A 53,448-nucleotide genomic window follows, 5' to 3' on the forward strand; every position below is an offset into this window, starting at 1 on the left:
CCCACGCGCCGCGCCCCACGTGCTGCGCCCCCACGTGCTGCGCCCCCACGCGCAGCGCCCCACGTGCCGCGCCCATTACACACCATTACCGGCGTGCCATGCCGCGAGCAGCTCCGCTTCCCGTTGCGGCGCGAGTCCCGCCTTGAGCTGCACCGGCTCGGTGCGTCCCGTATGCCACGCCAGCGTGTCGCGCACCGTTTGTGCCAGCGGCCGGAACGTGAGTCCGGCGTCCAGCGCGCGGTCGATGTTCACCCGCATCATTCCGACGAACGGCTTGTACTCGCCGCTGTCCGGTATCCATAGCGGCATCTCGATCCAGCCGCCGACGCCTTTGCTCACAAGGAACGCTTCGTCCACCCACGTCAGGCGAGCGTCCGAACCGAGCGCGCAGCAGCATGTCTCGAGCAGCGCCTGAAGCGAGGTGCGGCCGGCAGGTCCAGTCGCGTTGTAGACGCCCGTGCGCCCGGCTTCCACCATGGACAGCGTCCATGCCGCCAAATCGCGCACGTCGATGAACTGGACTTGCGCCTCGCGCGGTCCGGGCGCCAGCACTTCGCCGCCGCGGGCGATACGCACTGGCCAGTAGGTGAAACGGTCCGTAGGGTCGTTCGGGCCGACGATCAGCCCGGGGCGAATAACCAAAGCGCGACCAGGCAGCAAACGCCGCACCGCCGCTTCGCTTTCCGCCTTCAGAGCGCCGTAATGGGCGCGGACGTCTTCGCCATGATCGTGCGGAAGCGGCAGTACATCGGCCGTCTCGTCTACACCGGCGCGGCTCAAATCGCGATACACGGAAATGCTGGATATAAAAGCATACAATCCGGTGCTGGTTTTGAGCAGCTCGGCCGCATCCCCTACAAGCCGCGGTACGTATCCGGACGTGTCGATGACGGCGTCCCACCGCCGCCCCTGCAAAGCCGACAAGTTGCCGTCCCGGTCGCCGACGAGGCGTTCCACTCCCGGATGCGCATCCGAATTGGTCAGCCCGCGGGTGAACATCGTAACCCGATGGCCGCGCCGCACCGCCTCCTCTACGAGATGATGGCCGAGAAACACCGTGCCGCCGAGGATAAGAATATTCATTTGCACGTCCTCCTATGTAAAAATATTTTTTTACGTAATACAAATATATTCCGTAGACAAACTCAAAGTCAATGAATATAGTCAGCCATTCCGGATTATGGTAAAGTGGGCACAAGAATACGAACCGACACGAAAGGGCGGATAACGGAGATGCTCTCTTGGCTGCGCTCCCGGAGACAGGCACCACCGAGGCTGGAGGAACAGCTGCGTGCGCTGCGCGGACTAGGCATCACTTACGAGCTGGATGAAGAGGAAGTAGCGGAGGTGCTGCTCGGGCAGTTCGAACGAGAGTTGTATGAGGAAGAGCCTTACGACCTGCTGCTGCCGATGCTGGGCACCGACCTCGTCGACGAGGATGGCGACGTGCTGCGGCTTTCTCCCGAGGTATGGAGCTTCGACACCGAGTGCATTTTTGATGAAGACGCTTACACTCGACTGCTCCGCAACATGGTCGAGCTGAGCAAGGGCAAGTTCGCGCTGCGCGGTATCGAGAGCAAGGTCGATTTCGAACGGGAGGAAGCGTTCGTTTCCTTCGTACATGAGGGAGAAGCGCACCGCTGGACGGTCGCCTTCGAAGACGATTGGGTCGACTTCGATTTGCTGCGCAAGCTGGGCAAGCTGGCGGCAGCCTCCGCTTCTTCCAAACGATACGTGTATTGGAACGACGGGCAAAGCGTGACGATGCTGTATTGCGATAACGACACGCTAAAGCGGCTGAACAAACTTGTCAAAAAGCCGTTTGCGGTACTAGGCTGAGACAAGAGCTGCCGGAGCGGGATTGCGCCGCTGCGCCGCTTAACCGGCAACGCTCACCCGGTAAAAGACCGCAACATCTCAAAAGCATCGGCCGAATCGGGAACGGCGGCCGGGCCTACGCGTTTCGATCGGCGATGGCGGTCCGGTTTCTGCCTTCATTTTTGGCTTTGTATAACGAGTTGTCGGCGAGGTGGAGCATTTCTTCGGGGGTATCCGGCGAAGCTGCGCTGGAGCATATGCCGAACGATGCGGTAACGGGCTTGCCGGTCGGACTTGGCGAATTTTCCAAGGTGATGCGGATCCGCTCGGCGGTATGGAACGCATCCTCCGTGCTGGCACCGTGCACAAGAACGACAAATTCCTCGCCCCCGAACCGGCAGCATACGTCGTCCGCACGGCTACAGGAAACCATGATGCCGGCGGCATGCTTTAGCACTTCGTCGCCTACCTGATGCCCGTACATGTCGTTAACCGCTTTGAACCGGTCGATATCCATCAAAATGACGGCATACCGTGTTCCTTCCGCCGTCCATTTGCGCATGACGGATTCCATCGTTCTGCGGTTGGACAGGCCGGTGAGCGGGTCGGTCATCGCAGCTTGAGACAAGCGGTCCGTCTGTTTTTGCATCGAGGCGAGAGCGGTCATGAACGTTTTGGTGAGCACGTCGGCTTCCCTGTTCCAATGCTGCTTGAAAGGCGGAACAGCCGGTTTGCCGAGACGGGTCGAGTGGTGAACGGCGCCGGCGAGAGCGACGAACGGATTCGCCAATTTTCGCGCGACCATGATGGCGAGCAGCATCAGGATGATGGACGGGGGCAGCATGTACAACACCAACTCTTTGATATGCTGATACAGCTTCGCATAGACGGTAGCAACCGGAGTTTGCACTACAACACCCCAGCCGTTGCCCGGAACGGATACATACCCGGCCAAGAAATGGATTCCCTTCGTATTGACGACCTCGTCTTTTCCGCTTTGCTTATGCATGAGCTTCCGAATGACTTTGTTGGCGCTTGCATCTTCGCCGAGGCGGCTTTTGTCCGGATGGAACAGCAAGCGCCCCGTGGGATCGACAACATAATAATAGGAACCCGTCGTATCGATCGTATTGTTTTTGAAAATGGAAGAGAGCACGTTGTCTTCCTGCAAATAAATGGTGCCGCCGATAAACCCTTTATAAGCGCCGGCCTGATCGAAAATGGGCTCGGTCATCAAAACGATGAGCCGCCCCGTCGTGCCGATATAAGGCGAGGACAGATAGGACCGTTTCGTTGCGAGCGATTGTTTGGCTGCCTCGGAAACGAGTGTTTGGCCGATAGTAACGGTAACGGGAGTGGCATTTTGCACGGTTCCTTTTTCGTCCGCCAAAATGATGGAGTTGAAGTATCCGCCAGTGTTGCGAGTCAGATCCAAATAGTCCAGAATCTCTTGCTCGGAACGGCCGCTGTAGTCTTTCACATGCGCTGAAGTCAATTGCAGGCTGTTGCTCATCGATTTGAACAACGAATCGATAGTCGAACTGATATCTTGCGCATTGGAATAATTCATGGCAAGCGTCGTTTCGAACAACGTTTGCTTCTCGGATTGATACGAGATAAAAATCGCTATCGCGATAGTGAGAATGATGGAGACGGCCACCACTCCGCTAAAAAGGAAGGTCAGGCCTATTTTTTTGGTTGAAGTTCCCGGGTTTGCCCGAAGCATGTGGTGGCCCCTTATTGTTTTGACAGTAAACCACTATATTCGACAAATATCCGCACAAATCCTTTTATCCATACGAGGAATATGGGCCTGCTGCGTGCAGTGCTCTCCTTGCCCCTAAACCTTGCCCCGGGCTGTTTGCCGGTAGCGGAGCGGCGTCGTTTTCGCCAGCTGCCGAAACACGCGGCCGAACTGCACGAGCGAACCGAAGCCGACTTGCTCGGCAACGGCGATGACTTTGTCGTTCGTCGTCTCGAGCAGCCTCTGCGCCTCGCGCACCCGCACAAGCTGGACGTACTCGACAAGCGAGAAGCCGGTAATTTCCTTGAACATTCGGCTCAGATACGGCGGGCTGATGCCGAATTGCGCCGCCAGGTCGTTAAGCCGCACCGTATCGGCATAGTGCACGTTCAGATGGCGCACGATATCGGAAATTTTGCGGTGGATCGGGCTGACGTGTTCGGGCACGGGGACGCGGTGCGTGCGCACGAAACGGGCCGTGAACAGCAGCAGCTCGCCAAGCAGGCTGCGCAGCGCCAGCGTTTGGCCGAGCCGGGCTGTTTCCGCCTCCCGGATCATGCGCGCAAGCAGCTCTTCGGCCTCGCGCCGGGGCGGCAAGTCGAGCCGCACGATCGGCGTCGGCTGGGCGAAGCCGTCGAGCAGGAAAGGCGCCTCTTCCATCATTGCGGCGACGAACTCGCGGCTGAAATTCATGACGACACGTTCGTGTCCGGGCGTGCCGAAATCGGATACGCCGTGCACTTCGCGCCGGTTAATGAGCACAAGGTCCCCAGGCAGCACTTGATACGAACGGTCTTTGACAAAATAAAGCCGCTGCCCCTCATACAAATAATACAGCTCGTACAGCTCATGCACGTGCTGCGTCCGCTCGAAGGCGCCGGGCCGGCGAATATGCTGCAAATAAAACGGGCCTGCTTCCTCGTTGCCGAATTCGACGGTGCGAAACATCGCCGTCTCTCCTTCCCAAATGGAGCGCGTTTTCTTCATCATATCATGGCAAAATCATAAAATACGAATAGTTTCACGTGAAAATCGGAAGGAATGATGAGAAATTAGACGGTATTTGCGTTATGATGAGGCGAGAAAGCGCTTGCCGATTGCGGCGCGGCCGTGATGCGCCCGTTAGCCGCAGAAGTCCGCAATCGTGTTGACGGTGGCAGAAAGCCCATTAGGAGGTATTGAATTTATGGCAACAGCTTCAGCAGCTTCATTTATCAGCGCAATGAAGTCCGGCAACGGTCCGGCGTTCGCTTCTCCCGACATCCGGGTGTACTCGGCATCCTGGACGGAAGCTGACGGAGCGAAGCTGGTCATGATCCGCACCGCGGAAGGTCGCTTCATCGCTGCCGTCGGCAGCGGCGAGCTGTACGACAGCCTGCAGGGGGAAACGGTCGAAGGCGGCAAGCTGTGCCCGCTGACGCACGCCAACAGGCTCGTGCTGAATCGCTTTTTGCCGCACACGAAGCCGCAGGCGTTCGGGACACAGATCGCCACGATCGGCCTCGGCGACCGGCTCGGCATCGCCAGCCCGGGCCACATTCGGACCGTACGCGGCCGGAGCGTCCGTCCGATACTGGCGCAGCAAAGCATCCGCGAGCTGAACTTGACCGGCCGCACGTACGAGGACGTGCTCGATGCGGCCTGCTACGCTGCGTTCCAGGAAGGCTATAAGGACGGCTTCGGCGCCGACGGCGACCACCTCAAAAAGGCCGAGGACATCGAATACGCGCTGCGGCTCGGCTTCACGATGCTGACGCTCGATTGCTCCGAGCAGATCGACAACACGGTCGGCAACCTATCCCCCGCCGATGTGGAGGCTCGCTACGCCGCACTGCCGGCGGACGTCCGCAGCAGGTACGAATCCCGTTATCTCGGGACGGCGCCGCAAGTCGAAGGCGCTGCGATTGCGTTCACGCGCGAGGCGCTCATGAAGGACGTGCTCATTTACGGCGCGGCGATCGATTTTATGGAGTCGATCTACCGCCGTTACATTGAAAATCTGGACCGCGAGGTCGACTTTGAAATTTCGATTGACGAGACGATGACGCCGACGTCGCCGGAAGCCCATTACCTCGTGGCGAACGAGCTGCATGTGCGCGGCGTGCGCATATTCAGCATGGCGCCCCGCTTTTGCGGCGAATTCCAGAAGGGCATCGACTACATCGGCGACATCGCCCAGTTCGAGCGCGAGCTGGCGTCGCATGCGGCGATCGCCGACCATTTCGGCTACAAGCTCAGCATCCATTCCGGCAGCGACAAATTCAGCGTCTTCCCGCTCATCGGCAAATATACGCAAGGCCGATTCCACCTGAAGACGGCCGGCACGAACTGGCTCGAAGCGGTGCGCGTCGTGGCCGAGAAGAACCCGGCGTTATACCGCAAAATGCATCAATTCACGCTTGACCGTTTTGAAGAGGCGACGGCGTACTACCACGTGACGACCGACCTGGCGCAAATCGCGCCGATTGGCGAAGTGAGCGATGCGCAGCTGCCGGATTACATGAACGAGAACAACGCCCGCCAGCTGCTGCACATTACGTACGGCCTGCTGCTGCAAGCCAAAGACGCGGGCGGCCGCAAGCTGTTTGCGGACGAGTTTTTTGCGACGCTGGTGGAGCAGGAGGACCATTACGCCGAAGGGCTGGGCAAGCATATCGGCAAACATCTGGATCTGCTGGGCAAATAATGCGGGACTTGAAAAAATGGTTCCTTCGCTGCGGGCGAAGGAACCATTTTTTCATAAATTTTCCTTACCTAACGTTTTCCAGCGGTGCTACAATAACGGTGGTTTCATTACATAGTAGGGAGCATGCAAATGCTGTCCAAACGTTCATTATTTGCGCCGCACAAAGTGTCATGGCTAGCGGCCTTCGCGATTGCCGTTACCCTGATGCTGGTGCCGGCCGCTTATGCGGCGCCTGGCCAAAGCGACTATCAGACCGCCTTCGATTTCATGAAAAACTTGAGTGTTGTCGACGGATTCCCGGACGGGCAGGCCCATCTGAATGATAATCTGACCCGGGCGCAGCTCGTGGCCGTGCTAGTCAGGGCGGCGGGCCAAGATAACAATGCGAAGCTGTTGACCGGCGCCGTGTCCTTCTCGGATACCGGCTCCACCTGGGCGTCCGGCTACATCGCTGTTGCCAAAAATCAGGGTTGGGCGAGCGGCTATCCGGACGGCAAATTCCGTCCCGACGACAAAGTGACGTACGCAGAGCTGATTCAAATACTTGATAATGCGCTGGGGATTAAACCAACCCCCGACTTAAGCTGGCCGGAGTCGGCGATCAATGCCGCCATCCAGGCGGGAATCATTTCGGCGGATGAGGATATTGCGGCTTTGGCCGGTCAATTCGCTCCGCGCGGCGCGGCGTTTTATTACGCCAATAACGCCTTCTTGAACGTTCCGCTGCCAAGCGGGAAAAACTTCTATTCCACGTATTTGGGAAAAGACATCGGACCGGCGAAGAAGACGCCGCCCCCGTCGCCTCCGTCGCCACCGCAACCGCCGCAGCCACCGCAGCCGCCGGCTCCTGTACCGAATACTCCGTCGCCGGGATCAACGTCTTCCCCGCCGAACTCGGACTCGGATTCGGGCGGGACGCCAAGCGTGTCCGTGCAATTGCGGGCTATCCCCGATCAGGTCTCGGACGAAGGGGAGCCAGTAGCGGTAAGCGCCGCCGTATACGCTTCGGGGACTTACCCGGCTTCGTTTTCTTATAAGGCCGCCGGACTTCCGGCCGGACTCGATATCGACGCGAAGACGGGGCTTATTTCCGGCACGGTGTTTTACAGCAACGTCGTTAACGACGCCCCGTCCAAAGACTTCACCGTAACGCTATCCGTCTACTCCGGAAGCGTATACGATCAGCGCACGTTCCGCTGGACGATCCACGACAAAGAAGAGGCTTATTTGGTGCCTTTTGACGATGGAGGGGTCTATAATTCTTACGAAGGGGAACAGAAGGAGATTCATGTGCAAGCCATCGGCGCTCATCCGGAGCGCTGGATATTTTCCGCCGAGGGACTCCCGAGAGGGCTTTCCATCGATCCTCATACGGGCGTTATTTCGGGAACGATATCGTACGATATTGCCGATGGTGCCCATCCGACGGTAGGGCTGCCCGTAACCGTTTCGGTGCATGACGTAGACGCGACCAATCAAATCTCGTTCACTTGGAGAGTTTATAACGTCGATCTCAATTAAAACGGCCAGATTCGCCGCCGGCGCCAGGCGCGCTGAAGGCTGCTTTCGAAGCGATGCGCGTGCGCTGTCCGAACCCGGCCAGGCACCGCATCGAATCAAAATTCTGTGCCCCGCACTTTGGCGAACACGAGCGTATTGCGCAGCGCCGTGTGCGCGGCGTTCCAGCCGTCTTGGCGCAGCGTCCCTTCCAGCGTATAGCCGAGCCGCTCGGCAACTTTGATGCTGCGGACGTTGTTTGAATCGACGCGGATTTCGATCCGGTTCGCCCGCAGCTGCCGGATGGCAAGCTGCTCGAGGCCTCGCGCAGCCTCGGTCGCATAGCCGCAACCGGCATAGGGAGTGCGCAGCCAGTAGCCGATCTCGAATTTCCGTGCGTCCCAGTCGATTCGGTGCAGGCCGCAGCAAAGCACGAGCTTGCCCGTGGACCGGAGAAAGGCGTGGAAGCGCAGGTCGGTCCGGTCCAGGAAGGCAGCGTGGCTATCTTCGACGAGCCGCTCGGTCTCTTCCAGGCTTTGGTGCCGGTGCGCCCATATCATCCAGGGCCGCAGTTCGGGCAAGCTATCTTGCACAGCCTCGTAAACAGCTTGACCGTCCCCGGGCAGCGGCAACCTCATCAGAAGACGTTCCGTGTAAAATCGTTCGTCGAACCGAATGTTCGCCGGATCCGTCCAGCTATTCGTCATTGGCGCAGCTCCTCTCCCGCCGTTTGACCAGTTTTGAATCAAGTATACCGGGCTTTTTCCATTTCTGCCAGCACCCGCTTCGAGGTTCGTTGGTGCGTTACCGTCCCGGAGCCTCGCGGCTCGACCGGGTTCCACCGGATCCACCGGGCCGCATAAAAGCGCTTGACCCCGCCCACACTATGGAAAAATAACGCGCTGCTTGCCAGCGTAAAAAAGGGGACGACCGTTATGCAGCCAAACGATAATACAGAAAATGCCTCTGCGCCGGTGGACGGCGAGGAAGCTTGGCGCGCAGGCGCGGCACCGGAAGATGCGCGGGAGGCAAACGAGCTGTCGGCGATGAGCGAGCGCCAGCTGGATGCGGAGCTGGCGGAGGAGCTCGGCCCCGTCCGGGAGTGGATGCAGGACCATATCGCAACAGTCGAGTTCGCCAATGAGCTGTATCCCGATCAGCTCGACATCGACGAAGCCCGCCACGCTTTGGAGGATCCGGGCATATAATGGATGCAGATGGAGCCGGCCCTTCTCTGGGACCGGTTCGTTTGCTGTTATTGTGGTAGCGGAACATGCGGCAACTGTAAGGCGATTTTGACCAGGTACACTTTGTTGGCCGAGGGGGACATGGCGACAAGGCGACAAGGCGACAGGGGGACAGGGCGGCAGGGCGGCAGGGCATAAATCGCCCATGTTGGTATCGAGAGACTAAAGGGACGCTGATTTGGTATCAAAAGTCGTTACACGTCGGTTATCGCCTCGAAGTGCGCCAAGAACGTATTTTGTTCTCTATGCTTGGAATTTTCGTTCGTTAACCGTTATGTTCAGCAAAATCGGTTGCGGCATCGTCATGAAAGTCGTTAATGGGCGAAAAAGGTCGTTACCTCAACTACCGGGCGTATATCCGTGATAGCTTTCGCATGCATCTGACATGAACCAAACGAATGGTCTATGCCATAGTTGCATAATCGCTAATCAAGCGCGCTTCGCCAGAGCTTCTCAGTAAGATTCAAGATGAAGCTGCTGCCGCCTAAGCTCGGTCCGTCCTGGCGGGGCGGCTTGCGGAAGCGACGGTTGAACGAGGCGTGCGGATCAACGCAACAGTCGGCTTTTCGGCCTCGAGCGGACATGACGGTCGGCAAGAACGGTGCTTCGTAAGCCGGGATTTCGCTAAAAAGCTTTCGCACTCGCGGCGGCGCCGGTGCGAAAGCTTTTTGCGGTCTGGCGTTATCTTGAGCTACCCCGTCACCATTTCTCCGCCGTTGACATGGATCGTCTCGCCTGTAACGTAGCGGGAATCGTCGGAGGCGAGGAACACGTACGCCGGCGCCAGCTCAAACGGCTGTGCGGCGCGCCCGAACGGCGTATCGGTGCCGAACGTTTTCACTTCCTCGGCGGAGAAGCTGGCCGGGATGAGCGGCGTCCACACCGGCCCGGGAGCGACCGCATTGACGCGAATACGGTGCTCGGCCAGCGACAGCGCAAGCGAACGGGTGAAACTGACGATTGCCCCCTTGGCGGAGGAGTAGTCGATCAGCTCCTTGTGGCCTTTGTAGGCGACGACCGAAGCGGTGTTGACGATTGAGCAGCCGGGCCGCATGTGCGGAAGGGCGGCTTGCGTCATAAAAAAATAGCTGAGAATGTTCGTCCGGAACGTATCAAGCAGCTGCTGCTCGCTGATGTGCAGCACGCTCGGCTGCGGGAACTGCACGGCATGGTTGTTGACGAGCACGTCAAGCTTGCCGAACATGCCGATCGTGCGGCGCACCGCTTCCTCGCAATTCGCCTTCGCTCGCAAATCGGCCGAAATGGCCAGGCAGCGCGCTCCGAGCGATTGCAGGCGGTCCAGCGTATCGTCGGCGTCCTGTCGTTCGTTGAAATAAACGAAGGCGACGTCGGCGCCTTCTTTGGCGAAGGCAATGGCCGCGGCCCGGCCTATGCCGCTGTCGCCGCCGGTGATGAGCGCCGCTTTTCCTTTTAACTTGCCGCTTCCCGCATATTCGGGATTTTCGGAGATCGGAGGCGGCGTCATCAGCGTCTGCAGTCCCGGCTGCTGCGGCTGATGCTGCGGGGGAAAGGCGATCGGCCGCTCTTTGCATTCGGTCTCTTTGCCGTAGTACGGATACATCGGATACATCGGTCACAGGCCTCCCTGTACGATACCGTTCTCATAATAAGAACTGTATTCGACAAAGCAGCGTCCTATGTGCCGAACGGATTCATTTCCATTTCTCATACTGCTCGCGCAGCGTGTCCGGCGTTACTTTCGGCCGATGCAGCGACAAACTTGGCGCGATGCTGTTCATTTCGGCGATCAGCTTGTTGATGTCGCGGAGCAGCTCCCTAATTTCGGCGTCGAAAGAAGGACCGCGGGTCGCCAAGGCGACGGCTTGCTCCAGCAGCTTCTTGGTTTCGCTGCGCAGCAGCATCCACGGCGGCTGCACGTTCGCGTTCTTCAGCATCGACTCAGCGGATCGCCGGTCGGCACGACGAGCGGTTTGCCGAAACCGGGCAATCGCTGGAGATCGCCGGTGCGGGCGTATTCTTCATACGCTTCGTCGGCCCAATTCTGCACCTTGATCTTGATTTTGTCGACGGCATCATCGCTAGGAAGCGCACGGGCGGGGGGAGGAGCGGCCGTGCGTGCGGCGGGGCTGTGCGGTGCGTCGGAACGATTTTCGTCGCGGGAAGAGGAGGACATGAAGTGGCTCCTTTCCGAATCGGTGTTGCTTTCAGCGTATCCGATGCGCAGCCCCATTGCAAGCGTCGAAAATGCCGCCCGATCTGCCCGAGCCCTTCTCTACGGACGCGACGCAGCCGAGCGCAAGCGGGCCCGCAGCTCGGACGGCGTCAGACCGCCGAGCTGGGCGAAGCCGGCGCCGGCGAGCGCTACGGTGCGCCCGTCGTCACCGATCGGGTATATGCCTTGCCAGCCGCCGATGGGCGTATAAAGGCCGCTCAGCCCGGTTGGCTCTAGAAACAGCACGTACGCTTCGTCGCTGGCGAGCGGACCCGGGTAAGTTTCGTTCAGAGGATCTTTCGCCGGCGGAAGCGGTTCGACGCCGGGCAGCGCGAGCCGCAGCCCGGCAGGCGCTACTCCCTTCATAGTCTCCAGCACGTTAAGCCGCTGCACATAATTGATGATTTGAGCGCCGCCCGTTACAGCGCGTCCGGTCGGATAGCGGGTAGCGCTGCCGCTGAGCGGATGCGCCCGGACGACGAGCGGGGCTCGTTTGGCCAGCTCCGGCCAGCTGCCGACACGAGCCGGCTCGAGCCGCAGCGAGCCGATGCGGTCTGCCGCGCGGCATAGCGCTTCGGCCGCTTGCGGCGGCGGCCGGTCGCTCTGCAAGCGGTGCCGCAGCTTCTCCGAACAAAGCTGCCGCTATCATAGCGGCTATGCGCCATTTTCGCCGTTTCACGTTCTCGCCTCCACTTGATTGTTCAGCGTTCGATCGAAGTCCAGCGGCGCAAGCTCGGCCACGGTTCCCGTCCGGACCCACTCGGCGACGCGGCTGGCGGCGAGCGCGCTGTACACGAGCCCGTTGCCGCCGTAGACAAGCGTGAACAGACAGCCGGGAAGCTCCGGCCGCTCGCCGATCAGCGGCATGCCGTCGTCCGTGTAGGCGAATGTGCCGCACCATGCGAATTCCGCCTTGACCCCGGCGTAATCCGGGAACAGCTCCCCGAGCTTGCCGAGCAGGCGGCGGGTGTTGGCGGCCAGCCTGCGGTCGCGCTGGGTGTCGCTCAGGAACGGTTCGTCAAAGCCGCCGATGGCCGCCCGGCTGCCCGGCATCGTGCGCAAATACAAATATGGCTGTGCGGTTTCCCAGATCAGGCATCGCTCCGGCCACGCCGACAAATCGACCGGATCGGTCACGACCGCGTACGTGCCGACGAGCCGGACGTTTTGCTGGCGCCGCCACGCTTCCGCTTCGTAGCCCGGGGCCAGCACCGCGCGTCTCGCCCTGACGAGGCCCCCACGGGCCGTATGCAGCGCAACGCCGCCGTCCCCCGCATCGATCCGCACCGCGAGACTCCGCTCATACGCGCGCAATCCGCGGCGCTGTGCGGCGGCGACAAGCTCTCGCGCCAAGCGGAGCGGATTGATCTCGGCATCGCCGCGCATATAGAGCGCCAGTTCTTTGCGGAACGGGTACGCGCGCGCCACGTCCTCGGCGCCGAGCAGCTCCGCATCGAACCCGAACCGGCGCAGCGTGTCGCCCTCGCGCCGGAGGGCGTCCACATCGCCCGTCGTCGACGCGTAACAGACGCTGCTCCGTCGGGCGAAGCCGACACTGTCGCCGAGCTCGGCGCTGATCCGCTCGAGCCTGTCGATCGCCTCGCTGCACAGACGGTACAAATTCACCGCCCGCCGCTCGCCCATCGTCCGAATGAGCGACGATAGCATCCGGTCGCCCGCCACCTGGAGCATGCCGGTGTTGGCGGAAGTGCTGCCTTCGCCGATGCGTCGTTTTTCCAGGAGCACGGTATCGATGCCTTGCCGAATGAGCTCGTAGGCGCAAAGCGCGCCGGTCACGCCGCCGCCTACCACGGCTACGTCGCACCGAACCTCCTCCGTCAGCCCGGCTTCCTCATCGTGATGCGGCTCCGCCGCCGCGCCTTCCAACTGCGGCCAAAAGAGCGTCCCGCCGGTCAGCTTCATGCCATCCGCCTCCACAAATATGATCCCGTCCCGGTTGTTATCCTGTTCCTTCATCGGAAGTATAGTCCAGAACCGTAGCTTCACCATCGGATGAGGCTTTTATGCCTGCGCCAGCGGGCTCTCGGCACATCGCAGGCATTGCATATCGGGCTCGCATGTCGTGTATGACATACAGCTTTTTCGGTTACAATTTTGGTACATATTTCAATGATGACAACAAGTCGACATAGAGGATCCGATGATGCACAGAAGGAAAAGTATAAGCTTGAATTCGCCCGCCCGTTATCCAAGGATGACGGTGAAGGGCATTTCGATCAATTATTTGCGGTTCAGCAACGCATATATGACCATTTGGTGGGGAATGGCGTTTCCGGGTTTTGGCCAATGGTTTCAAGGCCGGTATTTTTACGGACTGATTTTGATTGTTTGGGAATTTTTCATCAACCTGCAGTCCAACATTAACGTCGCGATCTGCTACACGCTGGCCGGCCGCTTCGACGATGCGCGTCAGGCCATCGATCAACGCTGGTTTTTATGCTATATTGCGGTCTACATTTTTGCCGTATGGGATTGTTATCACGTTGGCATCGATTTGAACCGGCGCGTTATGCTGGCAGAGCGGGAGGAGCAGCAGCAAAAGTCGTTCAGCTTGTCCTCGTTGTCGATCGAACTGCTCGCGCTGCGCGATTCGCGGCTTAGCGTCGCCTGGAGCTTGCTCGTTCCCGGCGCGGGGCATTTTTGGCTGCATCGCAAACTCATTGCCGTATTTTTTATGGTCATATGGATATTGACGATCGTCCAGTCGCGAGTACCGCAAGGGGTGCTGTATACGATGGTGGGCGATTTCACCGGCGCGACGCGCGTTCTCAAGCCGGAATGGCTGTTGTTCGTGCCCTCGCTCTATTTGTTCGCATGCTATGATGCTTACGTTAGCACGGAACGGATGAACGAGCTGTACGTCAGAGAGTTGAACGACTACCTTGCGCGGCGATGGAGGGCCGTGCCCGGGCGCGTGGCGTTTCGGGGAGGAGAGGAGGGGTTATGACGACGGAGCTTGTCGTGTTGTTTCCTTACAACGCAAACATTGAAATCGTGTTGGACGACTTGAAGCGGCGAGGCTATACGTCGAACTCCGCCATGACCGTGCCGCTGCACGACCCTTCGGAATCGCCTCCGACGATCGCGGCAGTCGGCACGGGCGGACGCTCGAACTGGGATATCGGCTTCGTGCTCGGAACGATCGGCATGCTGCTGGGCTCCATATACGGCTTCGTCTGGCCTGGCGGCCCCGTGCTGTGGGCGCTTGCAGGGCTCATCTTCTCTTTCGGCGCCGGCGTTGGCCTGGACTGGCTGCTGCGCATCCGCAAAATACATCGTCGCCGCAAACGCTCCGGCATTGTGCTATGGATTCGTTGCGACGATGCCGAGGCGAAGCGGCTGCAGACGTGGCTAGCCGATTTCGGCGTGGACGGCATCGGCGTGATCGGAGAGACGAGCGGTTTACAAGGATAAGGGGCTCATCGCGGTTACTGTAGTCAAGTCAGCCGAGTATAGGCGTGGCGTAGCATTGTTGGTGCGTTCCAGTTGCATCGGCGCGGAAGAAGATATGCCGACCGCTGAGACACAGAGCACGTTATTGGCCAAAGTTCCTCTAATCAGAGATTTTGGGACGCTGTCTTATGCTCGTAGCATTGTTGGTGCGTTCCAGTTGCATCGGCGCGAAAGAGATATGCCGACCACTGAGACACAGAGCACGTCATTGGCCAAAGTTCTCTAATCAGAGACTTTAGGGACGCTGGTATGGAACAGAAAGGCGTACTATGCCGGATAGCGCCCCGTTGTGCGTTCGGAAAGAATTTTGTTCTCTCTGCATGGACTTCCGGGTCGCTAACCCTCTTTTTCCGCAAAATCGGCTCTGGGCAGCGTCAAGAGAGTCGGTAATTAGGGAATATGTTCGTTATTCGCCACAAGCCCGGCGCACGCGAGCCCCGCCACCGCCCCGGCCACAAGCCCGGCGCACGCGAGCCCCGCTACCGCACCCGCCCCGGCCCCGGCCCCGCCTGCCTTCGCCGCCAAAGCTCCGCCGCTCCCCCCCCCCACGATCTCTGCCTACCGTTGCATCACAAAAGCTCCCGCGAAGCGCACTTGCTTACTCCGCAAGGGCGCCAGCGGGAGCGGGTTCGCTCCGTCCAAAAGTATACCCATCGCCTAATCCCGTTACGGGCGGCGCCATCCCAAATACGAGGCAGCCCGCTCTTCCCGTCTAATGGCGCTCAGCGCGGCTGGGCAATGATGCCGTTGTGCACTTTGATGATGCCGTGCCGGCGAATGTCGAAGCCGTTTTCGTACACGTACAGGCCCATTTGCGGCACGGTCATCAGTTCCCGGTACGTGTGGTTCATGACGTCCTCCATGATGCGGTAAAACAGGCGAGCGCGCAGCTGGTTGCGAGGCGTCGTCATGATCGCGTAGCCGCCCGGCTTCAGAAACTTGCGGTGCCAATCCATCACTTCCGGCTTCAGCTCGTCGGGAAAATGCTCAAGCAGCCCGACACTGAGCACGATGTCGAACTCCCGTCCGAACGGCAGCGCGCGGATGTCGCTGACGACGTAGTGGAGGTTCATTTGCTCCTTGTACCATACTTTCGGCGCGCCGGTCGCCGGATTTGTTCCGAGGAACGGGTAGCGTGCGGGGAAATCCGCGAACCGGTTCGTCATGCAGTAAGGGTCGTAATCGACGAGCACCGCTTCTCCGCCCGGATACATCGCCGACAACTGCATCGCCTCGTAGCCCTCGGCAGCGCCGAGGAACAGGATGCGCGGGTTGTGCAGCGGCAGGCCGAGAAACAGCGCCCGTTTGCCGCGCGGGTCCCAGATGCCGTCCTGGATACGGTGCGCATAATTCCAAAACCGGATTTTGACCGCCTCCGCCAGCGCAGTCCGCACATCGCGCAGGGCGAAGCGGCCGAACGCCCGCAGCAGCTCGCGCCGCGTCTCCTGCAGCCGGGCCGGCACATCGGTTTCGAACCAAGCGTGGAACGAGCGGTTGAACAGCTCCCACGACGTTTTGGCCGGCATCGCCCGCCCGCCGTTCGCCTCCACCCAGGCGCGGTGCTCCTTTGACATATTTTTCACTTCAAAAGGTTTGCCGACCTGCTTCCAGGTTAAGAGCGACCAGTCGCGCACGACGTTCAGATCGACGAACCGCTCATACCGCTCGTTGCCCGGATTACGCAGGTCGGCCCGGTAAGTCGGCAGCAGCTCAGTATGGCCAAAATGCAGCTCGCTAAACGGCGGTGCGTCTACCGCAGAACCTGTAACCGCTTCCGTAGGTCGTTCCATCGGAACCCTCCTTGAGGCTTTATCGCCCTCGGGTTGCTGTCTCCAGTGTATCATAAGCTGCGGATTGCTTGCGATAGAAGACATAACCGAATACGGAGGCGAGCGTTTGCTGGAACAGCATGCCGAGCACGACCGGGATCGCCGCCGGCCCGGGGAAATAGGCGATGGCGATGACGGCGCCGGCACTGATGTTGCGCATGCCGCCGTTAAACATCATCGCCACGGAGTCGCTGCGGTCTAGCCGCAGCAGCACCGCCGCCAGCCGGCCCAGCACATAGCCGAGGGAGGCAACGAGCAGCACGAATACGGCCAAACCGAGCAGATGCAGGCTCGGATGGCGCAAATAAGGAGCGATCACGGCGCCGTTCAAGGCGATCACGAGCGCCATCGCCAGCTTCGAGAACGGCGCCAGGCGGCCGCTCCATTGAGCGTGGATCCGGCCTCGCGTCACATGGTGCAGCGCCATGCCGAGCAGCGACGGCAAGACGATCATCCACAAAAGTCCCTTCATCATCCCGACCGCATCGATCGCCACCTTGCTGCCGACGAGCAACTGCATGGTGGCCGGCACGACGAAAGGAGCGAGCAGCGTATCGGCGAGAATGATCGACAGCGTCAGCGGGACGCTGCCGCGGTAGATCGTCACCCACATCATGCTCGTAACGCCGGTCGGGATCGCGGCGGCGATCACGATGCCGGTGATGGTGAGCGGATCGCCGGCAAACGCGGCATGCGCCAGTCCCCAAGCGGCGAGCGGCATGACGGCATGCAGCAGGAGCAGTGCGGCGACGAGCGGGCCGGGTTTGAACGCTACTTTGAGCAGGTCGCCGAAGCCGGAGCGCAAGCTGCCGGCGAATGTCATAAAGCCGAACAAAGCCGTCGACCACCCTTGATACGGGCTCAGCCAAGCGGAGAAAACGATGCCCAGCACGACGCTGGTCGGCGTTATGAGCGGCATGATTTTTTCGAGATAGGCGTTGATTTTGGCGAGCATTGAGGCACCTCTTCTCTGCAGGTGAGAAATCGGCAACGTTGTTTCATTGTGTGAGATGAGGTTTCTGGAGATGGAACTTCATTTCATTTTATCATAGCGAATCTTGCTTGACTATGAAAAAATGCGCGTTCGTTGGAACTTTCGGACACTGCTGTCCGTTATGAAGAGCAGCGGCCGCCGGACTAACGGGGGCGTCAAGCAAGCGAAAAAAGGGGGGACGGGTATGGATGCGCAAACCGTATACGTGCAAGGGAATTTTTGGGACGCGGGCTTGACCGATATTTGGGACGGGGCTGAGAAACGGATCGGGCGGCTCGATCTTCAGGATATATTTACGGCGGGCGTCGCCGTGCTCGATTTGTCGGGCAACGAGCTGGCGTCCGGCAAGTTCCGATTTTTCTCCAATACGTGGCATGTCACGGGCAGGGACGGGACCGAGGTCGGGCAGCTCCGGGCGCGTTTCGCCTTCTTTGCCGAGAAGTTCGAGTTCGAGCATGAGCGGCACGGCACGTTCAGCGTCGTATCCGAGCCGTTCTCGCGCGAATATGCGATCGAGAACGAGCAGGGGGAGACTGTGGCGAGCTTCACGAGAACGAACGGATTTTTCGCGCCGGCCGCTTACGTGCTGCACAACAGGTCGGAGCTGCCGACTGCGGAATGGATCGTCGTCGTTATGGGCGTACATGCCATTGAGAAACGGCGCCGGAATAGCGGCACCTGACGGCACAGCGCGCTCAGGCGGTTGCCGGCAGCGATAAAGTCAAAATATTTCAAAACAGGTCAATAATCTGCCACGTGTACGGAACGGACGGCAAGTATAATGTTGACTATCGGCATGTGAAAAGGCTGGACGAGAAACGGCACGATGAGCTAAAGGAGAACTTGACCTATGGACAGGGGACAATTGTCAGCTTGCCTGACGGAAACGCCGCACAATGCCCGGCTGCTGTTTCCGGACGGCACAGATCCGCAACAATATTGGCGGCGCCTGCGCGATGCGGAGGAATACCGGGCGGCTGTGGAGGAAATTCGGGCGGAGGGCGAACGTCTCCTGCGGGAGCCGATTCCGGAGCTGACCTACTCGCTGTTTGCCATGTTCGAGCGAAGCGGCAACAGGCTGGAGTTCGAAAAAGTATACTTCGAGAAGCGAAGAAGGCTGACGACGATGGCGCTGCTCGCGCTGATCGAGCCGGAGAACCGGAATTACCGGGAGGCGCTGGAAGACATTCTGTGGTCGATCTGCAACGAATATACGTGGTGCTTGCCGGCTCACCTTAAGGGTTCGCTGGAAACCGACGGCGGGCAGACGTTTGACGTAGACAGCTCCGAGTGGAGCCGGCGGGAGCGGGGCACGCGCATCGATTTGTTCGCTGCCGAGACCGGCTTTGCGCTATGCGAAATCGTGCGCCTCACCGAGCCGCGCCTTCCTGCCTTGCTGCGGAGCCGAATTGTCGAGGAAGTCGTGCAGCGGATTTTCAAGCCTTACTTGCTGCACGGACCGTACCACTGGGAGACGAGCGAAAATAATTGGGCTGCGGTGTGTGCCGGTTCGATCGCTTCCGCGGCGCTGCACCTGATCGAGGCTCCGGAACAGCTCGCACCGATTGTGGAGAAGGCGCTGGCCAGCATGGACTGTTATTTGGCAGGATTCGGCGATGATGGTGCTTGTCTTGAAAGTGTCGGGTATTGGAACTACGGCTTCGGATTTTTTATCTATTTTGCGGATTTGCTGCACAAACGTACGCGGGGCGCTATCGATTTGTTCCAAAGCGAGAAGGTGCGCCGCATCGCCCAGTTCCAGCAAAAAGCGTATTTGGAGGGCGATATTACGGTAAACTTCTCGGATTGCTTGCAGCGCGCCAACGTGAACATCGGGCTCACCCACTATTTGGCGTGCTTGTATCCGGGGGAAGTTGCGTCTCCTCCTCTGCAGCTTCGCGCCCCTTATACCGAAGATCATTGCAGCCGTTGGGCTCCGGCGCTGCGCAACTTGCTGTGGTTCGATCCGGCCAAAAGCGGCACCCGCTGGGAGGCGGCCGATTACTTCCTGCCTGACGCGCAGTGGCTCGTATCCCGCTATGAGTCTGCAGACGGAACCTACGGCTTTGCCGCTAAAGGCGGACATAACGGCGAGCCTCATAACCATAACGATCTGGGGCATTTTATCCTTACGTGCTGCGGGGAAGTGTTCCTCTGCGATTTGGGGAGCGGCGAATATACGGACCGTTATTTCGGGCCGGAACGCTTTTCGTTCGACTGCAACGGCTCGCAAGGTCACTCTGTCCCTATAGCTGAGGGACGGTTTCAGACAGAGGGCACCGCCAGCGCTGCCCAGTGTCTCGATATATTCGTGGGTGAGGACAGAATTGTGTTCGAGCTGGAACTGGCGAAGGCGTACGGCCTGACGCAGCTGCGCTCGCTCGTCAGAAAGTTTGCGTGGCATAAGGCCGAGAAGCCGCTGCTCGTGCTGGAGGATCGTTTTGCGTTCAAGGCTCAGCCTGCCGGCATTGTAGAGCGATTCGTTACGATGATCGAGCCGGTTGCCGAAGGGGGAGGGGTCGTTGCTATGCGATCCGAGACGGGGCGCAAGCTGGCCATCCGCTACGATGAACGGCAGCTTGAGCCGATCGTGCGCAGAAGTACGTACCGCAATCACTTCGGGAAGGAAACGGTGTGGTATGCTTTGGACTTCGCCGTGCTGCGGCCGCAGCCGGAAATTGCCGTGACATTCACGTTTCAGTTCTGTTCATAGTGGGGGGGCGCATTCTCATTCGTTTAACGGTATTAAAAGGGACCCCCAGGAGGATTACGACATTAAAGTAACTGCCGGCGGTTAGCCCCTCTTTAACGCTTCTTCCAATACCAGCAAGGACAACTCATGGTCGTTCATCACGTAAGCAATTTCTTCGGGCTCGACCCATATGCGCGAGGTGGATTCGTTCTCGCGTTGAAACGGCAAGCTCTGATCGATATCCATTCTGTAAAACAACTGGTATCCAACGAGCGGGTACTTGCCGCCAGGCTGGTATAGAGGGTTATCTTCGTGACTGACTTCGATCATGCCCAGGTATCGGAGCTCTCCTTTGACATAGCCTTCCTCATATGCTTCGCGGTGGAACGCCTGCTCCGGTGATTCGCCTTGTTCTACGTGACCGCCGGGAATGTCGAACCCTCTGCCTTTTACATGAACCAGCAGCACTTTGCCTTGGTAAAAGCAATACCCGTGAACGCTCGTCACTTTCGTAATATCGGGCAAGGTATCGGAAAGAATCCAGGTCAGTTTGACGTTGTGCCCACCCCAATTGGCATAAATCGTTTTGCTCATGCTCCCCGCTCCTTGTAATCAATGCATATGCCTAGATTATAAAATGGAATTCGATATACAGCATAGTGACAATATCAATTGAGTGCTGCTCTCTATTCCAACAGGCCATCCTTGTGGTATACTGGGGCCAAGAAATGCGTACAATGCAAAGGGAGCCGTGCGGCTAACACGACTCCCGATGCAATAGCCGCTTTTAAGGGCGGTAGGCTTGAACTCAGGTGTTACGGCAGAAATAGACCGCTACCTTTGACCGAGGGCGGTCTGTTTCTTTTTCAGGTAGGCAAGAAGCGCCAGAATAAACATTCCGAACAGGAACGTCAATTGCAGCGCTTGAAATACCTCCATGGCATCACCTCCCTTCCGGGAGACTAGCCGGCCGCCCTTGCAAGCCTATTCTATTGCACTCCAATTACAGCAAATCGATCCTCAGTGTGATAGCCACAGCCACAAGCGTGACAAGGAGGCCGTATGCAAACATACCTATATTTTGTCCGCCATGCGGTAGCCCCGTTTTCAGTGGAGCTTGAACGTGGAGCGGGAGGTTCGCATCTCTCCGAGCAAGGCAAATCGGACGCGAGAAGAGCGGCTGAGCTGCTCATGAACGAAGGAATCGATGTGATCGTGTCCAGCTCGTATTTTCGCGCGGTGGAAACGGTCGCTCCGCTGGCAGAGCTACTGCGGAAAGAAATTGTTCGATATGACGAACTGGTTGAAAGACCGATTGCCAGCCTGAACTATGCGGTTCCCGAGGAGCAGCTGCTCGCAGCAATTGAAAAGTCGTTTGCCGATATCGATTTCTGCTTGCCGGAAGGAGAGACGACAAGAGAGGCGCAGGAGCGGGCCCTTCCCGTCATTTTGCGGCTGCTGTCCGACTATAAAGGCCGGAAAATCGCGATCGGCACGCACGGAAATATAATGACGATCATTATGAATTATTTCGATTCCCGTTACGGCTTTGCATTTTGGCAGCAGACGTCCAAACCGGATATATACCGGCTGGAATTTGAAGGAACGGAGTTAAGGCGAGTCGAGCGGTTATGGCCGGACGGGCGCTCGATTTTGCGAGAGTAAGGAAACTAGCAGAACAATCGCAATAATTGACGAACACGAACAAGGCTATTAAGAAGAGCTGAATGGTATTGAGCATAAAAACGGATCCGTCCGATTTAGTGGAGTAGCTATCCGGCTCCCCGTTCAGCTAATCCCGCCATTCATCTGCTTACAGCTTCACTCGCGCTTCCTCTATCGACACGAGCCGCTGGCCGCTTTTGCGGCTCGGGGCCGGTTCGATGCGCGGAGCGTCTTCACCGGCCGCCGTCATCCGAGCGATAAGCCGGCTGCGCAAATCCCGCGTTACATCCGCATACGCCTCCAAGCCGATTAAGTTGGTCAGCTCGTGCGGGTCGGCGTGCAGATCGTATAAAAACTCCTCCGTATACGTATCCGAGCCGGCGTCTTTCCATCCGTTCTTATCCGGCGCCAAGACGCTGTATTTCCACCGGCCGGTGCGGATAGCACGCCCGACCTGCGATTCGCTGATTTGCACGTACACCTCTTGCTGCCATCCTTCCTTCAGGCCTTTCAGCAGCGGAAGAACCGATCTCCCTTGCATCGTTTCGGGCACTGGAATTCCAGCGGCATCGAGCAGCGTCGGAGGGAGGTCGATCAAGCTGACCAGCTCCCGAATTTCCCCTCCGCCCTGAAACATGGCGCCTGTTAACGCCGCCGGCACGCGAATCGAGCTTTCGTGACAGGACCGTTTGTATTCCGAATTTCTCGTTTTGAAATGGCATCCGTGGTCGGAAGTAAACAGGATGATAGTATTGTCGGTCAGCTTCAAGCTTTTTAACGCGTCCTGCAGCCGGCCGAACGCTTCGTCGAGCCGCTTGATCATGCCGTAATAACCGCCTAAATGCTGATGCGCCGTTCCGCCCAACGCAGCCAAATCCGGCGGCATCCATTTTCCGGTATAGGTGCTCTCGTAGCCGTCCGGTGCAGGATAGTTGTCCAGATGATTTTGATGATGGGGCTCGATGTAGGACAGGAACAAAAAGAAGGGCCGGTGCCGGTTCTGATCGATATAACGTATCGCCGCGTCGGTCTGGGCATCGACCCGATAGCCCGGCAGCTTCACTTCCTCGTTATCGTTGTTGTACATGACCAGATCGTAAGCGTCCGACGAAAATTCGAGCAAGTTGGCGGCGAGCCAGTCTTCGTAGCCCCCGCGCTGCTCCTCGGGTACCGGCTCGTCTGCCGCCAAATGCCATTTGCCGATATAGCCGGTGCGGTACCCGGCCTCGCGGAAATAGTGGGCCAGCGTCTTGCTGCCCTTGGGAAGCGGGATGCTGTTCCGGTAACAGCCGGTAGCCGTGGCGTATTTGCCGGTCTGAAGACAGGAACGCGCCGGACCGCACACAGGCTGGCACGTAAACGTATGGTACAGATGAGTGCCTTCCTTAGCCATGCGGTCGAAATTCGGGGTCAGACCCAGCGGATTGCCGTGCACCCCTGTGCTGTCCCACCGCTGCTGGTCGGTGAAAAATACGATGACGTTGGGACGATTGTTGCTCTGCATTTGCATGACGGTTCAACCTCCTGTAACAGCTTCTTTACCACAAGCCCTGATTGCTGATTCGTTTTGCCGACCAGTTGGCGAAGATTAGCAGCAGCAAGCCGGCAGCCGATTGGAACAAACCCGCGGCCGTCGCAAAGGCGAAGCGCCCAATGGTCAAGCCGTTGCGGTATACGTACGTATCCAGAATGTCCGCCACGCTATAGACGACCGGATTGTAAAGGATGTAGATTTGATCGAATCCCGCCTGCATAATGTATCCGGTGCGCAAAATGAGCATAACGACAATGGTGCCGGCGATCGAGGGCAGCGTGATGTGGCGGATCAGCTTCCAGCGCGAAGCGCCGTCGATTCTCGCCGCCTCGTACATTTCCGGGTTGATGCCGGCAATCGCCGCCAAATAAATGATCGTGTTCCAGCCGGCTTCCTTCCATATGCCGGACCAGACGAGCAGCGAGCGAAAATGTTCGGGGCTGGCCAGCGGCGAGCCTTTCGCCCCGAACCAGCTCACGAGCCCTGTCGTAGGCGAGAGAATCGTAATGAGAATGCCGCCGAGAACGACCCAAGACAGAAAATGCGGAAAATAAACGATCGTTTGAATCGTGCGCTTGAACCATCCGTTCGCCACTTCGTTCAGCATGATCGCCAGCACGATCGGCGCCGGGAACCCGAAGATCAGTTTGTAGAAGCTGATGATGATCGTATTGCGGAATGCGATCCAAAATCCGGAGTCGCCGAACAGGATCCGGAACCATTTCAGGCCGGCCCAATCGCTGCCGAGTATGCCTTGCCCCAACTTATATTCTTTGAAGGCGATAATAATGCCGCCCATCGGGACGTATTTGAACAGAATGAAAAAGACGATGCCGGGAAGCAGCAGAACATAATAAGGCCAAAACCGCCGCCACGTGCGCTGCATACGGGTTCCTCCTTCAGGCGTTATTTTTGGTGGAGCAGCATTTTGCGATATTCGCCGGGCGTGACGGTTTCCAGCTTCTTGAAAAACCGGATAAAGCTTTGCACATCGCGGTAGCCGATGCGAAGGCAAATTTCCTGAAGCGAATATTTATAATCGTTTTCCTTGAGCAGCTCCTTGCTCGCTTCGATCCGGATGCGGGTTAGCATATCGAGCGGAGGCATCCCCGCTTCGCTGCGGAACATGCGGGTCAAATAGCTGCTGCTGAGGCCCACGTGTGCCGCGATATCTTGCACGGACTCGATTTCCGCATAGTGGGCTTTCATGTATTGTATCGCTTTGGCGATATACAAATTATCGTTCCGGTTGCCTTTCCAGCTTTCGATCTGGTTAATAATTTCCCGAATATGGCCCTCCAGCAGCTTCTTCAGCTCGATGTGGTTGCGGCTTTCGCCCACCATGCCGGAGCGGAAGCGGAGCTGCTGGACGGGAAAGCCTTCTTCGAACAGGCGCTGCCGCAGTGCGCTCATCAGCATGACGATCATCTCCTGCACCGATTCGCGCGGATATTTCATATTGTGCACGTAGTCGCGGAACAGAACGGCAATCGCGCTGCCCGCTTTGTCGCGGTCGCAGGCGAGCACGTGGCGGATGAGCTCGTTTTGCAGCTGGAGCGGGTAGTCCAGGCCGTCATCGCTCTGAATGTCCTGGAAAAACACGACGTCCGTCTCGCTGATCAGCGCCTTGCAGTTGACGACCCGCTTCGCCTCCATGTAGGACGAATGAATATCGCTCAGCTTGCCATAGATGTTGCCGAATGCGAATTGCAGCGATACGCCCCATTCGTCCAGCGCGATCCGGTTGATGTAGTCTCCGAGCTGGCGCAGCCGCTTCTTGAGTTCGTCATGGTAGCGCACTTCGCTCAGATTGAGTATGAAGCCGAAATTGTTGTTTTCCAAAATCGTGCCAAGCAGAAACAAATGCTTGCCGAGCGTATTTTCGATCATGGTAAAGAGCAGCAGCTTATTGCGGTTGTAATTGTCTCTTCCTTCGTATTCGCGCAAATCCGACACGACGACGAGGGCCGCATAGCACGGATGCGGGAAAGCGACGCCGATCTCGAGGAGCCGGGTTTCAATCGTCGCAGCCTCGAACAAGCTGTTGGCCAGTATATCGTAAACGAGCCGGTGCCGAATGATCGGTTCGCTCTGCTCCAGCGTAAGCCGGATGCTGCGGTTCTCCTCGATCAAGGCGCGGATCGATTCGCTCACCAGCAAGCTCTCGTCTTTGCTTCTGCTCGCAAGGGCGGCGGGGAAGTAGGAGGACACGATCTGCTTCCAAGGCCGGTACATCCGCCGCGAAAAGACGTATGCCGGTATGACTCCGATAAGCAGCACGACAGCGCAAATGCGCAGCACCTCCGCGAGCTTATCGGTTATTTTGGTCCAGTAACCGCTGGCAGGAAGGAGGCTGACCAGCATCCAAGGCTTGCCCGGTTGCCGGCTGTAAGCGAGAAAATATCGCGTTTGCCCGATTTCCACTTCGCTCACGGAAGAAGATTTGACGTCCGGACCCGAGCGAAGCATGGCGCGCATCATGTCCGGCAGCCCGGGATAAGAGCCGCCGGACATGACGCCGAGCGATCGGCTGTCCAGCACGAGCACCTCGGAATGCCCGAGCTGCGCGACATGCATGAATTCGTCTTTTTTGACGTTGACGATCAGATAGCCCCATGGCTCTTTGGCAATGATCGGAAGCGGCTGAATGAACGTGATCACGTCGGAGCGGACCGGTTTGAACGGGTCCACCAGCTCCCGCAGCACAATCCGTTTGCTCCCGCCGGTATCGGCCGCCGCCTGCCGAACGATGTCGCGATCGTAAAATCCGTTCAGATCGTAGAGTCCCTCCCCGGTCGTGAGCACTCTATCCCCGATCCGGGAGTATAAATACATCGAATCCAGCAAGCTGTTGGCGGACATCCGATTGCGCAGCTCTTCTTTTAAATCCCGGTATTGCAGCATCGACATGTTGTAAGGATGGCTTAAAGCGTCGGTGGCGCTTCCCGTAAGGGACAGCTGCATAATGAGAGAGTCGATGTTTTGGGTCAGGATGTCAATCTGCGATTGGACGCTTTGGATGGCGTCGTTTGACGCGTTCCGGTATCCCTGTTTAAGCCCGTAAGAGTAGTAGCCCATGTATAACGAAGCGGTCAAGGCCGTCAGCAGCAGCACGGTTGCCATATAAGATACCATCAGCTTGTTAAACATGGCGCCCCCTCCTAAAAGTTTTGCGAAGCGATGCTTATGGCGCAGCAGCGGTTATTTCGTTTTTTTCCATTCCGCATTTACTTGCTTCGTAATTTCCTGGCCGCCTTGCTGGTTGAATTTCTGAACGAATTCGTCGAATTTGTCGACAGGGTAAGCGCCCGTTACGATCTTGGCGAAATATTCGCTCCACAATTTGGTCAAATCCGGGTAATCGGTCATGGCCGGAACCGTTTTCCAGAACTGGTTTTTGATAATATTTTTTTCGTCGTTCGTAACCATCATGCCTTGCACGGAATCGTCGGCCATCCAGCGGCGGTCGACCACTTGCAGGAAGCGGATCGGGTTGGAGAATCCTTTCTTGTAAAGATCGGAATACGACCCGACCAGCATGTTGATTTTGTTTTTCGCCGGTTCGGCCGTGAAATCCTTGCCTTCTTCCCCGTACGTGACCAGATTGAAGCCATCGCCTACCGACCAGTCGATCAGCTTCATCAGCCGGGCCGGATCGCTGGCTTTGGCCGAAATCGCCCGGACGTCGCCGTACGATGGCGCGCTTTGCGGCCATCCTCTTTTGCCGTCCGGCCTGCCGGGGCGCGTATCAATTCAGCTTGGCGGTCGGCGTCGCTTTCAGCAGCGAGCTGAACACCGGCTGCTTCGGGTCGCCGTCGAAGGCGCTGCCTTCATAAACGCCGGTTTTGGAGCTGATCACTTTCTCCTGCACTTGTTTGGATTCGTTCACCAGAAACTCCGGATCGATCAGCCCTTCTTTATACCAGCTTTGCAGCAGCGCCAGCGCTTGCTTCGTTTCCGGCAGCACCACGTTCGGCTTGAGCTGACCGTCGCGCTCGCTCCAGTACAGCGCCTGTCCGCCGGCCCCGTTGCCCGCCGCAGGAATAACGCCGAAGCTGCCGAACACGAAATTGAAGAACGCCGTCTTGCTGGCGGAGAGGCCGACCGTGTCGTTTTTGCCGTTCTTGTCGGGGTCCTGCGTCACGAACGCCTTCAGCACGTCGTGCAGCTCGGCGATCGTCGTCGGCTCCTTCAGCCCCAAATTGTCGAGCCAGTCTTTGCGGATCACGAGACCTTCCGTATTCGGCCCGTTGAACGGTTCAGGCCGGTAGCCGACCGGCAACGCATAAATTTTGCCGTTGTATTTCAAATTGTCGAGATCCCCCTGCTTGATCACCTTCATGACGTTCGGGGCGTTCTTCAGCAAATCGTCGAGCGGAAGAATGAGCCCCTGATCGGCAAAACGGGCCATCGTCTGCACGTCGATGCTGAAGTAATCGGGAAGATTGCCGGAAGCGGCGAACAGGTTCAGTTTTGTGGCGTAATCAGGCCCCGAGGCGAGCGTAACTTTGTAATCGATGCCGGTAAGTCCGGCTTTGGCCAGAGCATCAAGCACGATCTTTTTCGCCGGGCCTCCGTCTTCGGGATACTCGGGAGAGTTGAAGTTCCGGAAAATGTTGTACGTTATCTTTTTTTCTGGCTGCGGCGATGAGGAGGATGCAGAAGGCGCGTTGGACGGTTGGCCGCTTTTGTCCGCTCCGCCGGTGTTGTTCGAATTGCTGCAAGCGGCGGCAAGGCCTGCGGTCAGCGCGAGCGACAGCATAAGCGGGAGTGCTTTTCTCATTCGGAATTGACCTCCTTGGACAGCTACGATTTAACGGCACCGATCAAAGTGCCTTTCACAAAATGCTTTTGCAAAAACGGATACACGCATAAAATCGGCACGACCGAGATCACGATCGTCGCCGCGATAACGGATTCCGTCGAGGAGCCGGTAAGTTCGCCGGTCGTCTGCGCCAGCGCCTGGCCTGCGATAATATCTTTCAGCAGCAGCGGCAGCGTATAATGGTGCTTGTCGTTCAAATAAAAGAGCGCGTGCAAGTAATTGTTCCAGTATCCGACCGCTTCCCAGACCGATATGGTAGCGAGCACCGGCTTGGACAGCTTCAGCACCATCGTGAAAAAAATACGGATCGGCCGGCCCCGTCCATCATCGCCGACTCTTCCAGTTCAGCCGGAATGGTGCGGAAAAAGCTCATCATGATGATGACGTTAAAAGCGCTGATTGACGTCGGCAAAATTAACGACCATAACGTATTGAGAAGTCCCAGCTGCTTGACCAGCAAATACGTCGGAATGATGCCTCCGCTGAACAGCATCGTAAACAGGATGCCGGAAAGGATCGCGTTTTTCGCCGGAAGCCCGGCTTTGACCAGCGGATAAGCGGTCATGGCCGTCAAGAGAACCCCAAGCAGCGTACCTCCGACCGTGACCAAAACGCTGTTCAGGTAGGCGAGCCATAAATACTGCGATGTCAGGACGGCCGTATATGCGCTCAGAGTAAAGTTCCGCGGCCACAAAAAGGCGCCGCCCTTCATCGCTTCGGCCATAGAGCTGAACGATATGCACAGCTCCCGCCACATCGGGTAAATCGTAAGAAACGCGATGGCTACCAGCAATAAGCTGTTCACAACGTTAAAGAGACCGGATCCTCTGTCGCTCAATCCATTTACCTCCTTCCCGCCCAGATGATATCCCCAGAAATGATTGCGCTTACATTTCTACATTTCAAATTGTACGCGGGGAGGAGGCCGTTCGGAAATAATCACTTTTTGACATCATGTTAAATTCGTGACGAATTCGCTGTCCCGGCTCGCTATTATAAAGCAAAAAGCGAGGGCTTCAGGCCCCCGCCTTTTGCAATTGTTGGTTTCCGGCTTTTTCGGCTTTAACGCGCGACCGCGATCGGGACAGTCCAAGGGAGATGGCAGCCGTCCCTGCGGCAACGGCGACTCCGGCCGCTCCGATCCAGCTGATCGACGCCAGCGACGCCTGCTTCACGACGATGCCTCCGATTCCCGCGCCGGCAGCCATGGCCAGCTGCACGACCGAAGTGTTCAGGCTGAGCATGATGCCGGAAGCTTCCGGGGCCAGTGTAATCAAATGATACTGCTGCGTCGGGCCCGATGACCAGGCTGCGAACGACCACAGCATGAGCAGCGGGAACACGATGGCCGGAGAGTGGGCGGCAAGCGACAGCAGGACGAGACTGACGGCGTGCAGCAGCATGCCGCCGATCAGCGTGCGGCGGAAGCCCCATTTGTCCGTGCCGTAGCCCCCGAGCTTGGAACCGATCAAGCTGGCGATGCCGAAAGCGAACAGCCCCGCGCTGACGGTCTTTTCGCTCATCCCCGTAACCGAGAGCAAAAACGGCGAAATGTACGTGTAGGCGATGGAATACCCGCCGATCCAGAAAAAGGTTACCGACAATGCGATAGCGATTTTCGGCTCCTTCAAGAGGGCCAGCTGCTTGCGGAGCGGCACCGGTTCCTCGCTGCCCGTGCGCGGGATCGCAAAGGAAATGGCGAGCATGGCGAGAAGCCCGAGTACGCCGATTCCAGCGAACGTCGCCTTCCAATTGTAGACGGAAGCGATCACTCTGCCGATAGGAACGCCGACGATCAGCGCTGTGCTGAACCCCATAATGAGCGTGGCTATGGCGCTTCCTTTCTTTTCGGGCGGAGCATCTTGGAAGCTACGGTCAAGGCCGTAACAACGAAAACCCCGGTGCTGACCGCCAATATGATCCGCGATGCGACGAGAAACGCAAATCCCGGCAAAAGTACGGCGATGGCGTTGCCTGCTACGAATACGCCGAGCGCGTAGAGCAGCAGCTTCCGCTGCTCCAGGCGTGCCGTCGCGGCCATAAGGAAAGGCGTGCCGAAAGCGTAGGAAAGCGAGAAAACGGTGATGAGCTGGCCTGCCGCCGACACTGAAACTCCGATGTCGCCGGCGATTTTATCCAAAATGCCTGCGATCATGAACTCCGAAGTGCCGACCAAAAAGCAGACGACGGCCAGCATGTAAATTTTCCAAGCGGTTGACATAGGTAGGAAACTCCTCTCCACTCTCTTTAATTTTATATTTCTAAAAATATAGAAATAGCGACAAAAAATTATTCCAGCAAATACGGCGCATACTTTTGCGCGACTTCGCGGTTCACGCTGTAGTAAATGTACGTTCCGTCCTTGCGAAGATCCAGCAGGCCGCAATCCGTCAGCTGCTTCAGGTGGTGCGACAGCGTCGAGCCGGCGACCGATTCCAGCTTGCCCATAATATCGGAGCAGCACAAATTTTTCTCCTCGGTAAGGAGCAGGGCGATTTTGAGCCGGGTCGGTTCTCCGAGCGCCTTGTAAATTTTGACGGCTTGACGAAGTTCTACGCTGTTGTCGAACATGATAGCGTCACCTTGCCTGTATCAATATTTCTAAAATCATCGAAATAAAAATACCATACTTTTGCCCGAATGTAAACAGGTGCTTCGGTACTATAAAAAATTAGTACTGCCGGGCGCAAACCAAAAAGGATAAAATGGATGTATCTGGAATGGAACATGGATAAGCTGGTGAGGACTGTGAGGTTACACGACCGCATTTCGGTATTACGGCAGTACGAAAGTGACTGTTACAGCATTTGCTTATTTTTGCTGCAATGTGAGAAGATGGCTCATGAAGCGGCGAAAAACGCCTTATATCATCTGATAACCAGCGATGCATGCTTTGCGCGGGACGGTTCCATACGAAATGAGCTGTTTCGGAAAGAAGTTGCCAAATGTGCTCTTCAAGTTAAGATACGGTCTATGAACGTTGACAGGGGCGATTGAACATGGGCTTCTTTACTTTTTTCGTCATTGCGTTTATTTTGATCATTTTTTCGAATATTTTCCGCAAAGCCGGCGGAGGCAGGAGCAGCCGCACCCATCATGAACATACATGGCTGCCGCCGGTGATCGGTTCGACGGATGACAATGACCAGCACCACAGACATCATCATCATCACCATCACCACAATAACGGCAATGCCCATCACCACCACCACGGCCATCATGATGCGGGCGGCGGCGGAAGCTTCGATAGCGGCAGCAGCGGATTCGATGGCGGTGGGGGCGGAGGCGGAGGTAGTGGAGGCGGCAGCGATTGACGCCCCGCCTCCCGTCTTATCCTGCGGCCGGTCTTGTGCCGATGACGACGGTGGCGTCCAGCTCGTCGGAGCCGATCACCTGCGGGGTTAGCCCGCTGCGGGCGAAGATCTCGACGGTTTGCGGCGCCTGCCGCCCGCTGGCCTCGACCAGCAGGTGACCGCCCGGCGCCAGCCAGAGCGGCGCTTCGGCTGCCACCCGCCGCTGCACGTCAAGCCCGTCCGCACCTCCGTCGAGTGCAACCCGCGCCTCATGCAGGCGTGCCTCCGGGGGGAGCAGTCTGATCGCCTCGGTGGGCACGTACGGTGTGTTAGCGACGAGAATGTCGACGCGGCCCCGCAGCGTGGCGGGCAGCGGTTCGTATAGATCGCCTTCGTACACGCGGCCAAGAACGTCGGCAACGTTGCGGCGGGCGCACCGCACCGCGGCGGGATCGATGTCGGCGGAGTGCAGTTCGATTCGCCCGAGGGCAGCGGCCAGCGCGACCCCCAGCGCTCCCGAGCCGCAGCACAAGTCCACGACGACGGCTCCCGGCCGGGCGAAAGCGGCGGCCTGGCGGACAAGAAACTCGGTGCGGCGGCGGGGTACGAACACTCCCGGGTCTACCGTGATCCGCAGGCCGCAAAACTCCGCCCAGCCGATGATATGCTCGAGGGGCAAGCCGGCGATACGCCGATCCGCCATGGCGGCGAGTTCGGCGGGCGTCCGTGCCGCGGCAATGAGCAGCCGGGCTTCCTCTTCGGCGAAAACACAACCGGCAGCCCGAAGCCTGGTGACGACAAGTGTGTAACCGGCATCGTCATGAAAGTCGATATGATTCAAAAATGATCTTATCCCCTCGTTTTGAAACTATATACATCATTGTATCCCCGCCCGCACGTTAATGGACAGGTACAAATTCGTTATAAACAACTATCCTGCTGGAAGCGGAGAAGGCCGCCGATCATTTCGAGTCGGCGGCTATTCTGAACTAGTATTACGTTCTTTAAAAGAAATTTTGGTCGCTGGGTTGTAACGGACTACAGGTACGTTATCTAGACAAAACGGCGGATTTTCTGGCCGTAGCGGACACAGGGTACGTTATTTCTGAAAAATCTGCCCTACTGCCCACATGACTCGGCAGATAACGGATTCTGTGTCCGCTTCAACTCATCACACAAGTGAAAAACGAAAATAACGCATTTTACGTCCGTTCGAAGACGCTTTCCGCAAATGCGCGGGCCGGCACCCACTTGAAGTCCCGGGCGCTGGAATGAACATAAGTTTAACCTTGCATTTGGCTTGGAAGCATTGGACGAAATCCAACAAGGAAGCAGCCGCATCGTCACGGGAAACCACATCCCTTATTCGTGCGCTTAACCCCGATCTGTAGGTCGGTTGACGTAACGGTCTGCAAGCAAAGCAGGCGCCACACCTAATTATCGGCAGCTTCCCAGACGATGTCCCGCCTCTTGAGCGTGCCGGACCATTCCTTTGGCGGGCATTGATCGCAGACGATGCGGGATATTCCTGTCAGATCGTGAATTTTATACGGGTAACGCAGCCCCAGCTTGGAAAAGTCGGCGACGGCGATCGCTTCCGCCGCGTGCATGACCGCTTTGCGGGACACGCCTGCTTTGCCGGCGTCGATGCTCGTCAGTCCGGCGTCCGCATGGAGGCCGTCGACGGAAATGAACGCTTTGTCGACATAATGGCGGTCCAGCCATTCCTCGGTCATCGATCCGGCGGTGCGGGCGTGTTCGGCCTGAATCTCTCCCCCCAGAAAAATGACGCGCCCGTCGAAACGGCCTTGATGAAGCCGCTCGATCAGCAGCGATGCGGAGGGAAAAAAGTTGGTCAATATCGTTAGCCCGCGCTGAACCAAATACGGAATCATCGCCATAAGAGTCGTTCCTTCATCCAAAAACAAGACGTCCCCGTCTTGAACAAGAGTGGCCGCACGCCGGCCAATCTTGTTTTTTTCGTCGCGGTGCAGCGTCATTCGCTCCAGATAGGGCGGCTCGTCGCGGCTGGCGGACAGCGCGATCGCACCTCCGTACACTTTTCTGAGCAGGCCTTCTTGCTCCAGCTCGTCCAGATACTTTCGTACCGTTTCTTTCGATACGCCAAGCTGACGGACCAAAGCGGACGAAGTGACGTTCCCTTTCGCATGGAGCAGATCGAGAATAGTTCGTTTGCGTTGTTCGCCTATGAGAGACACGATATAACTCCTTCCGCGCTGTTTGCGAGCTGTCCGAAATTGCTGTAACGCCAGTGTACCGGACAACGGGGCGCGTCTCAAGTCGTCCCGAGAACGGCAATGAGGAAGATGCCCGCCACGATAACTGCGGAAGCGGCCAGTCTCCGGAGGTGATGCCGCTCTTTCAGGAACAACAGGCCGAGCAACGTACCGAACACGATGCCGACTTCGCGCAGCGGGGCGATGTTCGAAACGGGCGCGTGCTCCATCGCAAACAAAAACAGCAAATACGATCCCGGCGAAAGCAATGATCCGATCAGCACGGTGGCGCGATGCTGCCGCCAGACCCGGCGAACCCGGCCGAAGGGCAATACGGCGCGCGTAATGCCGGCCATAAAGCCGATATTCGCGATGCCGAGCAGCGACAGCGGGGAGAGATACTGCAGGAACATTTTGTCGATCAGCGTGTAGCTCGTCGTGCATAACCCGACGGACAACGCCAGCAGCAACGGCTTGAGCGCAATGCCGCTATCCCCGGAGCGAGGCGACCATCCGCTCATGACGGCGAATCCGGCGATCATGCATACGATGCCCGCCCAGCCGTAAGCATGCAGCGATTCCGACAAAAACACGACGCCGATGATCGGGACGAGCAGCGTCGAGGTGCCTCTCATGATCGGATACACTTGCGACAAATCGCCCATTTTATATGTATGGGTCAGCAGGCTGGCATACAACCCCTGAACCGTCATCGATAAAATGGCAAGCACGATCCCCTCCCACGGCAGCCCTTTGCGGGCAATTTCCAGCGCTGCGTATACGAGAAGAATCGCGTTGCTCGGCACGAGAATGATCCAGAGGAAGGCGGCTTTGTCGTCGTGTGTTTTTGCCAGAAAATTCCATATGGCATGCGCGAGCCCCGAGCAGATGACGAGTAACAATGAAAAGGCCAGCATGCGGCCACCTCCTTAGTTGACGTGCTTGCCACGATGGACCGGGGGTTCGGACAATGCGGAACCGCTGCCGGCCGAATGGCCGTTACGCCGGTGAATATCGATAAATGGGTCGAACGTGAAGACGCCGTCCGGCAGGAAAGGCAGGCGTTGCATCATCGCTCGGTCCCCGCCTCCGCAAACAGCCCTCTCGGCAATTTCGCTTCCCACGTCGGCGGCGCGTCAAGCCCGAGCGCATAAGCGACGACCGCTGCCGTATCCATAATGGTTATGCCGTCCGGTATCGTCGTATCGGGAATAACTCCGGGGCCGGCGCATGCCCAGAAAATCGTTTTGTCGAGCGGGTGATCGCTGCCGTGCTGCTGCGGGTGCTCGCCGCCTCCGCCATGGTCGGACACGACAATAACCAGGCTATCTTTCAGCAGATCCATTTCCTCCATCGCTTGCAAAATAACGCCTGTGTTCTCGTCCGCTTCTTCGATCGCCCGCAGTTGCTCCGGCGTATTGTAGCCGCTCTGATGCCCTGCCGCGTCAGGATAATCCAGCTCGACATACATAAGCTTCAGATCGGGATTTTCGCGGATATAGGCAGCTGCCGCCTGAGCAAGCTCCCGGTCCTTAAGCGATAGCTTGTGAACGCCAATGGACGATTCGATGATACCGTGATTGATCGGATTCCAGGCGCTGAACGCCGCCAGCTTCGCCTCCGGAAAAGCGTCGCGGGCCACCCGGAAAACGGAAGGGTACGGCGAATCGTCCGGGTACGTTTCCTGAGCGGCTTTGTCGTTAGTCAATCCGTGCTTATCCGGCTTACGCCGTGCATGAGCGATCCCCAGCACTGCGCGCTGATCGTGGGCGAAGCGGTCCGGGCATCGAGCGACAACGCCCCGGCCCCGCTGCGCACGAGACGATCCAGATTCGGAGTGTTCGCGTCCTTGACGAAGTTGCCCGCTCCGTCCCAACCAATAATGACTACTCGGCTTATCGTTTCCATGAAGCGTCCTCCGGTTTCATTTTTCTCCAGGATGCCGGTGTAAGGCGGAGCGGAGGATGGGAATGTGGGCCTATGAGCGTAGCGTGCGCTTTTGAACTCGTATTCCAATAATTATTGGAACACGAGTTCAAGGCAGCCGGAGACCCACATTCCCGATCCGTAGCGCAGCCCTTTTTTCTTTGGCGGCCTGGGCTTTTACCCTTATCATACTTGCCGTATGAGAGTTGGTCAACGAAAAACAATTAAAAACAATAAAAAGCAAAAACCTTTCACTTGATCAATCGAATACAAATCCCTTAGTATGAGGTAACAGGGTGTTTTTCTCCAATATTCGCTCCAGCCGCAAGCCGGGGCGTTATTTCTTTTCCCGGAAATCACCGGGAATAAGGAGGGTGGACATGACGCGAACCAGGCCCGCAGAAGTCAGGCTCGTCTGCTGCGAAAAGAAGATCGAGCCGGAGTACGACTGGGATCGGAAGATCGACTATTTGGCCGAAACGCGCGGCCTTTATTACAACGACGACTATATCGAATTTCTCGTGCACAGCGTCTGGCGCATCCGGAAGCCGGTGAGCGTCATTGACTTCGGCTGCGGATACGGATTTCTGGGGTTGAAGCTTCTCCCGCTTTTGCCGGAGGGCTCGACATATACCGGCATTGATAAAGGCGTCCGGTTAATCGAAGCGGCCAGGAGCAAGTTTGAGCGTCACCGCCATTCCGCCGAATTTCTGGTAGCCGATATCGAGGAAGTCCGGTTGGAGCGAAAATATGATATCGCCCTGTGCCACGCCGTACTGCTGCATATGTCAGATGTGAAGAGCGTGCTGCGGAAAATGGCCGATTGCGTCGTGGACGGGGGCAAGGTCATTTGCTTCGAGCCGCACTGGATTTCGAATATGTCGGGCTGCACGGTCGGCGGGCTGGAACAGTCAAGCGTCGTGAAGCTGGGAATTTTGCAGCAGCTGTACGAGAAGGACGCCGAGCGAAGCGGGAAAGACGGCAATATCGGAGGCAAATTGCCGATCTATTTCAGCCAGCTCGGTCTGCAGGACGTTCAATGCAGAATAAGCGACAAAGTCAATGTGTTGGAGCCGAATATGGCTGCGGAGCATAAACAAAAGCTTTATAAGGCGCTCAGGGCCGAAGGGCTGGGCGAGCCCCCGGGCCAGGCGGAGGAGATCGTGCAAAGCTTGACGGCTCGCGGCTTAACATCACAGGAGGCTCGCGAGCAATACGAGGCGGAGCTGCGTTTTGCGGAAACGTTCCACGAGGATTCGTACGTGACGTATGCCCCCGGCATGAAAATTACGTTCGGTACGGTGGCGAGGGATGGCAAACACGGCACATAATGATGGCCGGCTAATCGATTACAAATGGAGGGAAGCGACATGCTTCGGCATCAGATCAACGATGAAGTGCATTTGGAGCTGCTTGAAACGAGACACGCGGAGGAGCTGTACCGGCTGACGGACCGGAACCGGGACCGTCTGCGCGAATGGCTGCCTTGGCTGAACGGCACGCGGGGCATGGAGGACAGCGAAGCTTTTATCCGCACCTCGCTGCAGCATTTCGCCAATGCCAACGGCGGCAACTTCGGGGTCTTCTACCGGGGCCAAATGGCGGGCTGCATCGGTCTCCATAACATCGACTGGGGCAACCGAAAGACGTCCATCGGCTATTGGCTTGGGGCTGATTTCCAACGGCGCGGCATTATGACATTGGCTTGCGGCGCCATTTTGGACTATGTGTTTGGTGAGCTGGAGCTCAACCGGGCCGAGATTCGGGCAGCGGAATTCAACGCCCGGAGCAGAGCGATTCCGGAAAGACTGGGCTTTACGAACGAAGGGAAGATTCGGCAAGCCGAATGGCTCTACGACCATTACGTCGACCATGTCGTCTATGGGATGCTTCGCGACGAATGGCTGCAGCGCCGGAAGGAAGGGCAGCATTGACGCAATAGATCAACCTATAAAATGTACACGATGACTATGGTCGAGGATCGCGATCGGGTGCTTCTCATCAACAGGCCGGATCAGCGCGGGTTCCCCGGCTATATCGCCACCGGAGGCAAAATCGACGTCTCTGGTCCACCGGCTGCGGTTCGCCCGTAAATTGCGATTCCGCGTTAGCATCCTTTTGCGCATCATAACCCCTCCCGCAAATGAAAATGGTTAAAAATAGCAGAAGTGTAAAGTCATTATAGATGGGGTAACGGCCCCCGAGAAGAGCCATTTCGGCGATTAAAAAGGAACTAATTGCTTCTGTTGACATTTTTTCCAGGGCCGTGATATATTCACTTTATCTTGAAATCGGGAACGAAGGAGGTCACCGCCGATGCAACGCCCAGCCCCGCGCATGTTGCGCTCGTTTCAATTCCATAGGCTTGCATCCGTCGGCTGATCTTGCTCTTGTACGCGCTTTGAACGTTATAGAAAGCGCATGCATTGCTCCAGGCGGCGAGTCTGGAGTTTTTTTATTTGTTCTCCGGCACTCCCGACCGCCCAAAACGCCCGCGAAGCTACGGATTCGTCGTTTCGCGGGCGATTTTTCATTAAAGGGGGGTTGTTGTACGATGTCTTGGTTGTTGCGGTATTTGCTTCCCGTCAAAGGACGCATGCTTATTTTGCTCGTGCTGTTGCTGGCCGGAACGGGGCTGCAGCTTGTCAATCCGCAAATCGTTCAGCGCTTTATCGACACGGCATCCGCAAGAGGCCCCGTTGCCGGCTTGCTCGGGCTTGCCGGGCTGTATCTCGTCATCGCCGTCATCGGCCAAATCGTCACGGTAGCGGTCAGTTATTTCGGCAACGACGTAGCCTGGCGCGCCACCAACCGGCTCCGGGCCGATTTGCTTAAAGCTTGCCTGCGGCTCGATATGCGGTTCCACAATCTCAAAACGCCGGGCGAAATGATCGAGCGGATCGACGGCGACGTCACCAACATGTCGAATTTCTTCGCCATGTTCATCGTGCAAATCGTCGGCAGCTTCATTCTGCTGGGCGGTATCCTCGGCTTTATGTTTACGGTCAATTGGCCGATCGCCACCGTCATGACGGTGTTTACGTGCTTATCCGTAGGCGTCATGATCGTGATCCGCGACCTTGGCGTGGCCAGCTCGCAGAATGAGCGGCAAGCGAGCGCGGCGTTATACGGGCTTATCGAAGAGCGCATTGCCGGCATCGAAGATGTGCAGACGAGCGGCAGCGTGCCGTATGTCATGAACCGGTTTCACGCGGCTATGCGGAACGTGTTCCTGCGAGGCCGAAAAGCGTGGATGCTGCGGGTGGTGCCGTGGAACGCCACGATCGTGCTGTTCGCGATTGCCGTGACGGCCGTACTGCTGATGGGCGTTCGCCTGTACGTCAACGGCCAAGTATCGCTCGGCACGCTGTATTTGTTTTTCCAATATACGCAAATGTTGAACGAACCGATCGAACAGCTCGGCAACCAGATGCAGGAGTTTCAGCGCGCCAAATCCGGCATGCGCCGCTCTCGCGAGCTTCTCTCCATGCGGAGCGAGATTGAGGACGGCACGGAACATGCGCTTCCGGACGGCGCGCTCGGCGTGGAGTTTGAGCAAGTAAGCTTCAGCTACAATAAGGGCTTTCCGGTGCTGACCGACATCAGCTTCACGCTGCGGCCCGGAGAACGGCTCGGGATAGTGGGGCGCACCGGCAGCGGCAAGACCAGCATCAGCCGTCTGCTGCTGCGGCTCTACAACATCGACAGCGGCGTCATTCGGGTAGGCGGCACAGACATTCGGAAGCTGCGGCTGGAGGCGCTGTATCGCCGGGTCGGAATGGTTACGCAGGACGTCCAGCTGTTTGACGGAACGCTTCGCGACAATCTCACGCTGTTCGACAGCCGCGTTTCGGACGCATACATTTTGGAGACGACCGGGAGGCTCGGCTTAAGGCCGTGGATCGACAGTCTGCCGCAAGGCTTGGACACTCATTTGTCGGCGGGCGGAGCGTCGCTGTCAGCCGGCGAGGCGCAGCTGTTTGCGCTGACGCGGGTGTTTTTGACCAAGCCGAGCCTCGTCATTCTGGATGAACCTTCTTCGCGCCTCGACGCGGCGACCGAAGCCGCGCTGCAGACAGCCGTAGATCAGCTGCTGGAGCAATGTACCGGCATCGTCATTGCGCACCGTCTGTCGACGCTGGAGAAGGTGGACAAAATCATGGTTCTCGGTGCAGGTCGCATCCTGGAATTCGGCGCAAGGGAGACGCTGGCGCGCGACCCGTCGTCTCGCTACGCGGAGCTGCTGCGCACTGACAGAGAGGAGGAGCTGGCGTGACGGTAGGTCAGTTTTTATGGCGGCTGCTGCGGTTTCGGCCATCGCTATATGTGATTAACGGGTTGGCTTGGGGCGTCTTTCATGTTATGCCAGTGTTCGTTGGACTCGGGATGCAATGGTTTTTCGACCGCGTCGCCGGCCATTCCGCTCATAGCTACTTGTGGCTGGCGGTGCCGCTTATCGTTGTCTCATTATCGAGGTTCGCCCGGGTAGGGGTGTTTTTCTTCGCATTTTTTCAGTGGGTGACGTACATTTACCACCTGCAGGCGATTTTGCGAACGAACATGCTGAAGGGCATTATGCGTTGGCCGGGCCGCAATTTGCCCGCGTCGCCCGGAGAAGCGATGAGCCGCTTCCGGGAGGATGTCGATGAAGTCGTGGAATATGTGGAGTCCTGGGTCGATTTCTGGGGCAGGCTCGCTTATGCCGTTCTTTGCCTCGCCGTCATGGCGCGCATTAATTGGCTCATCACCGTGGCGGCCATTGCCCCGCTTGTCGCCGTGAGCGTGCTCAACAATTTGTCCGGAAACCGGGCGCGACGGTATAGCCGGCAAAACCGCGAGGCTACCGGCCGCATCACCGGCTTTATCGCCGAAACGTTCGGTGCCGTGCAAGCTGTGAAGCTGGGGCGGGCGGAGGACCATGTCTTAAGCCGCTTCTTGCAGCTGAACGAGCAGCGCAGACAAGCGGCGCTCAAAGACAACCTGTTCAAGCAATGGATGAAGTCGCTCAACCAGTACGTATTAAACGTCTGCACCGGCGTCATTTTGCTCATGTGCGCAGCTCAGATGCAGGCTGGGCGTTTTACCGTCGGCGATTTCGCCCTTTTTACGTCTTACCTGACTACGTTTGCATTCAGCACCTCGATGTTCGGCTACATGGTGTTTCAGCACAAGCGGCTGCGGGTATCGCTCGACCGGATGCGGGTTTTGTTCCGTCCCGGCGAGGAAGACCGGCTTGTCGAATACAGCGACATTCACCTGTACGGCTCGCCGCCGGAGGCGGCGGAGCCGCGCCGAACCGCGGCGGAGCAGCTGCAAAGCTTGGAGGTACAGGATCTATCCTATACTCACCCGAACTCCGAAAGCGGCGTGTCCGGCATCGGCTTCCGGCTGGAACGCGGCAAGTTTCTCGTCATTACGGGCCGCATCGGGTCCGGCAAATCGACTCTTATCCGCACATTGCTAGGGCTGCTGCCCAAGTCGGGCGGCACGATTCGCTGGAACGGACACGACGTGGACGATCCGGCCGCGTTCCTCGTGCCGCCAAGAGCGGCTTACACGCCGCAAGTGCCGCGCCTGTTCAGCGATCCGCTGCGCGAAAACATCATCCAAGGCAGACGCGCGACGCCGGATTCGCTTCAGCGAGCGGTTCGATTGTCCGTGATGGAAAAAGACATCGAGGACCTCGAGCACGGGCTCGACACCTTGGTCGGCCCGCGCGGCGTCATGCTCTCCGGCGGACAAATTCAGCGTGCCGCCACCGCGCGCATGATGATGACGGAGGCGGACCTGCTCATCTTTGACGATCTGTCCAGCGCGCTCGACGTCGAGACGGAGAAGCTTTTGTGGGAGCGGCTGTTTCAGGAACGGGGCATCACCTGCATCGCCGTCTCTCATCGCAGGGCCGCTCTGGCGCGGGCGGATCATATTATCGTGCTGAAAGATGGCCGGATTGAGGCGGAAGGAAGCTTGTCCGAGCTGCTCGCATCGAGCGCGGAAATGCAGCAGCTGTGGCAAGGAGAAGAGAGCGCGGTAAAAAGCGAAGTCGAACAGCCGGCGTAAGCAGACCTGGCAGCCTGCCAAAATGAAAACCGCCCCTGCGTATCGGCAGGGGCGGCTGCGCTTTCCTTACTGTTTACCTTGGGTGAAAATTTGGAACGTTACGCCGAACTTGTCCTTCACGATGCCGTAGCCAGGGCTAAAAAACGTTTCCTGGAACGGCATCTTCACTTGTCCGCCTTGCTGCAGCGCTTCGAAAATTCGCTTCGAATTCTCCGCATCCTCGGACGTGATGCAGACGGTCACTTGATCCCCGCTTTGGGTAGATTGACCCGGGAACGTATCCGAAAACATCATATCCGAATCGCCGATTTTCAGCATGGCGTGCGACACGAGATTTTTCGCCTCCGCCGGCATAGGAAATTCGGGGTTTTCCGGCATCTCTCCGAAACTTTGCTTGAACACAAGCTTGGCGTCCAAAGCCTGTTCGTAAAATTGGATCGCTTCGTTGGCATTCCCGTTCATCATCAAATAGGGGGTCAGTTGCAATGTCATGCTTCGTCAGCTCCTCGATTACATATTGGAATCCAGTCGAATCCTTCTTCCATTATTGCCCACAATCCGATTATAAAACAGGGAACATATGTTTGCAACTATAATCTTTGCCAAGCAGGGCGAACATTTACACAACGATTTCGTAAACGCCTATGCCAATCAATATCAATCCGCCAATGGCGTTAGGATAGCGCCCAAACCAAGTTTGAGCGATTCGAGTTCCGACGCGGACGCCGAGTGCGACGGTAAGCAGAGAGAACGCGCCGATCGACAGCGTCGTGCCCCAGGCGGATACCCCGGTAACGCCTGCGCCAAAGCCGCTGGCGATGCAGTTCAGCGCGAGAGCGATGCCGAGCGTCCACGATTCCGTCCATGAAATGATATTATTCCCGTCGCGGTCCGCTTTGCCGGGGTTTTTCAGCAGCTCGGCTAGTTCGCCCGACGGTTTGCCGCCCGCAGCCGCTCCCTTCAAGTTGCCTTTAATGCTCCATAAACCGATAAGAACGATCATGCCTCCGCCGATCCAGTTGGCAAGGCTTGGCGGTATGTATGCGGCGACGAAATGCCCGAATGCAATAGATATGTACGCCGATACCATCGACAAAACGGCAATGAGAAGGTTCGAGCTAAACGGAATTTTCGTCGCGCGGGCGCCGAATGAAAAGCCGATGCCGAGGTTATCCAAATTCGCCGCGATACCGATTCCTACAATGCTGAGCCAATGCATGCTTCTTTCCTCCAAACCTTAAGCTGAACGATACTTCACAACTATGCGGTATCGCTTGGCATAGGTTCCATTTCCATAGTACTGTGATAAAATGACAGTATCAATGAGACGGTTCCAAATAGGGGAGGGGGCTGTTTTTTGGAAGCAAAGGAAGGAGCTTTTCGCGGATTTAACGGGGCGGAGCTGTTTTACCGGAAAGTGAGCAAACCGGAGGCGGCTGCCAAAGGAGCGATTATTGCCGTTCATGGACACGGCGACCATAGCGGCGGCTTGCAAAACATTTGCGACAAGCTGGCGGAGAACGGTTATATCGTTTACGCCTTTGATATGAGGGGACATGGGCGAAGTCCGGGCATACGGGGGTTTATCCGCACTTGGGACGAGTACATAGGGGATCTTCATGCGTTCCGGGAAATGGCTGCTGCGGACGCTCCGGGGCTGCCTTTATTTATCGTGGCGCACAGCCTCGGCGGGGTCGTCGTTCTGGACTATGCGATGCAGCGCGGCCAAGGGGTGTCGGGACTTCTGTTGATCGCTCCGGCCATTTCTTACGAAGCTACGCTCTTCGAAAAAATGCTTATCGCCTGCCTGGGCAAGCTGAAGCCCGATTTTACGAAACAACAAACGGGAAATGCCGATTTGCTGACCCAAGACCCCGATATTTTGGCCAGATTGACTAGCGACCCGCTGCGTCACAACACCGTAACTCCCGGCTTGGGCTTCGGCTTAATGCGGGCTGTGGCGAGAATAACGAACGGTGCGCACTCGATTCGGACGCCTTTGCTGCTGCAATACGGACTTGCAGATAAAATTACGCCCCCGGCGAAGCTGAGGCAATTTTTTCAAGCCGTCGGTTCTGCGGATAAACAGCAATACGAATACGACGCCATGCGGCACCGCCCGTTCGACGACGTGGGGCGGGAACATTTTATGGCGCATATGTTAAGCTGGCTGGATCGGCATATAAGTACATAGTAGAGAAGAAGAGGGGCACCCGCGGGGTAGCCCCATTTTTGCATAAAGGAGGGTTAACGTTGGATGCGATGATCGTGTCGCAAATTGCCCGCGACGTGTTCGGTACGGAGCCGCTTAAGCTGGAAAGGATGACGATAGGCAGAATGAACGTAGTATACAGCGTCGCGCTTCCGGAGCGGGAAGTTATCGTAAGGATGAATGAAAATCCTTTCGTCTTGAAAGGTACGTCGCGCAACATCGCCGTATTGGCACGCATGGGGCTGCCTGTCCCGAAAGTGATCGCCGAGGACTTGACGAAAGAGCGGTATCCTTTTCATTTCATCGTCTTGGGCAAAATGCCCGGACGGGATTTAGGGCTGGAATTGCCGAATATGACGAGAGAGCAAGTGACGAGACTGGCGGAAGCTATCGTTTCTTATCAGCGGCAAATGGCGAACCTTCCGCTCGGATCCGGGTACGGCTGGGTGCCGATTGGCGATAAGGGCGAGTTTGCTTCTTGGACGGACATTGTCTGCCGCGATTTCAACAGCGGTCTGCCTAATGCGCAGAAAGAACTGGCCCCTGCGGAGATTGAACGTATCGAAAAGCGGCTCGAACGCCTTGCTCCTTATCTGGATCAGGTCCGGCCTGTCTGTTTCCTGGACGATGTCACGACCAAGAACGTCATGATTTTAAACGGAGAGCTGCAGGGCATCGTAGACCTAGACTGCGTATGCTACGGAGATCCTCTGTATATGATTTCGCTTACGCAAACCGCCATCTGCGCCGACATCGGTCAAGCGGATTTATTTTATATCGATGAGCTGTGCCGGGTTTGGGGCCTGGCGGATGAGCAGAGGCAGATCGTCGATTTTTATTCTTTGCTTTTCGCCATGACGTTTCTGGGATATTTCGGAGACGACGTTAGCGGATATCGGCGCATGCTGTCGCATATCAAGCGATGGACGGCAGCGCTGGACCGGTAAAAGGAGGCCGGCGCGTTCGGCGCGCGCAGCCTTTGTTAAAGTTTGAGTCTCATATTGTGTAAATATTCAACGGTCTTAATGATAATTTCATTAAATTTTCAGCTTTGTAGGTTATGCTATGTAGATGGGGGGAAGGTGAACATATGAAAGAAACGATGATGGCGTTCATTGGACATTACGGTTATGCCGCCGTTTTCATATCCATGATGCTGGGAATTATCGGCTTGCCGCTCCCCGTTGAGTTTGTGATGCTGTTTGCGGGCTCCATAGTGGCGGCAACCCAATTGCATATGACGGGGCTCATCGCTGCCGCCTGGCTCGGCGCAATTGCCGGCATGAGCGTGAATTACGGGCTCGGGAGAACGGTTGGAATCGCCTCCATCGGCAAGGTAACGAAATATATCCATTTGGACGAAAACAAGCTGACCCAGCTCGCCGTCCGGTTCCAGAAATCCGGCCCCGCCTTGATCGTGATCGGCTATTTCGTAGCCGGTTTGCGCCACGCCGTTCCATTCATCGCGGGCGCAAGCGGGATGCCCTACAAAAAATTTATCGTCTACGCATGGAGCGGCGGGCTGCTGTGGATTTCGGCATTCGCTCTGTTCGGGCAAAAGTTCGGGCGTCACTGGCATAGCCTGATAAAATGGCTCCATCATCCCGTCGCGGTGCTGGCCATCGTGATCGTCCTATGCCTTGCATTATTGCTGAAGAAGAAGATTTTCTCATCGCTTTCTCATGCTTCCGGCGTCAAATAACATTCACGATAAGCAACAAGGAGGAACAAGATTGTGTTGCAACTAGACTACCAGCTTTTTCAACTGATTAACGGGTTAGCCGGGACGGCTTCCTTTTTGAACCCGGTGATGCGCTTTTTGGCGCAGGACGGCGAATATATGTTTTACCTCGGGGTCATCGTTTATTGGTTTATCCGTACCGAATCCAACCGGCGAATGATCGTCCAAGCCGTGACGGCGGCGTGCCTGGCGCTAGGTGTGAGCGGCTTGATCGGGGACTTGTTCTATCGCGACCGGCCGTTTGTCGCGCATAAGGTGTTCCAATTGATTCCGCATGCCGCTAACGCTTCATTCCCAAGCGATCATGCCATCGGAGCGTTCGTCATAGCGACGACGATTTGGCTTTTCCGAAAGAGAGACGGGAGATTGTGGCTCGTATTGGCGGCCTGCGTCGCCGTTTCGCGAGTTTGGACCGGCGTTCACTATCCGTCCGACGTAGTCGGCGGCGCTTTGATCGGCATTGCCGTCGCGGCGGGCGTGCATCAATTGTTCGCGCGCTCGCGCTTTGCGCAGAAGGGGCTGTATGCCGGCATTGGCCTGTACGAACGGCTTGAGCACAAAATTTGGCCGAAAAGGCCGGAGACCTTGACAGTAACCCCACCAGGCGTACAGAAATAGTTGTCATGCGTATCGCTACGATAGAAAGGAGGGGCAGCTTGAGTCATTCGTCTGCATGGTGCTCGGCTCTGGCCGCGGTAACGCTCGCTTTGGCTGTTCTGGGAGGCTGCTCCGCGGCAGGCGGCGTACCTTCCCAAGACGGGGCGTCGCAAACAGCGGAACAGCCACCGGCCGTACCGTCGAAATCGCCGGGCGTGGAGCCTCCGGCGGTGCAAACGCCGGCATCGCCGGCGCCCACTGCTCCGGCCGCGCCGGCGACCGGTACGGTGCCTGCGCCGACTCCTGCGCCGGTCACAGCGCCGGCCAAGCAGCCGTCGGCTCCCGCTGCGACAGGGAAGCTGCCAACGCCTGACCATATCGTCATCGTCATCGAAGAGAACCACTCGTACGAGCAAATCGTCGGCAACCCGAAAGCACCTTACTTCAACGAGCTGATCAAGGAAGGGGCGCTCATGACGAAGTCGTACGCCGTGGCGCATCCGAGCCAGCCTAACTACTTGGCGTTATTTTCCGGCTCCACCCAAGGCATGACCAGCGACAAGTGCGGCGAAACGTATGCCTCTGCGAATTTGGCGACCGAGCTTCTGGACAAGAAACTTTCGTTCGCCGGCTACTCCGAAGATATGCCGAAGGCCGGCTATACCGGGTGCTCCTCCCGAGGCTATGCGCGCAAGCATAACCCGTGGGTGCAATTTACGAACGTGCCGGCCGAGCTGAATCAACCTTTGACCTCGTTCCCGAAAAATTTCAGCCAGTTGCCGGCCGTATCGTTCGTCATACCGAACCACCAGGACGATATGCACGACGGCACGGTCGAACAAGCCGACAAATGGCTGAAGGACAATCTCGGCGCTTACGTCGATTGGGCTGCGTCCCATAACAGTTTGCTTCTCGTTACTTGGGATGAAGACGACAACTCCAGGAACAATCATATCCCTACCTTTTTCGTCGGACCGATGGTGAAGCCCGGACAATACGACACAACTGTCAATCATTACTCCGTACTGCGCACCATTGAGGAAATGTATGGGCTGAAGCCGCTCGGGAACAGCGAGTCCCAGCAGCCGATAACGTCGATATGGAGATAGGCGGGGGGAGGGAACCACTTGCACTTGCAGCCGATTCTAAAAACAGAACAGTTAGCGAAGCTGCATCCGACCGGCGAGCGGCCGTTTTTATTTTCCGAGGTCGATATCGAGGTATTTCCGCAAAATTCCATTGCGCTGGTAGGAGCGTCCGGCCAAGGCAAGTCGACTCTGCTTCGGATGCTGGCCCGGCTGGAGCAAGCGGACGGCGGCGCCATGCTGCTGCACGGCGTGCCGTCCGGGCAATGGGCCCCGACCGAGTGGCGGAAGAGGATCAGCTATGTTCCGCAAGCGCCGGTCGTGCTGCCGACAACGGTTGAGGACAATCTGGCTACGGTCAGCAAGCTGCACCGCACGGAGTTCGATCGCGAGCTGGCCCGCCGGTGCATGGAGGCGGTCGGACTCGGCCACATCGGCTGGAGCAAAAACGCCGCGGAGCTATCCGGCGGTGAACGCCAGCGGCTGCAGCTCGTTCGGTCGCTGCTTCTCCGCGCGGAAATTTATTTGCTTGACGAGGTGACGTCTTCTTTGGATACGGAAAGCAAGGACATGGTGGAACGGCTGCTGCTTCATTGGTGCGACAGCGAGGGAACGGCCTTCATCTGGATCACTCACGATCCGGAGCAAGCGAGCAAAATCGGAAAGCGGACGTGGCAGCTCGCCGGCGGCAAGCTGCATGAAGTGTCGGCGCCAGCGGCGGAGGACGTGAAGTAAATGTCGTCATTCGCTCTTCTGTTCACGCTTTCATTTGTCGTCGTTACGATGGCTCTATCGAGGTGGCAGAAGCTCGGGCTGGAGAAGGATATCGCCATTAGCGCAGTCCGGGCGGCGGTGCAGCTTCTGGCCATCGGGTATGTGCTGCTGTTCGTTTTTCGCACTGAACATCCCTTGCTTATCATTCTCATTATCGCCATTATGATAACGGTCGCTTCCTGGAATGCGGGCCAAAGGGGCAAAGGGTTAAAGGGCATTCACTGGCGCATCGCTCTGTCGATCGCAATAACGGAAATCGCCATGATGGCGCTCATGATAGGACTGCACATCATCCAGCCGACGCCGCAATACATAATTCCGATCAGCGGGATGACGGTCGGCAACGCCATGATCGTAGCCGGCTTGTTTTTGAATCAGATGAAGCGGGAGCTCGATGCGTCGCGCGGCGACATCGAGGCGCTGCTGGCGCTCGGCGCAACGGCGCGGCAGGCGATCCAACCGTCGCTAAAACGTGCCGTCAAATCGAGCATGATCCCGACGATCGACGGCATGAAGACGGTCGGGCTCGTCCAGCTGCCCGGCATGATGACCGGCATGATCGTAGCCGGCGCCAACCCGGTGGAAGCGGTGCGCTACCAAATCCTTATCATGTTCTCGTTAACGTCTGCCGCTGCCATTACCAGCATCCTGTTAAGCTTGTTGACCTATATGCTATGGTTCACGAAAGAGAGCAGCCTGCGCCGCTAAGCGGCACAGGCTGTGTCTTTTGCGCGGAAAGCCGCCAGCGTCAAGGCGCGGGCGGGAACAACATGCAAGGACGTGCAAGGGCGTATCGTCAGTCCACGCTTTGAATGACAAGCAGCAGGCCTGTCCGCACGCGCACCGTTCCTTCCTCGGCCAGGAGCACGTTGCTGACGCCGAGCGACTGTCCGATGCGCAGCGTCGCGTCGCGGAGCGGGTATTGGAAGCCCTCCAGCGTAATGCCGGTCACTTCCGCGCTTAGCGGCAGCAAGGACACTTGCCGGAAACGCCCGCGCCGCACGGTAGCCGCACCTTCGCCGCTGCCTGCGACGAGCCGGATTTCGTTGTGCCGGTCGACGATTCGGCACGGAATGCCGCTGGCGCCGCCGAGCTGCAGCAAGTGGACATTGGCCAGCGAGTGGTCGAACCGCGTGCCGAGCGCTCCGAGCAGCACGATCTCGGCCGGCTTCGGATCCCGTTCCAGCGCATAGCGAAAAGCAAGCTCCGTATCCGTCCAGTTTTTATCGATCGGATCGCATGCGTCGGTCTCGTCGCTGCCATGCCGAATTTGCTCCAGCTCTTCCGCCGATACGGAATCGAAATCGCCCAGCGCAAGCATCGGCCTCAAACCGTGCCGCACGAGAAACAATGCGCCCCGGTCCGCGCCGATCAGCACGTCGTCCGGGCGAATTTCGTCCAAGGCCCAATCCCCCAGCTCGCCACCGGAGGCGATGACGACTCGCCGTGCCTCCTGTTCACCGTTTAATCCCATTCAGTTTCACGCCTCTCCAATCCCGTTAACGGGCTTTCGCCGTACCGAACTGCATCCAGCGCGACCGCGTGGCGAGCTGGAGCGCGGCAAACACCCAGTAGGCTGCCGCCGCTGCCAGCATTGCCATGAATACCGACCAGGCCGGCATCGGCGGATGCACCGGCACGCCCGGGGGATTCCACAGGCTGATAGCATATATGCTAAGCGCGAGCAGCGGCGACAAGACGATCCAATCCCATCTCTCCCAGCGGCGGTCTTCCGCAAGCCAGTAAAATGCGTCGAATAAGAACGCGGCCAGCACGAGGAAATACGGCACCGTCGACTCCGGATAGTTGGATGCATGATACGCGGCATTCGTTATCGTCCGGAACAGGACGTACGCCGCCGCGGCAGCCGTCCCTGCAAACCGGAACAAGCCGAACTGGCGGATGAAGCGGAAGACGAACATGCAGGCGAAGGTGCCGTACACGCCGTACAGCCAATCGGGAATGCCGCCGTAAATTTGCGATTTCGGATCGCGCACGAATTGCAGCACTTCCTCGGACGCGATCGGCTTGCCGATCTGAAACAAGTGATAGCAAATGACGCCTTGCTCTTGCTGCAGAAGCGGGAACCAGAAGTCCTCGAGAACGGCAACCGACAGCGCCAATATCGTTAGATTGCGCAACCGGCCGCTGATCCAACCGTCCCGGTAATCGTCCTCGACCATCAAAATGGTGCCGACGATCATAAGCGCCGTGCCGATATAAAAGACGGAATGCGACGGGCTCCACGTCGTCAGATCGATGCCGAAAATGCGGTGCCAAGCTTCGTCGACCGGAATGGCGATGAAGAACAGCAGGAAGCCGAGACCGGTCACCTTCAGCGGCTTGCTGTGCGCCAGCTCGTTTTGGCGAATGCCGTATACCCAGAGCGCGACGGCCAGCGCCAGCCCGATCGTGTTGACGATGTGCGGCAGCTCGGTCGTCTCCCGCAAATATTTGAAATGGTACGAAGCGTCCCACGATGCCCCAAGCATCTTGATGCCAAAGGCGGCCATCCAGAGGCCGTACAACAAGTTGCGCTGCATAATGAATCGCCCCCCTTTACAAGTGACTTCGTATCGCGATAATTCATTCTATGTTTTCTATCATAGCGGCATGTGCGCCGGCCATGAAGTGATTGTAGTCACGTGACCGGTCATAGTATAATAAATTTCTGCCTGCATTTGTCCTGCCTTTCTATTATAGCAGCAAAACTATCAGCTTGTGAGGAGATTTCACCCAATGGCTCTTTGGGGCACGATTGTCAACGCCGCGGCCATCATCGTCGGCGGCTTGCTGGGCATTTGCCTGCCGGGCATTCCGGAGCGGGTCAAACGTACGGTCATGCAAGGTCTCGGGCTCGCCGTCGGGGTGCTGGGGCTGTCGATGGCTTTGAAGACGGACAACCTGCTCATCATGATCGTCAGCCTCGTTATCGGCGGCTTGCTGGGCGAATGGCTGCAAATCGAGCGCAGGCTCGAGCAGGCGGGGGAATGGCTGGAGCGCAAAAGCGGGGCTCTGTCGAAAGGGCGCGGCAAGTTCGCCGAAGGCTTCGTTACGACGACGCTCATCTACTGCGTCGGGGCGATGGCCATCCTCGGCTCGATCGACAGCGGACTGCGCCACAACCATCTCATTTTGTATACGAAATCGATGCTCGACGGCTTTTCCTCGATCATTTTCGCTTCCACTTTGGGTGTGGGCGTCCTGTTTTCGGCGTTGCCGGTATTTGTATACCAGGGGGCCATCGCCCTCTGCGCATCGCTCATTACACTGCTCGTCGGCGACGAGATGCTTGGCGCGATGATCAAGGAAGTGTCGGCGGTCGGCGGCGTGCTCATTATCGGCATCGGCCTCAACGTACTGGAAATCAAACGCGTTCACGTCGGCAACTTGCTTCCCTCGCTGCTCATTGCCGCGCTGTCGGTGCCGCTCTCGCAGAAGCTGACGCTTCTGTACCACATGTGGGTCGGTTCCTGACCATACAACGACGAGGCTGCCCGGTCGGCGGCCTCGTCGTTTTTTACCCGTATGTACCGTTGAATTTATAGCCGAAGCCCCGCACCGTAATAATATATTTCGGTTCGGCCGGATTCGGCTCGATTTTTTTGCGGAGGTTGCTGATATGTACGATGAGCGTGCGCGGATCGCCCAAGCTGTCGAGGCTCCACACCAGCTCATACAGCTGCTCAAGGCGGTAAACGCGGTTCGGCGTCTTGGCCATGATGGAGATCAGGTCGAATTCTTTAGCCGACAGCTGCACGGGTTTGCCGCCGACTTTGACCGAATGGCTCGCCAGATCGATCTCCAATCCGGGAAAACGGAGCACCTGCGCGTCGCTGCGGTGCTGGTCGAGCAGCGCGCTGCGCCGCAGCTGGGCTTTGATGCGGGCGACAAGCTGGCTCGGGCTGAACGGTTTCGTCATATAATCGTCGCCGCCGATGCTTAAGCCTAAAATAATATCGAGCTCGTCGCTTTTGCCGGACAGGAACAAAATGGGGGTAGGGTCGTTTTTGCGAACTTGCCGGCACACTTCAATCCCGTCAAGCCCAGGGAGCAAAATGTCAAGCACGATGAGCGCCGGGCGATGAACGAGCACGAGCTCGAGCGCCGTCAAGCCGTTGTCGCAGGCGATGACCTCGAAGCCTTCCCGTTCCAAATACATCGCGATCAACTCCACGATCCCCGGGTCGTCCTCGACGATCATGATTTTGGGTCCGGTCATCCTGCTTGTTCCCCCCGAAGTAGCATTCGACTAAAATGACTCTCAATTCTATTATATCGGGGCATGCCACTAAATTCTACCATGTTTGGCGGTTCGTACATAAGAATTTTGTCGAAAATGCCCAATATTTTTGACAAACCTTATAAAACGGTCATGCTTCATATCCGATATAAAGGAGTGTAAGGGAGCATTTTCCTGATGGAAGGATGAGCAGTTCGTGGTTAACGGCTTCATGGAACATAAACCGGAGCTTCGGGCCGTGCTGGAGCAGATCAGCGGGCTATTGCTGGAGCTTGACGGCGAAGGCCGGATCCTATACGCATCTCCGGGATGGGACCGGGTGCTTGGCTTCCAGCCGACGCAGCTGCTGCAGCTGATTCGCATGTTTCATGCCGAGGACCGCGTGCGGGTGGAGGAGCTGATCGGGGACTGCTGCGAGCGCGGCGTTGCGGGCCGGACCGAATACAGGCTGCGCGGCAAAGAAGGAGGCGACTGGCTCTGGCTGGAGCTGCAAGCCGTACCGTTCGGAGGCGAAGCGGGCGCAGGCCGGGCGCGTCACTTGCTCCATCGCGATATGACCGATCGCCGCCGCTACGAAGAACGGCTGCTCACGCTGGCTTACCACGATCCGCTTACGGGACTGCCGAACCGCCGTTTGTTCCGCGAGCATTTGAACCAGGCATTGGCGATGTCGAAACGGAGCGGCCAGATGTTCGGGATCCTTTATTTTGACGTGAACGATTTCAAACGGATTAACGATGCGATGGGCCACGATATCGGCGACCGGTTTTTGCAACAGTTTGCCGCGAGAATAAGAGGCTCCTGCGGGAAGTGGATACGCTCGCGCGCATGGCGGCGAGAGATCGATCGCCTTAGTCCGGTCACTTGGTCGGTGCGCCTGGACGCGAGCCAGACGACCGTAGTACGGCGCTGGACCGATCCGGCAGAACGTCGACATGGATCGGAAAGGCGCTTGGGCCCGGGAAAGGCCTCGGGATCGGCCGGAAACTTTAACGGGCCTGTAACCATGACATTTCGGGCCCTCGGAGCCCCCAAATGGTCGGAATGACGGCACAACGGGCTGATCCGAATCATAACATTA

Annotated in this window: 56 protein-coding genes and 2 pseudogenes; 23 read left to right on the top strand and 35 right to left on the bottom strand. The window is 57.6% G+C overall.

Going from position 1 to position 53,448, the window contains the following annotated elements:
- Positions 1-75 precede the first annotated feature (75 nt).
- The gene (locus SD70_RS24060) at positions 76-1,083 is read right to left on the bottom strand and encodes an NAD-dependent epimerase/dehydratase family protein (RefSeq protein WP_041050431.1); all 1,008 of its coding nucleotides are present in this window, start codon (positions 1,081-1,083) and stop codon (positions 76-78) included.
- Between the two features lie 150 nt (positions 1,084-1,233).
- Between SD70_RS24060 and SD70_RS24065 the strand changes: the two genes are divergently transcribed.
- Positions 1,234-1,839: a hypothetical protein gene (locus SD70_RS24065; protein ID WP_041050432.1), complete on the top strand. Its 606-nt coding sequence runs from the start codon at positions 1,234-1,236 to the stop codon at positions 1,837-1,839.
- 115 nt (positions 1,840-1,954) lie between these two features.
- On the opposite strand, the gene SD70_RS24070 is transcribed toward SD70_RS24065, so the two are convergent.
- The gene (locus tag SD70_RS24070; protein WP_041050433.1) at positions 1,955-3,544 is read right to left on the bottom strand and encodes a sensor domain-containing diguanylate cyclase; all 1,590 of its coding nucleotides are present in this window, start codon (positions 3,542-3,544) and stop codon (positions 1,955-1,957) included.
- Positions 3,545-3,658: 114 nt separating this feature from the next.
- Complete coding sequence (locus SD70_RS24075; protein ID WP_082053615.1) at positions 3,659-4,552, bottom strand: AraC family transcriptional regulator; 894 nt, start codon at positions 4,550-4,552, stop codon at positions 3,659-3,661.
- A gap of 232 nt (positions 4,553-4,784) precedes the next feature.
- Between SD70_RS24075 and SD70_RS24080 the strand changes: the two genes are divergently transcribed.
- Positions 4,785-6,248: a tagaturonate epimerase family protein gene (locus SD70_RS24080; protein ID WP_156158168.1), complete on the top strand. Its 1,464-nt coding sequence runs from the start codon at positions 4,785-4,787 to the stop codon at positions 6,246-6,248.
- A gap of 129 nt (positions 6,249-6,377) precedes the next feature.
- Positions 6,378-7,769, top strand: coding sequence for a putative Ig domain-containing protein (locus SD70_RS24085; RefSeq protein WP_041050437.1), 1,392 nt, complete (start codon positions 6,378-6,380; stop codon positions 7,767-7,769).
- 95 nt (positions 7,770-7,864) lie between these two features.
- Here SD70_RS24085 and SD70_RS24090 read toward each other — a convergent pair whose 3' ends face one another.
- Positions 7,865-8,452: a GNAT family N-acetyltransferase gene (locus tag SD70_RS24090; RefSeq protein ID WP_041050438.1), complete on the bottom strand. Its 588-nt coding sequence runs from the start codon at positions 8,450-8,452 to the stop codon at positions 7,865-7,867.
- A 228-nt stretch (positions 8,453-8,680) separates the two neighbouring features.
- Here SD70_RS24090 and SD70_RS24095 point away from each other — a divergent pair, with 228 nt between their 5' ends.
- Positions 8,681-8,953, top strand: a complete 273-nt coding sequence (locus tag SD70_RS24095) for a hypothetical protein (protein ID WP_041050439.1) — start codon at positions 8,681-8,683, stop codon at positions 8,951-8,953.
- Between the two features lie 730 nt (positions 8,954-9,683).
- On the opposite strand, the gene SD70_RS24100 is transcribed toward SD70_RS24095, so the two are convergent.
- The 5 genes from SD70_RS24100 to SD70_RS24115 all read right to left on the bottom strand — a co-directional run bounded on the left by SD70_RS24100 (position 9,684) and on the right by SD70_RS24115 (position 13,163).
- Positions 9,684-10,583 (bottom strand): SDR family oxidoreductase, encoded by a 900-nt coding sequence (locus SD70_RS24100; RefSeq protein ID WP_041050440.1) that lies wholly within the window; start codon positions 10,581-10,583, stop codon positions 9,684-9,686.
- An 82-nt stretch (positions 10,584-10,665) separates the two neighbouring features.
- A complete protein-coding gene (locus tag SD70_RS24105; protein ID WP_052487823.1) occupies positions 10,666-10,908 on the bottom strand; it encodes a hypothetical protein in 243 nt (80 codons plus the stop codon).
- Entirely contained in the window at positions 10,902-11,204 is a 303-nt protein-coding gene (locus tag SD70_RS33890) for a hypothetical protein (protein WP_052487824.1), read from the bottom strand. The genes SD70_RS24105 and SD70_RS33890 overlap by 7 nt, the downstream gene beginning before the upstream one ends.
- Before the next feature lie 42 nt (positions 11,205-11,246).
- On the bottom strand, positions 11,247-11,795 hold the full coding sequence (locus tag SD70_RS24110; RefSeq protein WP_052487825.1) for a hypothetical protein: 549 nt from the start codon (positions 11,793-11,795) through the stop codon (positions 11,247-11,249).
- A gap of 66 nt (positions 11,796-11,861) precedes the next feature.
- The gene (locus SD70_RS24115) at positions 11,862-13,163 is read right to left on the bottom strand and encodes an NAD(P)/FAD-dependent oxidoreductase (protein WP_197081157.1); all 1,302 of its coding nucleotides are present in this window, start codon (positions 13,161-13,163) and stop codon (positions 11,862-11,864) included.
- Between the two features lie 211 nt (positions 13,164-13,374).
- Here SD70_RS24115 and SD70_RS24120 point away from each other — a divergent pair, with 211 nt between their 5' ends.
- Together SD70_RS24120 and SD70_RS24125 are read left to right on the top strand one after the other, a co-directional pair.
- Positions 13,375-14,154, top strand: coding sequence for a hypothetical protein (locus tag SD70_RS24120; protein ID WP_052487827.1), 780 nt, complete (start codon positions 13,375-13,377; stop codon positions 14,152-14,154).
- On the top strand, positions 14,151-14,621 hold the full coding sequence (locus SD70_RS24125; protein WP_041050442.1) for a hypothetical protein: 471 nt from the start codon (positions 14,151-14,153) through the stop codon (positions 14,619-14,621). Before SD70_RS24120 ends, SD70_RS24125 begins: the two co-directional genes overlap by 4 nt.
- 429 nt (positions 14,622-15,050) lie before the next feature.
- Here SD70_RS24125 and SD70_RS36300 read toward each other — a convergent pair whose 3' ends face one another.
- The 3 genes from SD70_RS36300 to SD70_RS24135 form a co-directional block, all read right to left on the bottom strand.
- Positions 15,051-15,209, bottom strand: coding sequence for a hypothetical protein (locus SD70_RS36300; RefSeq protein ID WP_156158165.1), 159 nt, complete (start codon positions 15,207-15,209; stop codon positions 15,051-15,053).
- A 173-nt stretch (positions 15,210-15,382) separates the two neighbouring features.
- The gene (locus tag SD70_RS24130) at positions 15,383-16,450 is read right to left on the bottom strand and encodes a class I SAM-dependent methyltransferase (protein ID WP_041050443.1); all 1,068 of its coding nucleotides are present in this window, start codon (positions 16,448-16,450) and stop codon (positions 15,383-15,385) included.
- A gap of 19 nt (positions 16,451-16,469) precedes the next feature.
- The gene (locus tag SD70_RS24135; protein ID WP_041050444.1) at positions 16,470-17,444 is read right to left on the bottom strand and encodes a bile acid:sodium symporter family protein; all 975 of its coding nucleotides are present in this window, start codon (positions 17,442-17,444) and stop codon (positions 16,470-16,472) included.
- A 223-nt stretch (positions 17,445-17,667) separates the two neighbouring features.
- Between SD70_RS24135 and SD70_RS24140 the strand changes: the two genes are divergently transcribed.
- Together SD70_RS24140 and SD70_RS24145 are read left to right on the top strand one after the other, a co-directional pair.
- Positions 17,668-18,165 (top strand): hypothetical protein, encoded by a 498-nt coding sequence (locus SD70_RS24140; RefSeq protein WP_041050503.1) that lies wholly within the window; start codon positions 17,668-17,670, stop codon positions 18,163-18,165.
- Between the two features lie 168 nt (positions 18,166-18,333).
- A complete protein-coding gene (locus SD70_RS24145) occupies positions 18,334-20,196 on the top strand; it encodes a heparinase II/III family protein (protein WP_041050446.1) in 1,863 nt (620 codons plus the stop codon).
- Between the two features lie 81 nt (positions 20,197-20,277).
- Here the strand turns inward: SD70_RS24145 and SD70_RS24150 are convergent, their stop codons facing one another.
- On the bottom strand, positions 20,278-20,769 hold the full coding sequence (locus SD70_RS24150) for an NUDIX hydrolase (RefSeq protein WP_041050448.1): 492 nt from the start codon (positions 20,767-20,769) through the stop codon (positions 20,278-20,280).
- Between the two features lie 240 nt (positions 20,770-21,009).
- A complete protein-coding gene (locus SD70_RS38530) occupies positions 21,010-21,114 on the bottom strand; it encodes a putative holin-like toxin (protein WP_231571482.1) in 105 nt (34 codons plus the stop codon).
- Positions 21,115-21,237: 123 nt separating this feature from the next.
- Between SD70_RS38530 and SD70_RS24155 the strand changes: the two genes are divergently transcribed.
- Positions 21,238-21,840: a histidine phosphatase family protein gene (locus tag SD70_RS24155; protein ID WP_041050449.1), complete on the top strand. Its 603-nt coding sequence runs from the start codon at positions 21,238-21,240 to the stop codon at positions 21,838-21,840.
- Between the two features lie 148 nt (positions 21,841-21,988).
- On the opposite strand, the gene SD70_RS24160 is transcribed toward SD70_RS24155, so the two are convergent.
- From SD70_RS24160 to SD70_RS38535, 16 genes and pseudogenes are all read right to left on the bottom strand, one after another.
- On the bottom strand, positions 21,989-23,350 hold the full coding sequence (locus tag SD70_RS24160) for a sulfatase-like hydrolase/transferase (RefSeq protein ID WP_041050451.1): 1,362 nt from the start codon (positions 23,348-23,350) through the stop codon (positions 21,989-21,991).
- Positions 23,351-23,378: 28 nt separating this feature from the next.
- Positions 23,379-24,260, bottom strand: a complete 882-nt coding sequence (locus SD70_RS24165; RefSeq protein ID WP_052487828.1) for an ABC transporter permease — start codon at positions 24,258-24,260, stop codon at positions 23,379-23,381.
- A gap of 20 nt (positions 24,261-24,280) precedes the next feature.
- Positions 24,281-26,524, bottom strand: coding sequence for an AraC family transcriptional regulator (locus SD70_RS24170; RefSeq protein WP_041050453.1), 2,244 nt, complete (start codon positions 26,522-26,524; stop codon positions 24,281-24,283).
- Positions 26,525-26,575: 51 nt separating this feature from the next.
- The gene (locus SD70_RS24175) at positions 26,576-27,016 is read right to left on the bottom strand and encodes a hypothetical protein (protein ID WP_041050455.1); all 441 of its coding nucleotides are present in this window, start codon (positions 27,014-27,016) and stop codon (positions 26,576-26,578) included.
- Positions 27,017-27,122: 106 nt separating this feature from the next.
- A complete protein-coding gene (locus SD70_RS24180) occupies positions 27,123-28,157 on the bottom strand; it encodes an extracellular solute-binding protein (RefSeq protein WP_041050457.1) in 1,035 nt (344 codons plus the stop codon).
- 23 nt (positions 28,158-28,180) lie between these two features.
- Complete coding sequence (locus SD70_RS33895) at positions 28,181-28,489, bottom strand: ABC transporter permease subunit (RefSeq protein WP_052487829.1); 309 nt, start codon at positions 28,487-28,489, stop codon at positions 28,181-28,183.
- Positions 28,480-29,037: a carbohydrate ABC transporter permease gene (locus SD70_RS24185; RefSeq protein ID WP_052487830.1), complete on the bottom strand. Its 558-nt coding sequence runs from the start codon at positions 29,035-29,037 to the stop codon at positions 28,480-28,482. The genes SD70_RS33895 and SD70_RS24185 overlap by 10 nt, the downstream gene beginning before the upstream one ends.
- A gap of 178 nt (positions 29,038-29,215) precedes the next feature.
- A pseudogene (locus SD70_RS24190) lies at positions 29,216-30,420 on the bottom strand (MFS transporter).
- A gap of 68 nt (positions 30,421-30,488) precedes the next feature.
- On the bottom strand, positions 30,489-30,770 hold the full coding sequence (locus SD70_RS24195) for an ArsR/SmtB family transcription factor (protein ID WP_041050459.1): 282 nt from the start codon (positions 30,768-30,770) through the stop codon (positions 30,489-30,491).
- 383 nt (positions 30,771-31,153) lie between these two features.
- Entirely contained in the window at positions 31,154-31,420 is a 267-nt protein-coding gene (locus SD70_RS36305; RefSeq protein WP_156158166.1) for a hypothetical protein, read from the bottom strand.
- A 109-nt stretch (positions 31,421-31,529) separates the two neighbouring features.
- Positions 31,530-32,333: a putative protein N(5)-glutamine methyltransferase gene (locus tag SD70_RS24210; protein WP_197081159.1), complete on the bottom strand. Its 804-nt coding sequence runs from the start codon at positions 32,331-32,333 to the stop codon at positions 31,530-31,532.
- Positions 32,334-32,925: 592 nt separating this feature from the next.
- Entirely contained in the window at positions 32,926-33,711 is a 786-nt protein-coding gene (locus SD70_RS24215) for a DeoR/GlpR family DNA-binding transcription regulator (protein ID WP_041050465.1), read from the bottom strand.
- 77 nt (positions 33,712-33,788) lie between these two features.
- Positions 33,789-34,646 carry a DMT family transporter gene (locus SD70_RS24220; RefSeq protein WP_041050467.1) on the bottom strand — a complete coding sequence of 286 codons (858 nt, stop codon included), beginning with the start codon at positions 34,644-34,646 and terminating at the stop codon, positions 33,789-33,791.
- Between the two features lie 12 nt (positions 34,647-34,658).
- On the bottom strand, positions 34,659-34,802 hold the full coding sequence (locus SD70_RS36310) for a hypothetical protein (RefSeq protein WP_156158167.1): 144 nt from the start codon (positions 34,800-34,802) through the stop codon (positions 34,659-34,661).
- Positions 34,799-35,437, bottom strand: a complete 639-nt coding sequence (locus tag SD70_RS24225; RefSeq protein WP_231571484.1) for an alkaline phosphatase family protein — start codon at positions 35,435-35,437, stop codon at positions 34,799-34,801. Before SD70_RS24225 ends, SD70_RS36310 begins: the two co-directional genes overlap by 4 nt.
- Complete coding sequence (locus SD70_RS38535) at positions 35,434-35,637, bottom strand: hypothetical protein (RefSeq protein WP_231571486.1); 204 nt, start codon at positions 35,635-35,637, stop codon at positions 35,434-35,436. The genes SD70_RS24225 and SD70_RS38535 overlap by 4 nt, the downstream gene beginning before the upstream one ends.
- A gap of 398 nt (positions 35,638-36,035) precedes the next feature.
- Here SD70_RS38535 and SD70_RS24230 point away from each other — a divergent pair, with 398 nt between their 5' ends.
- The 5 genes and pseudogenes from SD70_RS24230 to SD70_RS24250 all read left to right on the top strand — a co-directional run bounded on the left by SD70_RS24230 (position 36,036) and on the right by SD70_RS24250 (position 41,715).
- The gene (locus tag SD70_RS24230; RefSeq protein ID WP_052487831.1) at positions 36,036-36,986 is read left to right on the top strand and encodes a class I SAM-dependent methyltransferase; all 951 of its coding nucleotides are present in this window, start codon (positions 36,036-36,038) and stop codon (positions 36,984-36,986) included.
- A gap of 39 nt (positions 36,987-37,025) precedes the next feature.
- The gene (locus tag SD70_RS24235) at positions 37,026-37,589 is read left to right on the top strand and encodes a GNAT family N-acetyltransferase (RefSeq protein ID WP_041050469.1); all 564 of its coding nucleotides are present in this window, start codon (positions 37,026-37,028) and stop codon (positions 37,587-37,589) included.
- A 21-nt stretch (positions 37,590-37,610) separates the two neighbouring features.
- A pseudogene (locus SD70_RS40485) lies at positions 37,611-37,715 on the top strand (DNA mismatch repair protein MutT); the annotation flags it as partial.
- A 494-nt stretch (positions 37,716-38,209) separates the two neighbouring features.
- Positions 38,210-39,931, top strand: coding sequence for an ABC transporter ATP-binding protein (locus SD70_RS24245; protein WP_041050474.1), 1,722 nt, complete (start codon positions 38,210-38,212; stop codon positions 39,929-39,931).
- The gene (locus tag SD70_RS24250) at positions 39,928-41,715 is read left to right on the top strand and encodes an ABC transporter ATP-binding protein (protein ID WP_041050476.1); all 1,788 of its coding nucleotides are present in this window, start codon (positions 39,928-39,930) and stop codon (positions 41,713-41,715) included. The genes SD70_RS24245 and SD70_RS24250 overlap by 4 nt, the downstream gene beginning before the upstream one ends.
- Positions 41,716-41,781: 66 nt before the next feature.
- Here the strand turns inward: SD70_RS24250 and SD70_RS24255 are convergent, their stop codons facing one another.
- Both SD70_RS24255 and SD70_RS24260 read right to left on the bottom strand, forming a co-directional pair.
- Positions 41,782-42,207: a VOC family protein gene (locus tag SD70_RS24255; protein WP_041050477.1), complete on the bottom strand. Its 426-nt coding sequence runs from the start codon at positions 42,205-42,207 to the stop codon at positions 41,782-41,784.
- A gap of 127 nt (positions 42,208-42,334) precedes the next feature.
- Positions 42,335-42,934: a manganese efflux pump gene (locus SD70_RS24260; protein ID WP_041050479.1), complete on the bottom strand. Its 600-nt coding sequence runs from the start codon at positions 42,932-42,934 to the stop codon at positions 42,335-42,337.
- Positions 42,935-43,072: 138 nt separating this feature from the next.
- Here SD70_RS24260 and SD70_RS24265 point away from each other — a divergent pair, with 138 nt between their 5' ends.
- From SD70_RS24265 to SD70_RS24295, 7 genes are all read left to right on the top strand, one after another.
- Complete coding sequence (locus SD70_RS24265; protein WP_041050481.1) at positions 43,073-43,909, top strand: alpha/beta hydrolase; 837 nt, start codon at positions 43,073-43,075, stop codon at positions 43,907-43,909.
- 68 nt (positions 43,910-43,977) lie between these two features.
- Entirely contained in the window at positions 43,978-44,874 is an 897-nt protein-coding gene (locus SD70_RS24270) for a phosphotransferase family protein (RefSeq protein WP_231571494.1), read from the top strand.
- 143 nt (positions 44,875-45,017) lie between these two features.
- Entirely contained in the window at positions 45,018-45,629 is a 612-nt protein-coding gene (locus SD70_RS24275; RefSeq protein ID WP_041050483.1) for a DedA family protein, read from the top strand.
- Positions 45,630-45,662: 33 nt separating this feature from the next.
- Positions 45,663-46,286, top strand: coding sequence for an undecaprenyl-diphosphatase (locus tag SD70_RS24280; protein WP_231571488.1), 624 nt, complete (start codon positions 45,663-45,665; stop codon positions 46,284-46,286).
- A gap of 38 nt (positions 46,287-46,324) precedes the next feature.
- A complete protein-coding gene (locus SD70_RS24285; RefSeq protein ID WP_231571490.1) occupies positions 46,325-47,374 on the top strand; it encodes an alkaline phosphatase family protein in 1,050 nt (349 codons plus the stop codon).
- A 24-nt stretch (positions 47,375-47,398) separates the two neighbouring features.
- On the top strand, positions 47,399-48,085 hold the full coding sequence (locus tag SD70_RS24290) for an ABC transporter ATP-binding protein (protein WP_231571492.1): 687 nt from the start codon (positions 47,399-47,401) through the stop codon (positions 48,083-48,085).
- Positions 48,086-48,832 carry an ABC transporter permease gene (locus SD70_RS24295; RefSeq protein WP_041050487.1) on the top strand — a complete coding sequence of 249 codons (747 nt, stop codon included), beginning with the start codon at positions 48,086-48,088 and terminating at the stop codon, positions 48,830-48,832.
- Positions 48,833-48,920: 88 nt separating this feature from the next.
- Here SD70_RS24295 and SD70_RS24300 read toward each other — a convergent pair whose 3' ends face one another.
- The gene (locus SD70_RS24300) at positions 48,921-49,598 is read right to left on the bottom strand and encodes a thiamine diphosphokinase (protein WP_041050489.1); all 678 of its coding nucleotides are present in this window, start codon (positions 49,596-49,598) and stop codon (positions 48,921-48,923) included.
- Positions 49,599-49,623: 25 nt separating this feature from the next.
- The gene (locus SD70_RS24305; protein WP_041050490.1) at positions 49,624-50,667 is read right to left on the bottom strand and encodes a hypothetical protein; all 1,044 of its coding nucleotides are present in this window, start codon (positions 50,665-50,667) and stop codon (positions 49,624-49,626) included.
- A gap of 196 nt (positions 50,668-50,863) precedes the next feature.
- Here SD70_RS24305 and SD70_RS24310 point away from each other — a divergent pair, with 196 nt between their 5' ends.
- Positions 50,864-51,601 (top strand): DUF554 domain-containing protein, encoded by a 738-nt coding sequence (locus tag SD70_RS24310; RefSeq protein ID WP_041050492.1) that lies wholly within the window; start codon positions 50,864-50,866, stop codon positions 51,599-51,601.
- Between the two features lie 43 nt (positions 51,602-51,644).
- Here SD70_RS24310 and SD70_RS24315 read toward each other — a convergent pair whose 3' ends face one another.
- Positions 51,645-52,346, bottom strand: coding sequence for a response regulator transcription factor (locus tag SD70_RS24315; protein WP_041050494.1), 702 nt, complete (start codon positions 52,344-52,346; stop codon positions 51,645-51,647).
- Positions 52,347-52,563: 217 nt separating this feature from the next.
- On the opposite strand from SD70_RS24315, the gene SD70_RS24320 reads away from it, so the two are divergent.
- On the top strand, positions 52,564-53,415 hold the full coding sequence (locus tag SD70_RS24320) for a sensor domain-containing diguanylate cyclase (RefSeq protein ID WP_041050495.1): 852 nt from the start codon (positions 52,564-52,566) through the stop codon (positions 53,413-53,415).
- Positions 53,416-53,448 lie beyond the last annotated feature (33 nt).

The organism is Gordoniibacillus kamchatkensis (genome assembly GCF_000829455.1).
In the GTDB taxonomy this organism is placed as follows: Bacteria; Bacillota; Bacilli; order Paenibacillales; family NBRC-103111; genus Gordoniibacillus; species Gordoniibacillus kamchatkensis.

What these genes read in the sequence shown, in the direction of transcription:
- SD70_RS38530 (WP_231571482.1), bottom strand. Translation starts at nt 21,114, where the DNA reads ATGGAGGTATTTCAAGCGCTGCAATTGACGTTCCTGTTCGGAATGTTT.
- SD70_RS24180 (WP_041050457.1), bottom strand. Translation starts at nt 28,157, where the DNA reads ATGAGAAAAGCACTCCCGCTTATGCTGTCGCTCGCGCTGACCGCAGGC.
- SD70_RS24075 (WP_082053615.1), bottom strand. Translation starts at nt 4,552, where the DNA reads ATGATGAAGAAAACGCGCTCCATTTGGGAAGGAGAGACGGCGATGTTT.
- SD70_RS24170 (WP_041050453.1), bottom strand. Translation starts at nt 26,524, where the DNA reads ATGTTTAACAAGCTGATGGTATCTTATATGGCAACCGTGCTGCTGCTG.
- SD70_RS24125 (WP_041050442.1), top strand. Translation starts at nt 14,151, where the DNA reads ATGACGACGGAGCTTGTCGTGTTGTTTCCTTACAACGCAAACATTGAA.
- SD70_RS24100 (WP_041050440.1), bottom strand. Translation starts at nt 10,583, where the DNA reads ATGTATCCGATGTATCCGTACTACGGCAAAGAGACCGAATGCAAAGAG.
- SD70_RS24245 (WP_041050474.1), top strand. Translation starts at nt 38,210, where the DNA reads ATGTCTTGGTTGTTGCGGTATTTGCTTCCCGTCAAAGGACGCATGCTT.
- SD70_RS24160 (WP_041050451.1), bottom strand. Translation starts at nt 23,350, where the DNA reads ATGCAAATGCAGAGCAACAATCGTCCCAACGTCATCGTATTTTTCACC.
- SD70_RS24090 (WP_041050438.1), bottom strand. Translation starts at nt 8,452, where the DNA reads ATGACGAATAGCTGGACGGATCCGGCGAACATTCGGTTCGACGAACGA.
- SD70_RS36310 (WP_156158167.1), bottom strand. Translation starts at nt 34,802, where the DNA reads ATGATGCAACGCCTGCCTTTCCTGCCGGACGGCGTCTTCACGTTCGAC.
- SD70_RS36305 (WP_156158166.1), bottom strand. Translation starts at nt 31,420, where the DNA reads ATGATGGCCGTGGTGGTGGTGATGGGCATTGCCGTTATTGTGGTGATG.
- SD70_RS24085 (WP_041050437.1), top strand. Translation starts at nt 6,378, where the DNA reads ATGCTGTCCAAACGTTCATTATTTGCGCCGCACAAAGTGTCATGGCTA.
- SD70_RS33895 (WP_052487829.1), bottom strand. Translation starts at nt 28,489, where the DNA reads ATGGTGCTGAAGCTGTCCAAGCCGGTGCTCGCTACCATATCGGTCTGG.
- SD70_RS24315 (WP_041050494.1), bottom strand. Translation starts at nt 52,346, where the DNA reads ATGACCGGACCCAAAATCATGATCGTCGAGGACGACCCGGGGATCGTG.
- SD70_RS24140 (WP_041050503.1), top strand. Translation starts at nt 17,668, where the DNA reads ATGGATGCGCAAACCGTATACGTGCAAGGGAATTTTTGGGACGCGGGC.
- SD70_RS24260 (WP_041050479.1), bottom strand. Translation starts at nt 42,934, where the DNA reads ATGCATTGGCTCAGCATTGTAGGAATCGGTATCGCGGCGAATTTGGAT.
- SD70_RS24275 (WP_041050483.1), top strand. Translation starts at nt 45,018, where the DNA reads ATGAAAGAAACGATGATGGCGTTCATTGGACATTACGGTTATGCCGCC.
- SD70_RS24095 (WP_041050439.1), top strand. Translation starts at nt 8,681, where the DNA reads ATGCAGCCAAACGATAATACAGAAAATGCCTCTGCGCCGGTGGACGGC.
- SD70_RS24220 (WP_041050467.1), bottom strand. Translation starts at nt 34,646, where the DNA reads ATGCTGGCCTTTTCATTGTTACTCGTCATCTGCTCGGGGCTCGCGCAT.
- SD70_RS24255 (WP_041050477.1), bottom strand. Translation starts at nt 42,207, where the DNA reads ATGACATTGCAACTGACCCCCTATTTGATGATGAACGGGAATGCCAAC.
- SD70_RS24270 (WP_231571494.1), top strand. Translation starts at nt 43,978, where the DNA reads ATGATCGTGTCGCAAATTGCCCGCGACGTGTTCGGTACGGAGCCGCTT.
- SD70_RS38535 (WP_231571486.1), bottom strand. Translation starts at nt 35,637, where the DNA reads ATGGAAACGATAAGCCGAGTAGTCATTATTGGTTGGGACGGAGCGGGC.
- SD70_RS24080 (WP_156158168.1), top strand. Translation starts at nt 4,785, where the DNA reads ATGAAGTCCGGCAACGGTCCGGCGTTCGCTTCTCCCGACATCCGGGTG.
- SD70_RS24115 (WP_197081157.1), bottom strand. Translation starts at nt 13,163, where the DNA reads ATGAAGGAACAGGATAACAACCGGGACGGGATCATATTTGTGGAGGCG.
- SD70_RS24070 (WP_041050433.1), bottom strand. Translation starts at nt 3,544, where the DNA reads ATGCTTCGGGCAAACCCGGGAACTTCAACCAAAAAAATAGGCCTGACC.
- SD70_RS24230 (WP_052487831.1), top strand. Translation starts at nt 36,036, where the DNA reads ATGACGCGAACCAGGCCCGCAGAAGTCAGGCTCGTCTGCTGCGAAAAG.
- SD70_RS24105 (WP_052487823.1), bottom strand. Translation starts at nt 10,908, where the DNA reads ATGCTGAAGAACGCGAACGTGCAGCCGCCGTGGATGCTGCTGCGCAGC.
- SD70_RS24305 (WP_041050490.1), bottom strand. Translation starts at nt 50,667, where the DNA reads ATGCAGCGCAACTTGTTGTACGGCCTCTGGATGGCCGCCTTTGGCATC.
- SD70_RS24310 (WP_041050492.1), top strand. Translation starts at nt 50,864, where the DNA reads ATGGCTCTTTGGGGCACGATTGTCAACGCCGCGGCCATCATCGTCGGC.
- SD70_RS24295 (WP_041050487.1), top strand. Translation starts at nt 48,086, where the DNA reads ATGTCGTCATTCGCTCTTCTGTTCACGCTTTCATTTGTCGTCGTTACG.
- SD70_RS24155 (WP_041050449.1), top strand. Translation starts at nt 21,238, where the DNA reads ATGCAAACATACCTATATTTTGTCCGCCATGCGGTAGCCCCGTTTTCA.
- SD70_RS24145 (WP_041050446.1), top strand. Translation starts at nt 18,334, where the DNA reads ATGGACAGGGGACAATTGTCAGCTTGCCTGACGGAAACGCCGCACAAT.
- SD70_RS24235 (WP_041050469.1), top strand. Translation starts at nt 37,026, where the DNA reads ATGCTTCGGCATCAGATCAACGATGAAGTGCATTTGGAGCTGCTTGAA.
- SD70_RS33890 (WP_052487824.1), bottom strand. Translation starts at nt 11,204, where the DNA reads ATGGGGCTGCGCATCGGATACGCTGAAAGCAACACCGATTCGGAAAGG.
- SD70_RS24150 (WP_041050448.1), bottom strand. Translation starts at nt 20,769, where the DNA reads ATGAGCAAAACGATTTATGCCAATTGGGGTGGGCACAACGTCAAACTG.
- SD70_RS24195 (WP_041050459.1), bottom strand. Translation starts at nt 30,770, where the DNA reads ATGTTCGACAACAGCGTAGAACTTCGTCAAGCCGTCAAAATTTACAAG.
- SD70_RS24165 (WP_052487828.1), bottom strand. Translation starts at nt 24,260, where the DNA reads ATGCAGCGCACGTGGCGGCGGTTTTGGCCTTATTATGTTCTGCTGCTT.
- SD70_RS24175 (WP_041050455.1), bottom strand. Translation starts at nt 27,016, where the DNA reads ATGAAGCTGATCGACTGGTCGGTAGGCGATGGCTTCAATCTGGTCACG.
- SD70_RS24060 (WP_041050431.1), bottom strand. Translation starts at nt 1,083, where the DNA reads ATGAATATTCTTATCCTCGGCGGCACGGTGTTTCTCGGCCATCATCTC.
- SD70_RS24135 (WP_041050444.1), bottom strand. Translation starts at nt 17,444, where the DNA reads ATGCTCGCCAAAATCAACGCCTATCTCGAAAAAATCATGCCGCTCATA.
- SD70_RS24065 (WP_041050432.1), top strand. Translation starts at nt 1,234, where the DNA reads ATGCTCTCTTGGCTGCGCTCCCGGAGACAGGCACCACCGAGGCTGGAG.
- SD70_RS24300 (WP_041050489.1), bottom strand. Translation starts at nt 49,598, where the DNA reads ATGGGATTAAACGGTGAACAGGAGGCACGGCGAGTCGTCATCGCCTCC.
- SD70_RS24130 (WP_041050443.1), bottom strand. Translation starts at nt 16,450, where the DNA reads ATGGAACGACCTACGGAAGCGGTTACAGGTTCTGCGGTAGACGCACCG.